This is a genomic window from Paenisporosarcina sp. TG-14, assembly GCF_000297555.1.
Classification (GTDB): Bacteria; Bacillota; Bacilli; order Bacillales_A; family Planococcaceae; genus Paenisporosarcina; species Paenisporosarcina antarctica.
The window spans coordinates 57672-115342 of record NZ_AMGD01000005.1; the positions used below are offsets into that span (position 1 = coordinate 57672).

A 57671-nucleotide genomic window follows, 5' to 3' on the forward strand; every position below is an offset into this window, starting at 1 on the left:
TCGCAGACATTTTAGCGATTGATGTTACGACATTTAGTCGCCAAATACAAACGTTAATAAAGATGCAACTTGTTGCAAAGTCTCCCTCTCCTGATGACAAACGCTTTTATATTTTATCTTTAACAGACGAAGGACATAAAATAGCACTATCAGTAGAATCATCAATGAACGCATATTTAGATGAAATCTTCTCACATATGAATGAATTTGAACAAGAAACCGTTTTAAGATCAATTAAGCTATTAAATAATGCCATGTCAAAATCAAGTGTCTGCTGCACACCATTAATCTAAGCAAGAGAAATCTTGCTTACACTTAGTTAATACTTGCATTTCACAACTATAAAGAAAAGAGGAATCCACATCACGAAAGACAAAATGAGCTTTACCATTTTAACGAATTGTTGTGAAACACCTGTAAGTAAGGGTGCACTTTCAACTATGCCAATCGCAATTATCGGAGCAGGTCCCGTTGGCTTGGCTGCAGCAGCACATTTAGTAGCTAAAAATGAACAGTTTGTACTTATTGAGTCTGGTCCTAGTGTAGGAAATAATATTTTGACATGGGGACATGTACGTTTATTCTCATCGTGGCAGTTCAATATTGATAAAGTAGCTATGCACCTTTTACAAGAGAACGGTTGGCTAGCACCCGTTATGAAACGCTTGCCCTATGGAAAAGATATCGTTGAGGATTATTTAATCCCATTAGCCAATCTGCCTCAAATTAAACCGTTTATTAAATTAGATTCAACAGTTATGGCTATTAGCAAAAATGGATTAGATAAGATGAAGAATGCGAAACGAGATGAACAGTCGTTTGTTTTGTATGTAGAAAAAGAAGGTCAAACTGAAAGAATTGAAGCTAGAGCAATCATAGATGCCACTGGAACTTGGGGGCAACCTAATCCTGTTAATGCGGACAATGTCTGGACAAAGCAAGAGGAATTACTAGCATCTAAAATAACGTATGGCATTCCTGATATAACGGGAGAATCTCGTTCAAAGTTTGAACATAAGCGAGTTGCAGTAGTCGGTGGTGGTCATTCTGCAATCAATACTATTTTAGAATTAGCCACTCTGGAAGGGACCGAAATCGTGTGGATTCTTCGCAAAAACCGTGTAGAAGATGCATATGGAGGAGAAGCTTTAGATGCACTTCCGGCTAGAGGTCAATTAGGATCTCGTATTCACCAATTAGTTGATAGCGGGAGAATTACCACTCATACCCCTTTTCTAATACACCAAGTGATTGATGAAGGTAACGCTTTAACAATTCACGGAACTACAAAAGGTGAAGGAACTGCGATTCACCATATCGATGAAATTATTGCGAATACTGGGTCTCGTCCTAATTTTAATTTCTTACGAGAAATTCGATTAGACATAGATTCTGCATCTGAAAGTATTTCGAAACTTGCGCCACTTATTGATCCGAACTTACACAGTTGCGGCACTGTCCGACCTCATGGAGAAACTGAACTACGTCAACCTGAAAAAAACTTTTATATCGTAGGTATGAAGAGTTATGGACGCGCTCCAACCTTTTTAATGGCCACAGGTTATGAGCAAGTAAGGTCAATTGTCGCTCACTTAACAGGCGATCTAGAAGCAGCTAAACGCGTAGAATTAGATTTGCCAGAAACGGGCGTCTGTAGTACGAACTTACTTACAAAAAATTCTTGTTGCTAAAGATTTTAAGTTCATGCTAAATATTTTTATTGCTACAGTATCCATTTGGGTTTCAGATTTCTTTGGATTGCAAACCTGCTACAAGATTATTAGACAGCTAATGAAGTGACTTTGTCACTTCATTAGCTGTCTTTTCGTATAGGAACCCTGCAGGATGTGTGCATCCATGAATATAGTGTTTTAAGTTTGTTATTTGTGAAAAGAAACACTGACTTTTAAAGTAGGCGTCTGAAGATCCGCCGCAACAGATGAAGTGACCATATAGCACTTGATGTCTTTCACATTTCAACACCTAATTATATTCCATAATTTTACTATTACAACGTGAAACGCTATTTTTACAACGTGGAGTTCTATTTTTACAACGTCACGTTCCATAATTACAACGTGACACTCAATAATTACAACTGAGCGACCGCTCGACAAATAGAACCATCTCTTTTTAAGATAGAGACGTGTTACATTTTGGCAAAACCCATTTTCGTACTTCAGGAGGATTGAGAATACTTAAATAAAGTAAAAAGCTGCCGAAAATTGTATCTTCGGCAGCTTGTTTTCTATGTAGTAAGTGTCTATTCTTTAGTAAACCAAAAGCCCGTAAAAGTTATAAGTGAGCGACGTGTGCACAACCCCAGTAAGATTGCTTTTAGGTATGTTTCGTCACCTCGTACTTCTCTTTCATTCTGTAGGTATGACTCATTGGGTTTTCCATCCAAAGCTTCCCGGAAACCCTAGTCATGCAGAATAGTCATGAACGAAGCCGCGTTATTATACATTTACACAATGAGTCCTTTTCTGATTAGAGTTGCTGAGACGGGTTGTTTTCCAATTTCCCTAGCCCACACAGACATTTGACCGACATGATGGATTTCATGTGCGATGACATGACGCATTATTTCCCCCCATGTGAGGGTTTCTATGCTTCCATCTTGTTTGATTTCTTGCAAAAGTTCATTTTCCAAACTACTTTTCCACGTAGCAACAAACTCCTCCACATCTTTTTTAAAGAGCATATCCAATCCTTTCACGCTCTCCAAACTCTGGTAATCCTCAAAACTCTCTTGAAAATCAGGCTTGCCTTGCATAATGCGAATCCAACTCCACTCCGCATCGATAATATGGAACAAAGTATGCAAGATTCCACCCACTCCGCCTGTGCGAATCTTTAGAAGTTCCTCCGGTGGTACATCCTCACACCACTTATACCATTCTTCTCTTGCCACCCAGTTGTAAGCAAACCATATTTTCATGCATATTCCCCTTTCTATCCACCGTTCTCTATTCAAATGATTCGGCAGACTTGGTTTGATTTCCTATCTCGTGAGCAATATTGATTATTTTGCATAGGCTAGGGAGATGCAATTAATTAAGACTTTAAGCTGGAAGGGATGAAGAACAATGTGTGGGATTACAGGTTGGGTTCATTTTAACCGAGATTTACGTACGCAAGCATCTGTCGTTGAGAAAATGACGAAGACGCTATCTAAGCGTGGACCCGATGATGAGAATGTGTGGTTAAATATACATGCAGTTTTTGGTCACCGACGATTGACAGTTGTCGATCCTATAGGTGGCAAACAGCCGATGACAAAAGTTCATCATGACAATCGGTATACACTTAGCTACAACGGCGAATTATATAATACGGAAGATCTTCGGAAAGAACTGCTAAGAAAAGGCTATACTTTTTCAGGACATTCCGATACTGAAGTATTATTGACTTCGTATATCGAATGGAAAGAACAATGCGTTGAGTATTTTAATGGCATTTTTGCCTTTGCCATTTGGGATGAAAAAGACCAGAAAGTTTTTATTGCGCGTGACCGTCTTGGGGTCAAACCATTGTTTTATAGTGAAAATAATGGAGGATTTCTTTTTGGTTCAGAAATAAAGTCCCTTCTTGCACATCCCGATGTAAAACCACAGCTTTCGCGTGAAGGCTTGGCGGAAGTATTAGCTGTTGGCCCATCTAGAAAGCCTGGTTCAGGAGTTTTCCACGGAATACATGAACTACGCCCTGCTCACGCCCTAACTATTTCTCGGCTAGGTCTGCGAATTTGGCGCTACTGGAATGTTAAAAGTGAAGTGCATACAGATTCCCTCGATGAAACTGCTGAGAAAGTTCGATTCCTTGTAACTGATGCAGTGGAACGGCAACTTGTATCAGACGTTCCACTTTGTACGTTTTTATCAGGTGGCCTTGACTCCAGCGCCATTACCGCTATCGCTGCCAATCGTTATAAGTTAGAAGGAAAAGGTCCACTCCATACGTATTCCATTGACTACGAAGACAATGCCAAGTTTTTTAAAGCGAATGAGTTCCAACCAAATGCAGATAGTCCTTTTATTAATAAAATAGTGGATACATTCGGTACCGTGCATCATTCTTCGATCATCACCCAAGACCAATTAATCAATGACTTGACTGAAGCTGTTCATGTCCGTGACTTACCAGGAATGGCGGATGTTGATTCTTCTTTACTGTGGTTTTGTCGAGAAATCAAACAAGATTTCACAGTCGGGTTGTCAGGAGAATGTGCCGATGAAATTTTTGGAGGCTATCCGTGGTTCCACAACGTCAAAGATTTAAACGGCACTGGATTTCCATGGATGCGGTCAACGAATGAACGTGTATCTTTATTAAAAGATGATTGGCGTCAAAAACTAAATCTTGAAGCCTACGCTCGACAAGCATACGAAGAAACCGTAGCCGAAACCCCTAGACTTGATGGAGAAAGTAGCATAGATGCAAAACGAAGAGAAATGTTTTATTTAAACATAGTGTGGTTTATGACGACCCTGCTTGATCGAAAAGATCGCATGAGTATGGGGGCTAGTCTAGAAGTTCGAGTGCCTTTTGCCGATCATCGTCTCGTCGAATACGCTTGGAACATTCCATGGGATATGAAGATGGCTGGAAATCGGGAAAAAGGCATTTTGCGTAAAGCATTAGATGGCATGTTGCCTGACGAAGTGCTTTATCGTAAAAAGAGTCCCTATCCCAAAACACATAACCCCTATTACACAGACCGTGTTCAATTATGGCTAAAAGAAATTCTGAAAGACAAGAATTCAATTCTACATGAGCTTTTTGATCGTAACCGACTAAACGAACTAGTTGATTCTAAAGGAGCCGCATTCAAAGTACCATGGTTCGGACAGTTAATGTCAGGTCCACAGTTACTCGCGCACTTAGCACAAATGCATGTTTGGTTTAAAGACACACGTATACAAATAATTGAATAGGAAGGAATGGCCTTTAGTCTACTGACTTATGGCCATTTCTTTTGTTAATATGTTTTGCAGCTAGTTATAAATCGTGTATGCTAACTGAAAAATGGTTTCATTCCCTGTATTCATGTAAGGTCTTATGAAGTATGACTGAAATATTATCTCTAAACTAATACTTGAATAAAAAGGAGTTTTATATTGAATTCTCTTGATGAATCGATAAAAAGCTATGCCCTTCCATTCGAAACAGACGAAGATTTAAAACCTATTATTGAAGCAATTGGGGAAGCGAAAATCGTCCTTTTAGGAGAAGCAACCCACGGTACTTCTGAGTTTTATTCAGTTCGGGCAGCATTAACCAAAAAGCTAATCCAAGAAAAAGGATTTACGCTTATTGCTATCGAAGGGGATTGGCCATCCACCCAGCAAATTAACAGGTTTATTAAGGGCTTTGACGAAGAGAAGAAAGATGTACGAGATATATTAAGTACATTTAAACGATGGCCTTCATGGATGTGGGCGAATGAAGAAATCGCTGAATTTATTTTATGGTTAAAGTTGCACAACCAACAAAAAGAAGCGAATCACAAAATAGGGTTTTATGGAATTGATGTATACAGTTTGTGGGAATCCTTAGATGAAGTGATTACATATTTAAGAAAAACACATCCTGACGGAACTGATTTAGAGTTAGCAAAAAAAGCGCTCCGTTGTTTTAAACCATTTAACCGGGATTCTGACAGCTATGCGATGGCCTCTGTTAACATTTCACAAGCATGTGTAGAGGCAGTTTCAAAACTCTTGACTTCCATTCGAGCACGCGACGATGGCAAAAGTAAAGTTGAACAAGAAGCAAATTTGAATTTACTAGTGAATGCCATGGTTGTACATAACGCTGAAAACTATTACCGCGCAATGGTTCGAAGTGATGAGTTGTCTTGGAATATTAGAGACAAGCATATGGTTGAAGTTATCAATGAAGTAATGGATTACCACGGAGAACAAGCAAAAATTATCGTTTGGGAACACAACTCCCATATAGGAGATGCTTCAGCTACAGATATGGAAGCATCCGACATGATGAATGTAGGTCAGATTGTTCGACTACAGAATAAAAAGAAAGATGTCTATACTGTGGGGTTTGGTACTCATCGAGGAACTGTCATTGCTGCAGAGGAATGGGGAGTTCCCTATAAACAGATTGAAGTGCCTTCCGCTTTGAAGGGCTCCTGGGAGGATGCTTTACATATGAGTGGTGCGTTTAATAAGTTGTTAATCTTTACTAATAAAAATCGTCATTTCTTTAATGACTGGATTGGCCATAGAGCAATTGGCGTGGTGTACGACCCTGCGTATGAAGCACAATATAATTATGTTCCTTCCAAAATCGGAAACCGTTATGACGCTTTTATTTACCTAGATCAGACGAAAGCTCTTTCACCTCTTGAATCACAGGAAAAACTTATTGATAACTAAAAAATGGTCCGTAGTCTATAGACTTTGGACCAAAGATTTATTATTTTAATGCATTAGTGTAAACAACAATGGCGTTTCGTAAAAACTCTGCCGTTCCAGGAACTTCTTTATCATAATAGGCTTTAAACCTTTCATCATCCACATACATTTGGGCAAGCGCTTCATGTGCTTCGATGCTATATTCACTCCAGTAAAACATAAGCCACTGCTTATGCAATTCCGCTACATTTTGAGCAAGTTCACTTGCTGGGTCTCCTGTTTTAAATGCCACAGCCAAAGTTGAGGTAATGTCTTTCGCTAGTTGTTTCACATCTAAATGTTGCGCTTGAGTCATAGCTTGAACTTTAGCATTGGATTGATCCACAGCATCATCGCCATATTTGTCTCGTATTTCATTTCCATACTTTTGCTCATTATCATCTACTATTTTTTGCTTAAATCCTTCAAATTTTTCATTGTTCGTCATATTGATACTCCCTTCCGTTGAAGAAATTGTTTTTTCTACATTGGCAATCAATTTATCTAATTGCTGTCGTTTGTCTAGGAGTTGTGATCGATGAGCGTTCAGTGCCTTTACACCATCAAATGATGGATTGTTCACAATTTGCTTAATGTGATCGAGACTCATACCCAGTTCTCTGTATAATAAAATTTGCTGCAATAGATCCACTTCAGTTTGACCATAAATACGATAGCCCGATGAATTGATTCTCGCAGGCTTGAGAAGATTCATCTCGTCATAATAGCGTAACGTACGTGTACTAACTCCAGCTAACTTCCCTAGTTTTTGCACCGTATATTCCATTTCATCAACTCCTGACAAACTCATCTTACACCTTTACGTTACGTCAATGTCAAATGAATTTCTAAAAGAAAAGTAAGTTTGGAAAAACATTTTTTATATCGAAGAAAAATCTTTGGATAAGATTCATTCAAATCAAGAAAAAACTGTAAAAGTATGCTTGTACTTTCAAGAAATTAACAGTTTAACATGGTGCTGAGACTTACAATAAGTGAATATCATTTTAGAGTCGTTGAGTTAATGAATATTAAATAATAATCTATACTAGCTTTCAAAATTTAACTATCACAACATGTATCGAGAATTTTACAACGTGGAGGTCTATATTTACAACGTGGCCGTCCAGATTTACAACGTGACAGCCAATAATTACAACTGAGCAATCGCTCGATAATAAAAACTATTGGAGCCTCGTACAAACATCCGACGCTAAACTACCTTATGGTGCCGTGGGTTTGCCGTTCAAAGCGACCTGAAAAATTAGTCGAGCAGAATTCTAATCAAAAAACACCACAACTCGATTAGTTGTGGTGAACATATGCTTTATACGTAAATCTTTATTTGAATGGGGAAATTTCGGGGGGAGTAGTTATATTTTTTCTTTCACTGCGCACAAAAATGTTTACTACTTAACATTTTTTCTGGAAATGTGCACCAATAATAATTAATAGAATGAAAAGAACCACAATTAAAGCAAATGTATTCCCTCTACGAGGGTAGCTCTCGTACTGGCCACCAACTGGAGCATAGCCTCCACAATCACCGTAAGCACCATAAGCACTATAATTTTCCATTATAAAGTCCCCCCTTTCTTTCATTATTTATTATTATCTTATGTAATTTATATTGAGAGACCTAGGGATTAGCGGAGTTTTATTCCGTTTGGTGATTTGAAGACACCAATAACGGAAAATTGTAAAGAAAAAATCATATCATCTTCTTTCACTAACAGAATTAAAGGGATATTAGAAAGTTTATTGACAAACCCAAAGAATCATGTGATAATAATCTAGTTAACAAGATAAGATAGCAAGTAAGATTTGAAATTCTGGCATCTACTCGATGTTTTTGATTAAACTTATTCACACTGGCGCGACTATAGGGTCGCAAGGACGTAAAAGAAGGTAGGGTTTACGTTGCTTAAGGAAGACAACCAGTGGACAAATGACCGCGGCACGGAAAGCAAGGAACACTTTCTTAGGAAATTATTCCCCGAATATTCGGGATGAACAATATCATTCAAAGTTATTATGTTATCTTATATAAACAAAGGGGCATGTCTAACCAGGCATGTCCCTTTTCCAATTTCATTAAGACCAGCGTAACTGCGCAAGGACTCAGAATAAAAGAAAATACCATTAAAAGAAGCTGTACCTTAACCAGGTTAATCCTGATTTAAGGTACAGCTTCTTCAATCTTTATTCGACCAAATCAACGTTGTGATAAACTTGTTGAACGTCTTCTAAATCCTCTAAGGCATCAATCATTTTCTCAAATTGTACTTGTGCATCAGAATCGAGTGTAATGTCATTTTGTGCTAGCATTGTCAGTTCAGCTACTGTAAATTCTATAATTCCAACATTCTTGAATGCTTCTTGCACAGCATGGAATTGATCGGGTTCAGCATACACAATAACCGCTTCTTCTTCTTCTAAAATGTCACGCACATCTACGTCTGCTTCTAATAAAAGTTCAAGAACTTCGTCCGCTGTTTTTCCTTCCATACCAATGACTGCAGTTGCATCAAACATGTAAGCTACTGATCCACTTACACCCATATTCCCACTATTTTTACCAAATGCAGCACGCACATCTGATGCTGTACGATTGACGTTGTTTGTCAGTGTTTCAACGATTACCATAGAGCCGTTTGGTCCAAAACCTTCATAACGCAGTTCATCATAATTTTCTTCTGAGCCGCCTTTTGCTTTTTCAATTGCACGATCCACAATTACTTTTGGAACACTATATGTTTTTGCACGTTCTAGTACAATTTTTAATGCACGATTTGAATCCGGATCTGGTTCACCTTGTTTTGCTGCTACATAAATTTCGCGTCCGAATTTTGCATAAATACGACTAGTATTTGAATCCTTCGAAGCTTTCTTTTCTTTAATATTATTCCATTTGCGCCCCATATTTTTTCACTCGCTTTCATGTTTGTCTCTTTATATTACGATATTCAAACAGTAGATATGACTCTTGCTCACAGTTGCATTATACACCATGAGCTATATAAGCTTCGAGTGAATTACGATTATCTTAATATCTTTAACTTGATCAAATAATTTAGTTACGTTTACTAGTAGGCGCGCTCAATCGGGTTTATTCCTGTTCATTTTGATATATTCCGGTTCGTGAGCTGTTTATTCCTGTTCACAGTCGCTTTATTCCCGTTCAAACCCCGTTTATTCCTGTTCAAGTAGAGTTTATTCCCTTTCGCCCAATTCATCCCACAAAAACACCCCGAAACACGCAGTGTGTAGGGGGCTAATTGGCTTGGTTTTGGCTTGTGCCACTCGAATACGAATACGTTTAAAGTCCTTCTGTATTAATTCGGTTTTGTAACACTACAGTCTCCGTATTCTCACTTTTTTCCTCTGACACATCATTAGCAGATAGCTTGGTGCTCTTCTTTTCATTATCATTTTGTTTTTTGGTATTATCCTCTTGTTTGTACTTATTAATAGAATCGAACATAAGTATTCCTCCGTCATATATAGGTTGTTTTAGCATTCCCAAATTCTCCATTTAAAACACCATTCATTAGCAAAAATTCTCGATAGTAGGGAACACTTTAAAAGGTTGACCAGAAAAAACTATGTACTAAGCTAAAATATCCTCACAACGTTAGAAGCCTTTATGTATCAGAAATTATGATATGATAATTATTGTTTAAACTATTACAACAGGCTGATCAATTATAGATTTTTCTCTAAAATAAGGCGAACACGAAAGGGTGGATATTTATGACATTTACAGACTTATCTATTGCAACTAATGCAACCATCTTACCTATTAATGAAATAGCTGATAAAGCAGGAATTCCTAGACAAGCACTTGAATTATACGGCAACTATAAAGCAAAGATTAACGTCGATTCATTACCTCCTGCAACTAAACTTGGACAAGTCGTATTAGTAACTGCTATAAGTCCAACTCCTGCTGGAGAAGGAAAATCCACGGTAACAGTGGGACTGGCAGATGCATTCAATCAACTGAACGAATCCGTCATCGTTGCATTGCGTGAACCTTCTCTAGGTCCTGTTATGGGTGTAAAAGGTGGGGCCACTGGTGGTGGTTTTGCACAAGTATTACCAATGGAAGACATCAATCTTCACTTTACAGGAGATATACACGCGATCACGTCGGCAAATAACGCGTTAGCCGCATTGATTGATAATCATTTACATCAAGGCAACGTACTGAACATAGACCCGAGAAGAATTGCTTGGAAGCGCGTTTTAGATATTAATGACCGTGCATTACGACAAATAACTATCGGCTTAGGTGGTCCATTGCAAGGTGTTCCTAGACAAGATGGTTTTGATATTACTGTTGCTTCAGAAATCATGGCAGTTTTATGCTTGGCAACTACTTTGAAAGATTTAAAAGAGCGACTTGCTCAAATGGTGATTGCTTATACATATGACAAAGAACCCATTACAGTAAGACAATTAGCAGTAGAGGGTGCTCTAACTTTGCTATTAAAGGATGCATTCAAACCAAATTTAGTTCAAACAATAGAAGGTACACCTGCAATTATTCACGGAGGTCCTTTTGCAAATATCGCGCATGGTTGTAATTCCTTGTTAGCTACAAACACAGCTAGAAGACTTGCTGATATCGTTATAACGGAAGCTGGATTTGGAGCGGATTTGGGTGCAGAGAAATTCATGCACATCAAATCAAGAAAAGGAAATTTCCACCCAGATGCAGTTGTTATTGTGGCAACTATTAGAGCTCTAAAAATGCATGGTGGCGTCGAAAAAACTGAACTGACAGAACCAAATGCTAACGCCGTTAAACGTGGAATGTCGAATTTGGAGAAACACGTAGATACGATTCGTCAGTTTGGGATTGAACCGGTTGTTTCATTAAATCGGTTTATTACTGATGAAAACGAAGAATTAGAAGAAGTTATGAATTGGGCACTACAACATGGTGTTCAAATAGCTCTCACACATGTATGGGAGAATGGTGGTAAAGGTGGACTTGAATTAGCTAAACTGGTTAAACAAGAGTTAGCTAAACCGAAAAACTTTACCATGCTTTATGATGAAACTGATTCCGTGGAAGAAAAACTTCGGATTATCGTCCAGCAAGTTTATGGTGGTTCTGGCATTCAACTTTCAGACAAAGCAAAGAAAAAGCTAGTAGAATTAAAGAAATATGGTTGGGATGCACTGCCCATCTGTATGGCGAAAACGCAATATTCTCTTTCTGACCAACCCGCATTATATGGAAGACCTGAAGGATTTACCATTACAATAAGAGACATCATCCCTAAACTGGGTGCAGGCTTCTTAGTCTGTCTAACAGGTGACATTATGACTATGCCTGGTTTACCGAAACAACCCGCTGCTCTCAAAATGGACATTGATGAAGATGGAAATGCTGTCGGTTTATTTTAAAATTTTCTCCTTTGAAGAACAGAATAAGGAGGTCCCCATATAATTTCTATGAGGACCTCCTTTATAATTGTTCGTAATTTCTACAGCATAGGTTTTTGAACCGCTAACTGAATTACATGGGATAAACCATTGTGCGACCCTTCATCACGCATGACTTCACCCATAAAGAAATGAATCGTACGCCAGTCATTAAATTGACTAATAAACTCTTCAGGAGAGTACAGTAGTGAAGAATCTTTAGGCCCTCCACTTTGATATGGAAGTTGATGAACAGAATACACTTCTGTTATGAAATAACCTCCTGGTTTTAATGCTTTCTTAATATTAGCTAGAGTTGACTCTCGCAACTGTTTAGGAAAATGACCAAACACACAAAAAATTTGATCCCATTGATTTTCTTTCCAAGGAGCGTCATTTAAATCAACGTGTTCTGTCTTAACAACTACGCCATTTTCCTTAGCAAGCTCTCTTGTTTTTTCTAGACCTACTTCCGAATAATCCCATGTGGTTACATTGATACCCTTTTTAGCTACAAATACAGCATTACGTCCTTCACCTTCTGCAATGGCTAATGCATCTCCACTTTTCAGTTGAAATTCTTCGTAACAATATTTGATAAATACATTCGCTTCCTTACCAAATAGATAGTCACTTATTTGAAATCGATTATCCCATTGATTGTTCATTTTCTCATACTCCTTCATAGCCTTACTACTATCTTTTACTTCCGTCATCCTTATCTTACAATTCCCCTTACACTATTCGCAATTGATGTCTCTTGTTGCATTCTATAAGGATATTCACAACGTCAATAACAGTCTCTGACGTCCCGCAAATAAGAAGATTTATAAAATTAAATTCTAACCTTCCTACGTTAACTATAGGTCGTAATAATATTTACAAAGAGTTTACAATATTCAGTATTTTTTAACAATTACTTCGTTGACTTAATTGATGCATTCGGTTTAAATTAATATATAAGTAAATCATTATACATTAATAAGGAGTGTGTGTGATGTTAGATAAACCATGTATTGGATTTGGAAAGTTTATTAAAGAATCTCGAGAATTTAAGAATCTTTCGTTAGAGATGTTTGCCGACCAATTAAAAGTTTCGTATCAAATTGTTGATCGATTGGAAATGGACTTACTTCACCCTTCTGGTTCACTCATTAAGAAATTGTCCCTTGTTTTAAATGTAGAAGAAAATGAGCTTTTCAATCTAATCTGGTGCGAGAATCCAGTGAAATTGCATTAAAATCACTTTTAAAAAAGACATTATTACCTTTCTGATTGAAGTGATACTCTAGGTTTAGTTATAGAACGAAAGAATAAACGACTAATTTAATTCCATAATTTTACTATTATAACATGAACCACGATTTTTACAACGTGGATGACTATTTTTACAACGTCACCTTAAATAATTACAACGTGACACCTAATAATCACAACTGAGCTTTCGCTCGACACCGCAAGACACGTCATAGATTAAGAATACTTAAATAAAGTTTACAGCTGTTGATACTTCATCTTCGGCGGCATGTCTCATTGCAGCGAGTGTCCATTCTCTAGTTAACCAAATGCAAGACATTGTTTACTTTCTCATCTTATAAAAAGACAGAGCCCTCTATAAACTAGGGCTCTGCCTTAATGTACTATTTAACAGTTTTCAGGAAGACCAACCAACGTTAAACTTCCATCTTGCATATCAATGGTCACTTCTTCGGCCATGGTAAGTACGCGTTGATCAATTGCTACTTGAACCCCATTTACCTCTTTAATAACATCTTGCTCTTCGGGAACATCTAAAGACAAACCTAGTTGTGGACCGCAACAACCTTGACCCACAAAGTAAAAACGAATTCCGGCAGCATTTTTTTCCGCCATTGCATTTGTTAACATTTCTTTAGCAGTATCTGTAATAATCATAAATAAACACGTCCCCTAATTGGTTTAATAACCTATTTTTTATTTCTAGACTTTGCAGATGTAGCATTTACTCCACACTTTACACACGCTCAACCTAATGTGGTACCTCTATAATGATTGACTCCAGTCGTGAATTGCCTGGCCTTCTAAATAACGTTCTGCGTCTAATGCAGCCATACAACCTGTTCCAGCTGCTGTAATCGCTTGTCGATATTTATTGTCTTGAACGTCTCCACAAGCATAGACGCCAGGAATATTTGTATCCGTCGTTCCAGGTTTCACTTGAATATAGCCAACTTCATCTGTATCAATTTGGTTGTTTAAGAATGCCGTATTCGGTGTGTGACCAATGGCTACAAAAATCCCATCTGTCTCAATGATTTCTTCTTCACCTGATTCATTATTCATCACTTTTAGACCGTTTACTTTAACACCATTGGACATCACCTCAATGGGACTTCTATTTAATTCCCAAGAGATTTTAGGGTTTTGTCTTGCTCGATCTTGCATGATTTTAGACGCACGTAACTCTTCTCTTCTATGCACAATAACTACTTCAGAAGCGAATTTTGTAAGGAAGTTTGCTTCCTCCATGGCAGAATCTCCACCACCAACAATGATTACTTTTTTGCCTCTATAGAAAAATCCGTCACATGTCGCACACGTGCTGACACCAGTTCCAATGTTTTCTTTTTCACCGGGAATTTGCAAAAGTTTAGCGGAAGCACCTGTAGAAAGGATTAAGGATTCTGTTACAATCTCACCTAGTCCACTTACAGTAAGTTTAAATGGTTTTTCAGATAAATTTACCTCTGTTACCCATCCATTTTTAAACTCAGCTCCAAAACGTTCAGCTTGTTTACGCATATTTACCATCAACTCTGGACCCATAACACCATCAACAAACCCTGGGAAATTCTCAACTTCTGTAGTTAAAGTTAATTGCCCTCCTGGTTGGTCTCCTTCAATTACAATTGGATTCATATTTGCCCTTGCCAGATAGATTGCGGCTGTTAAACCAGCTGGTCCAGTACCTAATATTACTACTTTATGCATATTGATCTCCTCCGAATGATTAGTTAATAAGTTCTTCTACTTCTATATTTCCTAGCTTATCTTCAGGCTGCCACTTTACAATCGTTGTTTGTTTAGTGAGTTCTTCGCTGACTTTTTTAATCCACACTTTTTCACTAGTTGCCTTAGCACTTAAAATAGGATCAATCGTTTCTGTTCCATAGAGACTTTGATTAATTACCCATGACTTCGGTTGAATACCAGCTCTTTTTAAGTCTTGTTGTAAACGCATTGCCTCAAAAACAGGTGTAGCTTCAGGTAAAGTAACAATTAGCACACTAGTTTCCTCAGGATTTCGAAGACGAGGAAGCAAGTTCTTAACCGCTTCAGGAATTTCACCAGTTGATCTGGATAGTTCTTTTTCATATGATTTCGCAGCATCAAGCAACAACAATGTATGACCTGTTGGTGCAGTATCGATTACCACGATTTCCTCATTTGATCTCTCAACTACATCTGCGAATGCCCTAAATACAGCAATTTCTTCTGTACAAGGAGAATTCAAATCCTCTTCTAAATAACGCAAAGCATCTTCTTCCAAACCAGCGCCTGCCGTAAGAAGAACTTCTGCTTTATATTTCTCTACTTCAGCTGAAGGATCAATTTTACTTATGGTGAGGTTATCCATAACTTGCTCATCCTTAAACACAAATTCTAAATGTGCTGCAGGATCAGTTGTGGTTAAATGGACTTTTTTACCCTTCTTAGCTAATCCAACTGCAAGTAAGGAAGCGATTGTTGTTTTTCCTACGCCACCTTTACCCATTGTCAAAATAACACGTGAGTTCTTAACATACAAATCATCAACCGTTTGGTTAATAGTCATTAAATTATCACTTTTTAATTCCACTGATTCCTGAGCACTACTTGAAAGAAGATATGATTTAAACAAATGGCGGAGACTTTCACTACCTATTAAAGAATAGGAAACAAAAGGCAACGAATATGTTTCTAATTGCTTTAAAGACTCAGGTAGTTCTTTTAACGCCTTTTGTTGTCTGTTATAAAAGGCACTGGAAATTTCATCATTGTCGATAGGCTTCTTTAGTAATCCATTGATAATCAATAATTGATTTTTAATACCAATTTCTTTTAACTCTGTTGATGCTCTTTGTGCTTCAAAGAAAGTGGATGAATCTGGTCTAGTCACTAATACTAGTTTGGTTTGACTAGGATCAGAAAGTACTTTCACTGTGTTCGCATACAATTCCTTTTTTGCAGACAATCCAGATAATGGACCTAAACAAGATGCACCATGTGTGCTTTCTTCTAAAAACCCATTCCACGCATTTGGTAGTTGCAGCAATCTTAATGTATGACCAGTCGGGGCTGTATCAAAAATAACATGATCAAAACTACTAATTAATTCCGAATTCGTAAGTAAATTTGTGAATTCATCAAATGCCGCGATTTCAACTGTACATGCACCAGACAATTGCTCTTCCATTTGGTCGACAACTGCATCTGGTAATTTTCCGCGAAATGGATCAACAACTTTATCTCTGTACGATTTAGCCGCTTCTTCCGGATCTAAATTGCATGCAAACAATCCATCGACATTGTCAACTTTCGTCGGTTGGTTGCTAAACTCCATGCCAAACACATCTTGTAAATTAGATGCAGGATCTGTACTGACCAATAACACTTTTTTTCCTTGGTCAGTAAGATTCACTGCTGTTGCACAAGCTGCTGATGTTTTCCCTACCCCACCTTTTCCTGTAAAGAATAAAAAAGGCGTTTCTTTAAGTAACCGTGGGTGAAAATTTTGCATGAGGATAGACTCCTTTATTTGAATTTTATATCTAAAAGATTTGTGGGTTTCTTCAATTTCAAGTCACTTTCTTGAATACCAAACCATGTAGCCAATTCTTCATTGGAAGGATACTCTCCAATTTTCAGCATTTCGCCATTAACAACAACGGCAGGCAGTGCATCTGGTCCTTTTTCATGTAGCACTTGATTGATGATTAAGTTTTCTACAAACATGCCAGGTTCATTTCCTAAGTTATATCGTTTAATGTCAAACCCTTTTTTCTCAAGGGTAAAGACAGCTGCAGCTACACGTGTTAACTCTGGGTCAACACTTGGTCCACATACGCCTGTCGGACAACATAAAGCAGGATCAAATATTTCAACTTTAGTCATAGAATTCATCCTTTCACAAATAAATAATCATATGCTTATATATTATATAGAAGATAAGTCGAGAAATTCCTCCTCGACTACTTCTTAGTTATTCACCGGTTTCAGCAAAATGCTTAATACGTTCTCCAATTTCATCACGAACTTGTTGGAATACAACCCATTTTTCTTCTTCTGTACCTTCAGCTTTAGCAGGGTCATTGAATCCCCAGTGCTCGCGTTTTACGTGAGGTGGTGTCATTGGGCATTTATCAGCAGCGTCGCCACAAAGTGTTACAACAAAATCTGCATGGTTAAGAATTTGTGTATCAATGATATCTGATGTTTGATTTGAAATATCAATTGATACCTCATTCATCGCTTTTACAGCATTAGGATTCAACCCATGTGCTTCAATTCCAGCACTTAGTACTTGCCACTCATCACCTAAGTATTTTTTTCCCCAGCCTTCAGCCATTTGGCTTCGGCAAGAATTACCTGTACATAAGAAATATAATGTTTTTTTAGTCATGATGAAAAACTCCTCTTTGTTTTAGATTTAGATGATTAGTAGCCATAAATAAAGTCCAATTAGCGTGATTAAAAGTGTTGGAATTGTTAAAATAATTCCCACTTTAAAATAAGTTCCCCATGCGATTTTTACGCCTTTTTGAGATAATACATGGAGCCATAATAGGGTCGCAAGCGAACCAATAGGTGTGATTTTTGGTCCTAAGTCAGAACCAATTATATTTGCATATATTAAAGCTTCTCGAATTGTTGCGGGAGTAGTAGTTTCTGAGATCGCTAGTGCATTAATCATTACTGTCGGCATATTATTCATCAACGATGACAAAATAGCTGCAATGAACCCCATAGAGATAGTTGCAGCGAATAAACCTTGATTAGCTGCAAGCTGAATCGCATCTGCTAAAACACTTGTCAATCCGACATTTCGCAAACCGTAAACGACAACATACATGCCAAGTGAGAAGAAAACAATCGCCCATGGTGCACCTTTTAATACACGTTTTGTGTGAACTGCTTTACTCTTTTGAGCCATTAGTAAAAAGAAAATGGCTACGATTCCTGCCACTATTGAAACAGGAATTTCTAAAAACTCACTTGAGAAATAACCGACTAATAATAAGCCTAATACATACCAAGATAATTTAAACATTTTTACGTCTTTAATTGCATCACGAGGCTGTTTTAAATCCGCTAAATCATAGTTCTTTGGAATACTCTTTCGGAAAAACAAGTACAAAACCAAAATACTAGCTAGAAGAGCAAACAAGTTCGGAACAATCATTCTAGAAGCATATTCGACAAATCCAATACCAAAAAAGTCAGCTGATACAATGTTAACTAAGTTACTAACTACTAATGGTAGGGAGGTCGTATCTGCGATAAAACCACTCGCCATGATAAATGGGAAAATCATCTTTTCATCAAATTTCAAACTTCGAACCATTGCAAGTACGATAGGTGTAAGGATCAACGCTGCTCCATCATTTGCAAATAATGCAGCAACCACCGCTCCTAAAAGCGTTACATACACAAACATTCGAACTCCATTACCTTTTGCAGCTCTTGCCATGTGCAAAGCGGCCCACTCAAAAAATCCAATCTCATCTAGAATGAGTGAAATAATAATAATAGCAATAAAGGCTAATGTGGCGTTCCATACAATTCCTGTTACATCGATTACATCCTGAAAATTCACAACACCTACTAGTAAAGCAAGTACTGCACCACCAACAGCTGACCAACCAATAGATAGATTTCTTGGTTGCCAAATAACAAAAATTAAAGTGATAAGAAAAATTACTGACGCTAAGACAACTGATGTCAAACTAAACCCTCCATTATTCGCAAGTAATACGTAATCCTTGCTGTTCTAATTCTTTTATTCTTTGATCCTGATCAGGAATGAAATCAAGAAGATTTTGAACAAATTCATAAGCTTCATGTTGTCTATTTAAAGAATAAAATATCCATTGCCCTTTTCGATTTTCGTTTACTAAACCAACATCCTTTAATTTTCGTAAATGTTGACTAATAGCTGATTGACTTACATTAAAAATTGCTACAAATTCGCACACACAACATTCATTTTTTTGTAACAGTTTTAACATGGATAACCGTGTTTTATCACCCATTAACTTTAAAATTGAACTCGCTTTATCAAGCTCAATCAGTATTGTTGTATCTGTCATTTTTGTTAGCTCCTTTCAGTAAATTAGTTTAGCCTATTTAGGATAATTTATATTTCCTTTGAGTCTAAGCATTTCTTTCTTTAAATACTATATCATCATATACTTATATGCTTTGAAAATCAATAAGGTACTTCTTTATTAAATTATCGCAAAATTTACCTGATAGAAAAAAAATTACAGTAAAGGTAGACATGAAAACTGAAACAGGTAAGGAACTCTAGAAATTTGAAAGCCTATAGATATTGCATGTGGAACAGCTTGCTGGTGTATACCTCGGAAATTTGAAGTGGATTTTCTTGGCCTTGTTAGTATGATTTTTATTAAGAAGTTAACATATGACGCATTATCGGAATCAATAATAGATCAAGTGTATAAATGAAGAAACCCGACAATCTTCTTAAGACAAGATTGACGGGTTTTTCATTACATATGCAAAATAGCGCCACTTCGAATGACATAATTGATTACTTCATATTTCTCATTTGGTTCTAGAACAGTTTCTTCGCCCTGTGAAATCCAACACTTTGCTCATTCAAATTATAACTAGGTCAATCAAGTCTTGCATGTTTCTTTAGAGACGATCCAATCTCCATACAACGATGGTATTTCTCATTTCCATTTTAATCCTATATTCATTGTAAGTTAATTAACATAGATTAGTGGGCAGAGTTTTGTTGAACGTTATTAAACCAAAATGATGTATTTTTTATCATTTTTGTCGTGTTCAGAAAAGGACGAGTTTTGTTACATTCAATTTATATTTAACATTCCATACCTAAATAATTTAAGAATTAGCCTTGCGTGTTGCAGAGTTCTGTCCTAGTCGTTCTAGTCAATGGGCAAGAGAAAAGGCAAAAAAAATAATGGATTCCGCAACGCGAAATCCATTTCAAAAAGTTGTGTATCAAAGTCACTTAATCAATCTTCAAATGTATATTGAGATGCTTTTTCAGTACAAAGGACACCTTTTTAGGGAACCGTATTGTGACCTTGGCAAGTGAACTAGAAGACTACGAGATTGTCCGATCGGTTCCGGGGATAGGAGAAAAAATCGCTGCAACGATTATCTCTGAAATTGGGGAAATAGATCGGTTTAGTCATCCGAAAAAACTGGTTGCCTTTGCAGGAGTAGATCCCAGAGTTTACTCATCAGGAAAATTCACTGCCACAACCAATCGTATTACCAAAAGAGGTTCAAGCAGATTACGGCATGCCCTGTATCTAGCAGTATTATGCGGAATAAGAAGTTCCAGGAACAAAAAGCTTAAAGAATTTTACGATAAGAAAAAATCAGAAGGAAAGCCTGCCAAAGTAGCGATTGTAGCCTGTATAAATAAACTACTTCATTGGATTTATGCATTATTAAACAGAAAAGAATCTTTCCTTGATCTAGCTTAGTTAACGGTTTTAATTAAAAAAGAGAAAAGCTTCCAAAAGTTTTTTGGAGGGCTGTTTGGCATGTTCAAAATAGTATAACATAGGGTTAATTAGAATTTTAGAGAAAAATATTGACATCCTATTAGCTGGTTTACTTAAAGATTCGGATTCCGAAAATAAAAAACTTTAATGAGCCTTACTACATAGTCTAATGTAGTAAGGCTCTAGTAGTATTAGAAGAAAATTAAATGACTGACTATATCTACAAATGGAAATCTAATGTGTGAAATGAGTTTCTTCTATTATATAAGTAGCTAGAATAATTCTTCATACTCTCTGACTAGTTTATAAAAAGTTGTCTTTTTTTGACTTGTCCTCCTATTCGATTTAGGCGGTTTTTGACACGATTATCGTATTGCCACTATTAATTTCTCCTATTATTTAAAATGGGATTATCCTTCTCTTACTCCTTGTTATACACATCGGAGTCTGATCAAAGATAAGATAATCTCATTATTTGATTTAAACTTAAACAGCACAGTTATTCGGACCAGTCTCCATCTCTTGCAGCTCTTGTTTACCTGGACTTAGTTTGCCCATATTGGTTTTGCGAATTTCTTCATATGCATTTGGCTGTTCCTTCAACCCCTCAGTGACTTGCTTAATGAATTTTTCTTCATTTTCAATTTCTAAACCTCTGTTATTCTTATAAAGGATACCCAACTTCTCGAAAATACTTCCATTATCATTAAATTCACTTACTTGTGCGTAATGACCTGGTAACACAATTAAATCATTTGCTAGTTTCTGATAACGCATAGTAAGCGTTTCATATAAATCATTGGCCCAGTCCTTAGCTTTTCCAGCCAAATCCGGACGTCCAATTGATTCTATAAATAAAATATCACCCGTCAACAAATACTGGTCATCAACAAGAAATGATGTACTTCCAATTGTATGTCCTGGTGAGTAAACAGCTTCGAGAGTTGTACTCCCTATCACAAGTTTTTTGCCATCTTTAATGGGTTCGTACTCAAAAACGACTTCTTCCGCATCTTCAGAAGGCAAGTAGTAAGTCGCCCCTGTTTGTTGTGCAAGCTTTCGGCCTCCTGATACATGGTCCGCATGCAAATGTGTGTCCAATACATGTACGATCTTCAAGTTACGCTGCTGAGCAAACTGTTCGTACGTCTCAGTCATACGACTAGCATCCACAACAATCGCTTCCCCATTTGATTCAATCAAATACGAAAGACAACCTTTGCCCAGGCGTACGAATTGAAAAATAGATCCGCCATCTTTAAGTTCTCCAATTTTCACTGGCTCAAGCTGCTCGCTCCACGCTTCCATTCCACCTTCAATGGAATAAACGTTAGTAAATCCTTTTTCCATTAAGAACTTTGCTGCTTTTTGCGAGGTATTTCCTTTTGCACAAACCGCGTAAAAATACTCGTCTTTGGGCAATTCCTTGAGAAGGGAATCGCCGCCTTCTTTCAATTGATCAAGTGGAATATTAATAAATTCAACGTTTCGTCCTTCAATCCTCCATTCTTCGACGGATTTCTTATCTCTTACATCCAATACGTATACTTTTTCTTGATCAATCACCTTATCAGCCAATTCCTTCGCTAAGGATAAATTTACAGTCATTTTATTTCCTCCTGTATTAACATAGTATTATTACCCATGTGGGTATATTAATAAATAAAAAAATAGAGCGGAAAAATTAGTGCTTATGGTTTGGATCTATATAGCCTTATTAATAGATGAAATAAGTCGTTTCTCAATATCTTCTGCAATCATCTTGATTTTGTCGTCATGCAATATTTCCATTAATGAGGTGGGTTTAGGCATGCCGATTTTTGTCGTTCCATCTTCCTCAAAGACAACAATTTTACATGGCAGAAAATAACCAACGAGCAAATTCTCAGAAAGTACACGCTGTGCTTCCATTGGATTACAAACTTCTAGTACCGTATATGGTGTGTTGAAATCTACACCTTTTTCCTTTAGCTTTGCAGTTAAATCAAAATTCCATAAAATGCCGAATTTTTCTTCCTTCAAACTTTCTTCAAGTGCACGAACAGCTTCGTCTTTGCTTTTGGTTGTTTCAACAATATAATCAAACATTTTTATATCCATCTCCTTCTTGGTTAAATTACTCTACTTTATTATGATTCCCTATCAACTCGGAATAAAACTATACTTTCTAAAATCACTACTTAATAAACCATGGATAAGCAATCGAATCTCGTGAATTCGTTCTTTCTTCTATCCTTTTACCATCATAAAATAAAAAAGTCTTCATCCCTTTAGTTGCATTAGCGATATCGTGACTTTCAATAATAACTCCATTAGAATTATCCACCACGAACTCAACATCATATCTTTCTCCAGCGCCAACAGTGAGAACTTGATTCTCAATTGTTTGTGAATTATTAATTGATTGTCCGTCAGTACTAACTACTTTGTAGGAAACATCGTGAAAATGTATTTTATGTTTCATAAACCCTTCATTAATTAATCGCATCCTTACTTCATCTCCTCGACTAATCTTTATTAGATAAAAAATGTGATTAAATATCAAATCTTCTTTACTTAAAATTTTACAGTACAATTTTAAAGGAACTATGGAGTTATACTGGAGATTTAAAGGATTTTGGTTTTTGATATACTGTTCACTGAGGCAAAATTGTCGGACTTTCTTTTTATTTAAGCACAAAAATTTATATTCTCCCAAACCAAAAACAGCTTGAAGAATCATCTAGACATCGACTTTTTCTGCAAGCTGTTTTAGTTACATAGATCTCTAATAAATTTACTCTACTTCAGCCAGATCATTTTCTGTTACCCATTTGTGATTAGTAACTTCTTCTCCGTTTTCCGTTGAAGTAAAATCGATCATATAAACGGTCGTCTCTTCAGCTGAATCAATTTCAGCAGTCACACCCTTCATTCCTTCCATATGAGAGGCCACTACAGTGACTTCATCGCCCACCTGGTACGATTCTTTCTGTGCATCAGTAATCTCTTCATGAATAATCCACTTATGGTCTTCTACTCTTTCTCCGCCATTTGATGGATCATAAGAAATGCTATAGGCAGTGGTATCGTAAGCACCTACAATGGTTGCCTCAGCACCCTCCATTCCTTCCATATGTGATGCAGTTATAATTGCTGAGCTCGCAACTTCAAACATTGGGTCCCCAGCTTCTTCTAACCCTTCAGGTACCTCACCAGAACCAGACACCCTAGAAAATTTATAAACCCCCTAATCTGCACACTATTTGCATATTTCAGTGGTATACACATGTTGTGATGTAAAAAAAAAATTGCGAGGTGCATTTTCCATGTCGGGATCAGATTACAAAAAAGATAGTATTTCTCTTACTGGAGCAGTCGGATTAGGTACAGGAGTCATGATCAGCGCAGGGATTTTCGCGTTGCTTGGGCAAGTAGCCGAGATGGCAGGTTCATGGTTTCCATTTATTTTCATTGTAGGTGGAATTCTAACAGCCTTTAGTGCCTACTCCTATGTAAAATTAAGCAATGAGTTCCCTTCAGCTGGAGGAATCGGTATGTTTTTAGTGAAGGCCTATGGAAAAGGAACACTAACTGCTTCTGCAGCACTTTTAATGGCTTTTTCCATGGTAATTAATCAAAGTCTAGTAGCAAGAACATTCGGAACCTATACACTTCAACTCTTTGATGGTGAACAAAGTAGTTATTGGATTCCTTTACTTGGAGTTGCCTTACTTACTGTTGCCTTTTTAGTAAATATTTCAGGAAACAGCTTTATTCAAACCTTCACCTCAATTGCTTCTCTTTTAAAGATTGTTGGATTATCAATCTTCGCTATTGCTGGATTATGGGTTTCAGGGTTTTCATTTACACCTGCAGAGGGTGGACAAAACCTGTCAGATCCTTCTACCGCAAGCTATATAGCAGCCGTTGCACTTACGATTCTTGCATTTAAAGGATTTACCACCATTACAAATAGTGGATCGGAAATTGTTAAACCAAAAAAAAATGTTGGACGAGCCATCATGATTTCAATTTCCATCAGTTTACTTGTTTATTTACTGCTCGCCTGGGCTGTTTCAAGTAATTTATCTCTATCTGAAATTATTAACGCAAAGGACTACGCTCTTGCTGAAGCTGCAAAGCCTGCCTTCGGAAGTTATGGTCTGTGGTTTACTGTAGCGATCGCGATTCTAGCAACGATCTCAGGGATCATTGCTAGTGTTTTCGCCGTGTCGCGAATGCTTGCTATGTTGACGGATATGAAACTCATTCCTCATAAGCACTTTGGAATGCCAGGAAGCATTCAAAAACACACGCTCGTTTATACAATTGTGATTGCTATGGCGCTTACTATCTTTTTTGACTTAAGTAGAATTGCTTCTATGGGTGCAATTCTCTACTTGGTGATGGACATGATTGTTCATTGGGGAGTTCTTAAGCATCTGCGAGAAAAAATAGGGGCAAATTCATTTATTGTAATGACTGCTCTCGTGTTCGATGCCATTGTTCTTGGAGCATTTGTATGGGTTAAAGCTACTTCTGATTTGCTAGTAGTTGGTGTATCCATTTTATTTATCATCATTATTTTTGTAGGAGAGCGTTTTTTCCTAAATCGTACGGCTTAAATCTAAAAATGTTCGATTCAGATAGATTAGCCAACTAAGAATTAACTAGGTTAGAACACCCTGGATAACCGAATCAGGGTGTTCTAGCCATTTATAATATTTTTAATTCATATAGATAATCCCTTCAATCCCCTGGTTGAACTGAGCCCCATTTAATGGACAGTTTAATAAAATATTTTTTAATTCCCATTGCTTTCGAGTGTCGTTGTAATTGGCAATGTACGTATTGACCCGTTCCTTCAGCTCTACGAGATAAGGCGTGGGAAACGAGCTCCATTTTCAAGCAAGTGGAAAGTTCATGGGCTGCAATATATAAACGACTCTTATTTTCCCATGCATTATGTTGAGACATGTATATGAGACGCTATGAAGCTTTAAATTGTGGGTGAACAGTACATTCTCAATAGAGTTTACCCTATTGAGACAAACCTCATAAACCTTGATATGACTGAATTTCTTCTCTTAACGTTGTAAATTGTCAAAATCCTGAAGCTACCCCTATTAAGAGTTAAACTACAAAAAATAAGCCCTCCCACAAATCGTGGTTGGGCTTTTTATTCTATCCTTCAAGTTGTATCCCTACTACGTCATCAAAACTATAACGTAACGTGTTAAAGGAATCCTCTACTTCTATATAACGTTTTACCAAATTCACATCTTCAATTGTACCTCTAAGCTTTTTAAACTCACCGTCCGCCCACAGCTTGATCGTGACCTGACTTTTAATAGTGATAGCTCGCTGTACTTCATCCTGGATATAATCCAAGTCATATTGATCCAATTGGGGACGATCAACCTTTCCGTAGTTTGCTTCATCTTTTCTGAGATCAATAGTATGTTCCGGCAGCATCATCGCTGTCCACTTTTTAGTACCTCGATCTTTTAATTTAGCTGACTTGTAATTTTCTGCAAAACGTCTTTCGAATTCCTCTTTGCTCATCATACAACCGTTCTCTCCATCTTAATCAAAGGGATTAATGCCAAGACACTATCGATTTTGAATGTGCGTTTGGTATTGCGAAGGAAACAATACGCTTGGAACGATTCACCATCCACTTTTATGACCTTTATATTACGCTCACTAATTTGCCTGTCTTTCGCCATATACATCATATTTACAATTTGCCCATTTTGCATAGCTTTCATGATACTATTCTTCACATTAATCCCTTCAAATAAGAACGTTTGTTCTTAGTATATGAGAACGTGTGTTTTTATTCAATGGTAATTGTGAGGGTAAAAGGTTAATTATTCTTTATTTTAATATGGAATAAAAATTATTAGTGAAGTGCTGGTAATAAGATATTAATTAATGCGAAATAGAGTGCAACGATGAATATAATTCCAACCAGGAATTTGATTTCTTTTTGGATTCTGTAATTTATATACGACAAGATAAACAACAACCTAAGCAGCGACAGTCGATACATTTTGATTTGCTTGGTCTACCTATGCGCCAGATACAGAAAAATTGGCGGTAATAAAGCAGAATAAAATGCTAGTAACTTAATCGTACTGATATCAAGTTTGTTAAGTATCGATAATGAAGACAAACGGTACAAAAAACACCTTCAGCATCAATATGCAGAAAACGTACTTTTTCAAATGGGTTTATGGCACGATATTTTTAATATAGTTTTCAACTTTTTCTTTAATCCAGTAAGGTTTACCCCCAATCATAATTGTCTCCTTCGGCAATCTTCCTGTTTGACGCTTACAAAAAAACCTCCATTCAATTACTTGAATGAAGGTCGGTAGCCTAGTTTAATAAATCTAATACATCATAGTTAAAGTATTCGATATTGCGTTTTTGGCTTGAGTCTTTAAAAATTAAACCTAATTCAGATAGCTCATTTAATACGTTACGAGCTGTTGAAGCTGCAATGTTAAAGTGTTTAGCGACTTGTATAGCTGTTGTATTGGGTTCCCTAAATGTAAATAAATATACGTCCTTTTGGATGGCTCTTTCACATTTCTCAAGACCTTGTGCTGCAATGAATTCTGCACGGTCTATTAAAACTGTCAATTTGTCAGCCATTCGATCCGAAGCATTTAAAAAGAATTTTAACCAGCTATTCCAATCCGGATTCTGTCCTCTAACTCCATTTAACAAGTGATAGTAGCGTGAACGTTGTTTTTCAAGTTCTTCACTTACGAAGAAAATAGGGCTAGATACAAGTTTAGATTGGACCATGTAGAGTGCAATTAAAATACGACCAAGACGACCATTTCCATCTAAAAACGGATGGATAGATTCAAACTGTGCGTGCAAAATAGCCACTTTTAATAGAGGATGACTATCTTCGTCTATCACAATCTCATCTTTATTAAGGTGTGTTGTTGGTAACTTATCTCCGTAAGGATGCTTATTTGCGTAGATTTCCCAATTTGCCATATACGATTCCAATTCATTTGCAGGTATAGGGATATAAACAGCATCTTCAATTTTGTTGCTTGGGCCAATGAAGTTTTGAATTTTACGGAATTCACCTCGAGCGGCGTTTGTACCACGTGCACCTTCCATTAGAAAACTATGAAGGTCTAAAATAAGGCGAGTTGTAATAGGATAGCCAATTTGGATGCGTTCATGTCCAGAGATTAAAGCTTGTTGATAATTAGTAACCTCGATATGCTCCCATTTGGGATTTGTTTTATGAGTCTGTTCAACCATATCTGTAAACGTTACTTGTGTACCTTCAATACGAGTCGATTGAACAGATTCTTTTAATGCAAGTGTGTTGATGAAATCACTTTTTAAAATTGAACGTTTAAATTTCTCATCCAGCCGACCCATTTTTCCTGATACATCGGCTAATTTCATGAATAATTCGTAGGCATCTGCTTGTTTGATAGAGATGGGTAATTTCTTGATTCCTTGTACAGCACTAATCGCGTCCATCCCCTTATTTTAAGATTAAAAATCAATCGAAATACATTTATGTTATTAATATTAACATCTTAAGAGTGAAATATTCAATATTAACTCTTAATTTCAGGTGTTTTTATGATAGTTATTATATTACTTAAAAACAACCCATTGCAATTGAGGAAGGGTGTTTTGTGTGAAACAAAATAAGGGGAAACAAAATAAGTAACTTCCGCAATAATGTGAAGAAGGAACTCTAATTTCTATGGATAAAATCGAGAACTAAATTCGTAAACTAGTACTTAAAGATAAATTGAAGATAAAACACCTTCGCGTCTCCTTTTTTATGAATAGTTGTGTCGTGTTCAGAAAAGGACGATTTTTGTTACAACCTGAGAATGTACATTGCACAGGAATTAGAATGACTTAACAAGAGAACACGCAACAAGTTTTTCAGCGTAGTGTCATTTGAAAAAGTTTTTCGCCCCTTGACTGTGGTCTTGCACTTAAAGTCGGCTCCTGTCTTAGTCGGAAACAGGTGTAGGGCGGAACGCCTAGGAATCTGCGCCTGTTGCCGGCTTAGACAGGTTGGGAATGGGTACGATCCGGAGGACAAAAGCAAAAAATTCAATAAAAAAGGCAGCCATTAGGGCTGCCCTCCATTTTTTCATTTCTTTATGTACTCCCTCTTTCCGGCTCGTTCCCTCGTCAAGAAAAGAACAGGAACTTATGGCATGTAGGCAAAGCCGTACAGTCCGTGGTTATCGCCCTTTTTAGAAGGAAGCGACACGTTAGAGCTACTTGCTAAGCGTGTCTAGCTTAGGTAGCAGCAATCGTGTTACCGGCATTCAAAGTATTTTCACATTTTTAAGAATTTCTCTATTTATTGGAGATTACTCTCTTTCTAAATTCATCTGTAAAAAGACTTCCTAAGTTATAACTATGTATGAAATGACCTTACTTATATAGCCAATAGATTTAGAGTAGATATTCGAAATTAGCATTTGTTCCATTGTAAGGGAACTCTGGTATATCCCGACCTACTCAATCAGCAATCCCAGCAAATACAGATTCACTTAAAGGGTCAGTTTCAATACTGTAATTGTAAATTTTGTCGTCGTATTTGTTGCTTACCGTATCAAGAATAGCTACTGCTCTAAAGGTAAGACCTGCTGGATTAAAATTATACACAAATGGTGCTGCGTTATAAGTAATCCTCTTTTAAAGATATTAGGGTTATTATCCAATATCTTTTGCATTTTCCATTGATCAGTAATCCAAAAAGCAGAACAGCGTAATTAAATTCAGTTGGAACATCAAGCTAGATTTTTTTGAAACGGCAGCATACATATACAATGGTAGAAAAAATGGTATTGGGTATATTCTAAACCGAATAAATCTTGGTGCCAAACAGGTGGTTTCTTAATAGCCATATGGTGAAGACCCAATATTACATAGGTAATTTTGGGTCTTTGGATAATTATTATTAGTTCCATTTCGGTCCATATATTTTTGTTTTAACCTTGGTAACGACTAAAAGTAATAACGGTAGAATGAGCCCAAACATGAGACTGTAAGGTGTCCAAATGTCTGAAATAAATGTGTGATAATAGCTTATATTGGGAGATATAACTAGAGATAGAATTACTAAGATCAGTCCCAGAGGGAGTGTAAGTGGACGATAATCACTAATTTGAATCGTTTGTGCAAGAACTAATACGGAAACATAATAACAAATCGAGAGTTTTAAAAAAATGATTAAAAACCATATTCCTGTCAAAATTAATTCCATTCGCTGGATGAAATCAGCAATATTTATTTTCTCAGCCATTGAAAAGGTGGAATAAATTTCATTGGCTGTAGATTCGGCTCCCAATATGGAAACGGAAAGAAATGTAATCAAAACTAAAATGATTCCCCCGATTAAAGTTCCAGTTATAAATGCTTTTCCAGCTTCTCTTGTCCGATTTACATAGGGAAAAATCATTAAAAGCAAAACTAGTTCGAGAAAGGGAAAGCCAATCTGAAAAAAAGTAGCGCCCAGTATAGGCTTTATCCCTTTTGCAAGAATAGGCTGGATTTTTTGAATCTCAATTTCAGGAACAAGAAATAAAAAGAAGATAAGAAAAAGGAATAACACCCAGGGAAAGAAAAGTTCTGACGTGCGTGCTATGTTTTCAAGCCCATAACGTACCCCTATAATAACAACACTTATAAAAAGAATAAGTATCGATTCAATTGGTGTTTCGGGCAGGATTAGTGTTACCACGAAATCACCAATTTCTCGGAGCGTAAGGGCAGTAAGTAGAAGTGCATAAATAAAAACTAAAACAGAAGTGATTTTGCCTAACCATTTTCCTAAGATTTTCTGACTATACTCTACCAAAGACATATTCGGAAAAAGACTGCCTAATGTTTTATATATCCATACCAATATAAGAGCTATACACACACTAATTATTGAGGCAATCCAGGCATCTTGCTTTGCTTTCTCGGCAAGAAAGGGGGGTAAAAGAAGAACGGAACTGCCTATCGTATATAGGATGACTAATTTCATGAATTGTTTCGCTTCAATTTTACCGTTCTCTACCATGGATATCACCTTTTCATTTTAATAATTTAGAAATCACTTGCGTAATAGGTTGGAAAACTACATTAATAGCATCCAATGGATTAGGGTATAATTCCGGGAAATGCCTAACATCACGGCCAAGAATAGCAAAACTGGAAATGTGAATTCCTTTCTTTGTTTTCGGTTCAAAAGAGAAGGAACCCTACAATGACATCCGTGGCAATGGTCCACACCCGTTTTAATTCTCCATTCTTTCTGAAAGAGATTTTTTTTGTTTAAATACACGTAGAATCTTAGCTTCCATTTCAATATTCACCTGTAAATCCTGAAATACCTTTTCCCAATCACCTTCTATTTTCCCCCAATATTTTGGATTGGTACGATTAATGACGTCGCCAAATCCAAAGATATCAGAATTATACTTTTCCTGTGCTGTTTGTATTGTCGCTGCAATACTCTTTTTTATTTCCTTTTCTGTTAATTTCTCTATTTCATTAATTGTCTCCGTTTTCATTAAGTCGATATCACATTCTACGTCAGTTACAGTACCTTCGAGAGCAATTTTGACATCAATTTTTGGCTGGTCATTCTCCAATTTGAATTTCATATCTGCTTGATTGTGAAACACTTCCACAGTGATGTCGTTTTCCCCTGAAGGACAGGGAAAAACAACAGCTGTGCTTTTGATTTTTCCTTGGGTAAAGTTATATCCTTTGCTTTCTTCTTCATTTAACCATCCTACCAATTTATCTTTTTTAAAAACAGCAATTCCACTATATGCTATTAAAGCAGAGGGTTGAATGGTCTCTAAATCATTCCTAGTCTCCCCTTGTTCTGGATTACCATTCACTTCAATACCTGTGAGTGCGGCTTCCTTTCCATTACTGATGATATCCGCCATTAGTTGATCAATTGTAATGGGTGTAGTTGATCCCCACACGTTTGCAGAGTTCTCAAGAGAACTTATCATTTTAGTAGCTGGAATTGGGTCGATCTTCGTTAAAACTTTAAGGATGTCTGCAACTTCCGTGTCCTTAGTAACAACCACAAAAAAATCCTTTCTAAAATCGTGGTCTCTGTATACATGATCCAGAGCTTCGGTCAGCCCTTCTTTTGCTAGTTCTTCACTGACAATAAGTATCTTTATTTGATTTAAAAAAATTTTCCTTGTACTCTTTTTCGTCATTTTTCGGTTTGCCTCTTGTATAGTATTTCCCGTTTCCTGATACAGAGTAACAGGTGCAAGACTGCCACCCTCTTCCAAAAGCGCACTTGGGTTCACAATTTGATGATAAACTGTAATTTGATCCCCTTTTTTATCCAGTCCCATCGCTAGAGAGAGGGCAATTTCGTTTAATTCGACCCGGTTCCAACAACCGCTAACCATAATCAAGGTGATCATAGAAATCAACATTAAAGCTTTTTTTTGTTTCGTAATAATCCCACCCTTTTCATAAAAACTTAATCTTTCTTTCATTCTTCTGGTTTCTTTGTAGAGGCATTGTCTTCACGGATGATATTTTTTTGACTTATGAAACGAGGTCGTGTGTGCATCCCCCACCAGGGAACACGTAAAATTGCATCTTTTTGATCTTCTTTGACAACAGGACCAAACGGAGACATATACGGCACTCCGAAAGATCGCAATTTGATCATGTGTTGGGTAATGCCAATAAGCCCTACTACAACACCGACTAATCCGAATGAAGCAGCCAGGAGCATCAGACCAAAACGTAGTATTCTAACAGAAAAGCCTAAGTTATATGAGGGTATAGTAAAATTAGCTATCGCTGTAATTGATACTACAATCACCATCGCCGCCGATACCCATCCCGCGTCTACGGCGGCTTGTCCAATTACCAAGGCCCCTACAATCGATACTGCCTGTCCAATGGCTTTTGGCATTCGAACCCCAGCCTCACGTAAAATTTCAAAGGTAATCTCCATAATTAGAGCTTCAATAAATGCAGGAAAAGGAACATTTTCTCGTTGTGCCATTAAACTAATAATAAGTTGGGGTGGGATCATTGAATGATGGAAAGTCGTAATGGCAATAAAGATAGATGGACCCAACAAAGCAATAAACACAGCAAAATAACGCAACACTCGTAGGGCAGTACCAATATCTGCGCGCTGGTAATAATCATCTGCTGCTGTTAAAAATTGGGTGAAGGTGACTGGAACTAAAAGAACAAATGGAGTTCCGTCAATGATAATAGCGCATCTCCCCTCTAACAGTCCCGCTGCAATAACATCTGGTCTTTCTGTATTAAACACCGTTGGAAAAACAGTGTAAGTTTCATCTTGAATCAATTCTTCAATATAAGCACTTTCTAAAATCCCATCAATTTGAATACGTTTAAGCCGTATACGGACCTCCTCTATCATTTTCTCATTCGCAATTCCTTGAATATACATAATGGAGACATCGGTTTGCGTTACCTTTCCGATTTGTAAATTCTCCAACCAAAGGTTAGGATCTTTGATCTTCCGCCGAATCAAAGAGGTATTTGTTCTTATGTTTTCAGTAAATCCTTCTTTCGGACCACGAACAACCGTTTGAGTAGTGGGCTCCTGAACACCCCTATCTTCGGAGCCTTTCAATCCAACCAGAAAACCTTGGGCATGTCCATCTATCAGAATGGCTGTATTTCCTGATAAGATGGAAGTAAGTAGTGTTGCAAAATCTGAAACATCTTTAATATCGCCTACCGTGAGAACGGACTCTTTCAAAAGTCGCAGGATATTTTGGTTGGTGAACCTTGGCGAATCGTGTTTGCTTTCCCAAATATCCTTCATTAAAGATTCCATAATAAAGTGATTCACGGATTTGCTATCCGCCAAACCTTCGGTATAGATTACAGCTGCTGGTATATTAACTTGCTTACCAATCGAAATTTCTCTAATTACTAGATCCGGACTGTTTCCAAAGGATTCTTTGATCTGGCGAATGTTTTCTTGAAGATCCATTTTTAACGATCCTTTTTGTCCTAGATCCCTATTTGAATTGATTAAATTGGTGGAATTTGATTTTACTTTTTTTTGGGTGCGGTTGAATATTTTCAAATATTCCATCTCCCCTAAATGATTGATTTGATTTTTACACAATGTATGAAAGATATGTATTTTCTGAATTATTCATAAAGTGATTTCTGGAAAACGCTCTTAGAACACTCAAAATCAAGTTTTTTTTAATCAGATGAAGTGAATTTTGGGGATGAATTTCTTTTTTTATTCGTTGATCTCTTCGGGAACATAAAAAGGAAGACATCCCCCTGTTCGAGGGTAGGTTTTTTTACCTTACCTTTGTTTAGTTGAGGACTTTCTCAGCCGAAACGAGGGAGTTGTTAATCCGCCATAACGGGACCATAAACTCAATTTGAAGGTCAAATACCGTTTTGTAACGGATCGTTCGACCGGCTATTTTGATGAGTTCCAGGCGCACGGTTTGAATCAGACTTTTGTTCATCGTGTTTTGGGAGTGCATGAAAAAATATCTCCTAAAGATGTATAAGAATATTGATACCTATATAGAATCCCCAAAAATTTTTAAGTTATACTTACTTAAAATTGTCCCAGCATAATAGGGCGTACGGAATTGCCATCACCACCATTGCTCAAATGTGGCTCATTAAAAGACTTGTAAAGACACCAAATGGCATTTTGTAACCGATGGTGAAAATCCTTAAACCTCAATTAATCGTGTATTTTTGGAAGAATATCGTAATCCCCTGTCTACCTGATGAACATTCTGTTTGGCTTTTTCATTTCAACTTATTTAATGCATCATTTCTCATCAATCACGTAAAGGAGAAAGTGGCAAAAACTCGCCTCTTCCTCCTTTTATTTACTTCTCTTTTGTGTTGTGTTTTCTTTGATGAAAATGTTTCTTTTAATACTTTTGTAAACACAAAAAAACCCGAATAGGGGTTTTTAAAGTGTCCACTATTCGGGATTCAGTTCATCTGGCACTTAAGAATTTCCTTTTATATCTTTTTCTTTAGTTTCAAAACAAAGATTTACTGTTCTTATAGTTGAGCGAGTTCTATGTTGTGTGAAAGCCGGTACTTTAAATATTTCACCTGGGAGTAAAGAGATAGTTTGTTCATTTTCTAAATCAATAAATAGTTCCCCTTCAAGCACCATAAAGTTTGCATACTCTGAGATATCAGAAACGGTTTGTAGCAGGTTCAATTTCTCTGGTAGTGAAATCACTTTCTTAACTCCTTTCAGTATTGATTATTAGTTAAATCAACAATGTAGGTAATTAAAAATTATAAACTCATATCTCCTTAAATCTTTTCCAGTGGCAAGACCCGGCTTTTGTCACTTGTTCCTCCTGATTATAATCCTAAATCTTTAAAGGTTGCCATTTCACTAACCATCCGTGATGCAGCTTCGACAAGTGGATAGGCAAGCGCTGCACCCGTCCCTTCTCCAAGGCGTAAATTAAGCTGAAGTAACGGTTTTATTCCTAGATAATCAGTCAAAATCCTATGTCCTTCCTCTACAGATTGATGCGCAATTATCAGATAGGGACGAACAGCGGGATCAAGCTCAGCTGCGACAAGAGCAGCTGTTGAGGAAATAAACCCATCAACCAAGACAGGAATATGTCTTTCAGCCCCTTCAAGAATCACTCCTGCCAAAGCGGCAATTTCAAGCCCTCCTACTTTTGCCAATATCGCTAATGGTGCGGTATGAGCATCAATCCCTCTTTTTTGAATCGCCTTTTCAATAATCGCTATTTTTCTAAGTTTCGCTTCTTGGTCAATTCCTGTTCCAGTGCCAACAACTTCTTCAACGTTTGCACCCGTGATTGCAGCGACTAGGGCACTTGAGGCAGAGGTATTACCAATTCCCATTTCTCCAGCAATTAGAAGACGATGTCCCTCGCTTACTTGTTGACTAGCAAGCTCACGCCCAACTTTAATAGCGGCTAAGGCTTCTTCTTCAGTCATCGCATCTTCTACAAAAAAGTTTCGTGTTCCGAAACGAATCTTATGGTGAGTAATTGGCTGTTCACTTATATCCGCGTTTACACCGATATCTGCTACTATGACCCTTGCGCCTATTTGACGGCCAAAGACATTAATGGCTGCTCCACCTTGAACAAAATTATTAATCATTAATGCTGTTACCTCTTGAGGATAAGCGGATACACCTTCTGCAACAATTCCATGATCAGCGGCTGCGACAATAATTACTGGTTTTTCAACCACAGGTCGAGTTTCTCCAGTAATACCTACAAGCTGTAATGCCAGCTCCTCTATTCTCCCAAGGCTTCCTAATGGCTTCGTCAATTGATCTACATGTGCTTTCGCTTCAGCAATAACTGCTTCATTAAATGGTTGTATTGACATTATTGTTCTCCCTTTCCCTGTGCTGATTGTATGTTCAGTATCTTGTTCTAGAATCCTCATAAGAAGTTATGTTCTGACTGATAGATATCGGAGGATTAAGTGGTGTGCTAAACGCCTGATAATTAATATGGGCTTTTAAAGATGAACTACAAGCTTTTACATTTATGAATTATGATGCTGCCCAATCGTTTCTGAAAAGTCTTCCGAACATGTCTGCACTTGAATTGCTCTTTATGATGAACGCCCAAGAAGATTCAAGTAAATCAGAAGTTGGATATCTTTCATAAACTAATTTCCAAACATTCCTTGCTTGAAAAGTCATTCAACAACTCACTTAGAAAGTCCCCGTCACGTTTAGGGGCTGTTTGCTTTGGATGGACTATGAAAAGTAAGAAACGGAATTAAAAAGGTACCAGGCAAAGGCCTGGTACCTCTCTTCTCTTAATCTTCCCACACGTCTTCCATTAATTGTTCAATCTCTTTCCGTAACTCTTCTGTTTCTTCCCTTTGAATAACTACTTCGCTGTTTGAGATGAGAACGACATCTCCTGGCTTTGCTTCTGTAGGGAATATACTTTTCGGATAATCTTTTGTTATTCCTTCAATTTCCACGACGACAAGATTTCCTTCAAACCGATCAATTATTCCTTTCATAAAGTCACTTCTTTTCTGTAAGTATCGAAATTTTTGTACCATCACTAGTTACAGTAATATTGCCTTTTTTATCTGTTCGATATACTGTTGCTTTAATCGCTTTAAACCGATTAAAACCTCTGTCGTTGGATGACCATAAGCGTTTTTACCCACACTAATAATCGCATATTTGGGTTTAACTACTTTCAAGAAGTCTGCATTAGAAGACGTTTTAGCTCCATGATGTCCGGCTTTAAGTACGTCAGCTTGTAATGTTTGTTTCGTTTTGACCATATCAGTTTCTGAAGCCTTTTCAGCATCACCAGCAAAAAGGAATTTGTTTTTATTATAAGTTACATGTAAAACAGCACTCCAGTTGTTCAAATCACTTTTATTATAGTCTCTTACAGGAGCAACGAATTTTGCAGTAACGGATTTAAGTGGAAGTTTAACCCCTGCTTTCGCGGTTTTAATCGTTAATTTTTCATTTTTTACAGCAAGTAAGAAGTTTTTATAGGCTTGAGTTGTATGTGATACTTTTGGTGCATACACGGATTCAACTTTAAATGCTTTTAATACCTCATCCAAACCACCGAGATGATCAGCATCTGGGTGAGTAGCAATCATAATTTCAATATCATCTACTTTTTGTTTTTTCAAAAAAGCAATAACCTCATCCCCTTGCCCTTGTCTCCCCCATCTATTAAGACGTCTTCTCCACCTGGCATCTTAATATACGTAGCATCCCCTTGTCCTACATTAATAAAATGCACTTTCAATGTTTTTGTTGCGGCATCAGACGTACTAGGTAGCAAACCGACAGAGAGAATAATCACTAAAATGACTTTGAATAATTTCATAATTTCGCCAACTCCTTTTACTACTAATGTACTATTATTAAAATTGATTTGCACCTACATTTTTAACTAAAAAACCCAAATCACATAGCGCTGTGATTTGGGTTTTACTTTCTGGCTCGTTTGGTTAAAAAGGTGTCCAGGTATCTTTCTGAGGAATGAATACATCTGCAGGGTTATGTTCAGAAAACGTTGAATATTGAACGTTCTTACATATATTGTATCTCAAATGGCAAAAGTCCGACACTAATAATTTAGTGTCGGACTTTGTTAATAATCTAAGTGCATAATATCGACTAAAGTGACACATAATTTATATGTAAAAGGAGGTATTTAGATGGAAGATAATCATAATCCTAATTTAACATCTTCTGAAATTGGCTTGTTATGGGGACAATTTCAAAACGATACATTAGGTATTTGTACAATTTCTTATTTATTGAATACAGTAGAGGACCGAAAAATACGCTCTATTTTAGAATATGCTTTAGAGTTATCGGTAGATCATATAAGAGTGATCAAGGAAATCTTACATGCTGAACAACATCCTATTCCTATGGGTTTTACGGAGCAGGATGTAAATGTAAATGCACCGAGACTTTTTTCAGACGTCTTTATGTTGTATTATATGGCAAATATGGGTACATTGGGTCTAAACGCTTATAGTGTGGCATTACCTAATTCATCAAGAAAAGATATTAGGGATTTTTATACATCATGTTTGTATTCTTCTGCAGAGCTTTTTAATCGTTCTACCGACCTTATGTTAAACAAAGGAGTCCTGGTTCGCCCACCTTATATACCATATTCCGATCAGGTTGAGTTTGTACAAAAACAACACTTTTTAGCTGGTTGGGTTGGTGATGAAAGACAACTGACAACGGTTGAAATCTCACATTTATTTTTTAATTTGCAACGAAATGTGCTAGGGAGTTCATTATTAACAGGGTTTAGCCAAGTGGCTAGTTCAAAAAATGTTCGTCAATTTTTTGTGCGAGGGGCAGAAGTTTCGAAACATCATTGTGCAGTATTTACGAATATTTTAATTGAAGATAATTTAGTTACACCTATGACTTCGGATACCGCACCAACACTTTCAAAAGTATCTCCTTTCTCAGATAAGCTCATGACATTCCATGTCAGTGCGCTTAATGCAGCAGGTATAGGGTATTATGGCGCATCCTTAGGGGCAAGTCCAAGAAGAGATTTAGGGGCTGCCTATACCCGTTTATTAACAGAAATCGGGGAGTATGCAGAAGATGGCGCAAACATTATGATTAGTAATGGTTGGATGGAAAAACCGCCATCATCTCCAGACAGAAAAAATTTGGCTAAAGGTTAGAATAATGTGATTACACCCCAAAAAACCTATTATAAAGTTTGCACTTGCTGGCTTTGGTCAATTTTAAAACGGGAAATTGATAACAATTGACGCGTGACTCATGTTTTATCCGTGTTTGTATTTTTATTGAAGATAAACAATAATTTCAATTTAATCCTGCTAATATTGTTTCAATGGGAAGACACTGAAATTTTCAGTGTCTTTTTTATATTGCTTTTTAAATTAATCTACTTGTTATATACCACTAGTGTTGAATAAATAATCATAGAAAATTCAGTTTCAACCATTTCTATAAATGGACGATGTTGCGCAAGGGGTTATTGGGTTAGTAATACACTGAGATATGAAGAAAACGGCGACCTACCATTTACAATAGGTCGCCTTTTTTAATCTCCCTTCTCTTGAGTATTTCATTTCCCTAAGTGATTCCACCTGCAGGAATATCTAGCGGAGATTAGGACATTCTAATTTCATATCTGAGTAATGAAAGGATGGTTAAATTGAAAATAACGCATGATACTCAATTAACTTCTTCTGAAATAAGTTTTTTATGGGGAATCTATCTTGGTGATACCTTATCTATTTGTGTAAATAAGTATTTCCTGCAACATATACAAGACAAGAATATAAAAACAATCGTTGAACATACATTAAACCTATCTCAACAGCATGTTGAAATAGTACGGGGAATTTTTACAGACGAAGAAATACCAATCCCACTTGGTTTTACAGAAGAAGATGTAAATTTAAAAGCGAAACGTTTGTATTCAGATACGTTTTGTTTAAACTACGTAAAAGGCATAACTAAAGTTGGATTAGCGACTTATTCAGTTGCATTATCTTCAATTTTTCGGGAAGATATTCTTTCCTTTAACTCGCAGTGTATCGCTTCTTTAGTTGAATTAAATAATGAGACTACTCGGGTTTTGTTGGAAAAAGGATTGGCTACTCGTCCTCCATCCATACCATACCCAACAAAAGTAGAATTTGTTCATAAACAATCTTTTATCTTAGAAATGTTGGGCAAAAGACCACTTTTAGGAATTGAAGTTGCAAATTTATATACAAATATTTTAACAAATAATCTCGGTTTCTGCATGGGGGTTGGATTTGCTCAAGTAGCTGATTCGAAAGAACTACGTGATTATTTTTCAAGAGGAATTGATATTGCCTTAAAGCATGTTAAAGTGTTTGGAGATTATTTAGAAAATCAATCAATTACCATTCCTCTTCCATTGTCTAGCAATCAGGACGTAACCGATTCTACAGAATCACCTTTTTCTGATAAGTTGATGATGTATCATCTCGGATTTATAAGCGCAGGGGGTGCAGGAAACTACGGCGTATCAATTTCTACAAGTATGAGAAGTGACTTAACCGTTGATTATTCACGCTTGATAGCAGAGGTTTTAAAGTATTCTGAAGACGGACTAAACATCATGATAAAAAATGGATGGTTTGAACAGCCTCCTTTAGCATCCCATCGAGTAAAAGGGTAAAATGATATGGATGCTAAGGAAAAATTACTTTGGAGCATAGCTCTTCCTGGTTTCGGACAGTTACTTAATGGGAGGTACCTAAAAGGATTCTTCTTTATCCTATGTGAAGTAGTCATTAATGTGCAATCTAATTTAAATGAAGTAATTATGCTAAGTTTTAATGGAGAAATTGGAAAAGCGATTCAACAAACCGACTATCAATGGCTTTTGTTTTATCCTTGTCTGTACTTCTTTGCAATGTGGGATGCATTTAAAGATGCCGGAGGAGGCAAGGAACCCTATTCATTTCTTCCTTTTTTACTTTTGTCTTACTTTTTAACTATAGCTGTTATTTATTCAGCCAGATTTGAGTTATTCGGAGTATTGTTTGGCCCGGTTTGGTTTCCAATAATATGTGTTTTCCCTGGAGTTTTAATTAGTTTGATATTAAAGAAAATATTAAATATGAATAAGTGATTCCTCGCAAAACATCCGTCGAGAATAAATTAATTGGCGGTCATAAAGCAGAATAAAATCATTGTAATTAAATCTTACTGGGTTTGTTAAGTATCGATAATGATGACAAACGGTACAAAAAAACACCTTCAGCATCAATATGCAGAAGGCGTATTTTTCAAATGGGTTTAACTCCCGATGTTTTAATATAGGTTTCAACTTTTTCTTTAATCCAGTAAGGTTTACCCCCAATCATAACTGTCTCTTTAGGTAGCTTTCCTCTTTTGCGATACATGTGGATTTTTTTCACATCCATGTTGCTGCCATACTCATTCATCAGCTCGGCGAAATCCTTCTGGCTCAATAAGTCGCTAGGATCTCTGATGATTAATGATTTCTGAGTCTTCGCCAGATAGGTGTCTTCATATAAATACGTCTGTAACCTTTCCAACGCAAAAGGAATCCACTCAAGATCTACTTCCTTGTATAGGCGATTTAAATCAAAAGCTTCCCCATATTCAAAGAATCGGGCAAGGGCTGCAAGCGCTTGTTCATGCTCATCAAGAGTTTAAGCCCAACCCAATTTCTTTTTCAGGCTCAATAAGTGTCGAACTTTTCAATGGTCACTTCTACTATATAGTGAACGGCAATTTTTATAATTCAACATCAACTTCTCATACAGGTACTACCGGGATTTCTGCATTGTTCACTGCACAGTACTCGGTAGGATCAACAAGCAATTAGACTTCCAAGAAGACTCAAGTGAATCAGAAGTTGGATATCTTTCATAGCAATGACTATTTTCACTTGCTTATTACTGTGTGCTCACGTAGATAATACAAAAAATCGCAATCACACGATCGTATGGTTGCGATTTTAGTTTATATTTAGTTACTTATAGGTGTTTTTAAACCAAAAAAAAATATAAACTTAATCACCTCAATAATATCAATTTATTTCTTGGTATTGATTGAGTAATACGTCGAGTTCTTGACTACATGCTACTACATTAGCGTGCGTAAACCCAAAATGCTTTGCTCTATGGTACATAACTTTCTTTTTCAACATTATTTGCCCTAATAAGAACATTTTACTGTGCATATTTTTTATCATTCTCCTTTTCTAAAGTCCAGTATTATATTCGTAGAACATATTATATCAACATATTACTTCATTGTTCTTGTGAAAAATGTCGAATTGAGTAAAAGTGGAAAATAATTTAGATTTCTGTACTAGTCAAAACAAGAGATGAGCTTACTATATTAATCTTTCCGTCCGTAAAACCTCGATTTACATACTCAACTTGCATGCTAAGTAATACAACGCAGGTTGAAATAGAGGGTGAAATAAGGGAAATCAAAGCGTTGTTCAGAAAAATAGGAGTTACTGAACACCTTATATTTACAGTGTTTTGTTAGGGTTAACTCTCTTTCATTAATTTTCAAGAACTCGTTCAACAATCTAAGTTCAGTAACCTAAACGACACTAAGTATATATACACGATTAAAATCTAGACCATAAGAAACATAAAGGCAGCCCGTTAGCTCAATAAAAAATGCGAAGCGATGCTTAACATATCTATTCTTTCACTGTGAAGAAAACTTATTTTATTCCAAACCACTTTCAAAATTAGGATTTATTTCTTCAAACGTACGGTTATAATGTCTTTTGTTGTTAAAAGCCACCCAGTCTATTCCAACACAAGGTGTAATATCCCCATCGATAACATTAGAATCAATAAAACTTAGGTGTTTCAATTTAGGTAATTCACTAACGAATTTTAAGTTTTTTATGTCACCACAACTAGATAAATGGAGAGTTTTTAACTCTTTTAAGCAAGCAACATAACTATGATTTTCAATTTTTCTACAATGTTCGAACGTAATGCTCTGTAAGGTTTTTGAATTGTTCTCGACTTCATCAATATACTTAAAGTTTCTTAAATAACATATCTCCAATTTAACTAACTTTATAAATGCCCTACTTCCCTTTAAGGAGGTAACATTACCTTGTATTATAGACAACTCCTGTAATTGTTTAAGATTTATTAAACCCTCTAGATTTTTAGATTCCGGTTTATATTTCCAAATTATCAGGCTGATTAAATTTACACAAGTTTCTATTTTCTTCACATGTTTATTGTGTTCAATATACAATTCTTCAAGTGTATTTGAAAAAACAGACAAGTCTAATTCCTTTTTAGGCTCGTCAAATGAAAGTATCTTTAAATTTTTTAGTGAATAAAGTTTGGAATGATCTATGATTAAAGAATCATTAATATTAACTTCCTCTATATGCGGGCACTTTTCCAGAAAGTTAACATCAGTCTGATGGTAATAGAGACCGTTAAGTCCAATAGATTTTATCTGATTATAATTAATATAGGTTATGTAAGATTCAAGTTTTTTATCGTCAATTACTATTGTTTTCCTTTCTTTTTCATAAAATCTAAACCCATCTTGATAAAAAAACCCCAATTAATATCACTCCTTAAATTCTTTTTATATATAATTTAGCTCATTTTAAGAAATAAATTATTCAACTAAACTCCTCGTTGTATCGCATATACACACTAGGTTGACATAACATCACAATTGGGAAGTAACCAACTAGGTTCATTAAAAAAACATGTAAAAGGAAGCCTGTTGTTCAACTAAAACACTAGTTCAATTCTCGTTAAATTACTTTATTTATACTTTTTGTGTTAAATACTTTTGAGTATTTTCGCGAACAAATATAGCTAAATCTTCAGGAATGTATGCTATCTCTTTAATGTCCAACCATTTTCCAAGAGATAATTAACTAAAATCCAACCAACATAATATCCTTCTCGTTCAATATTTGTTGTGCCTATTCCAATGTATAATTGATCATTATTTCAGGTGTTTCATGTGCTTGGAACCCGATTTTCTATTTCAATTTTCAAACTATTATACTCCCCCATCTAATTCTTGCTAGAACTATTTTATCTTTTATACGAATACAATTGAAAATAGTTCCAAATTACATATTACTTCCTATTCAGTGCGATATGAATCCGTTAGTTGAACATGAAACTGGATGATCCTTCCTTCAAACATCGATTCATTTGCTGAACCGGGTTGTAAAGTGCATGAGTTTTGTTACATGGAGGTTATATTAAAGAGCTTTTGATAAATTCATAAATTAGGAATTAATGTTAATATAAATAAGATAATAAAAGTTTTCTATTTAAACTAACAGACCCTCTGATAGGATAAGTCTCGTATAGAAATCTCCTGTTATAATAAAATATAATTGAAGGTCTAACTTACGCAACTAAAGATTACTTAGATAATGTAGAAATACACTTTGAATAGTTAGTAGAAGAGCGATTTTTTACACAAGAAGATAAGAAGTTTTCTTCATATAAAAGAATAAAAACCAACATTAAAAAGGGGGTACCTCATGTTAAATTTAAAATACTTAGATTTGTTAGCGCAAAAATATAACAGTGAAGAAAAAGTGGTCACTGAAATCATTAATCTTGAAGCCATTCTGAATTTGCCTAAGGGAACGGAACATTTTGTGAGTGATTTACACGGCGAGTACCAGGCATTTCAGCATGTGCTGCGGAATGGTTCCGGAAATGTAAAAGTGAAAATCAGAGACCTTTTCAAAGATGAATTGCATGAAAATGAGCTAAATGAATTTGCGACATTCGTTTATTATCCAGAGGAGAAATTACAGTTAATAAAAAGCAATTTTAGCAGTAAAAAGGAATTGCAAGAATGGTACATAGTAATGATCGAGCGTATGATGAAGCTTGTCTCATACGCTTCTTCCAAGAATACACGTTCGAAATTACGTAGAGCTTTGCCTACACAATTTGTTTATATTATTGAAGAGTTATTGTATAAGACGGACGAGCTCAAAAACAAGAAAGATTATTATACTAAAATGGTCGAGAAAATTATTTCCCTTGGCCAAGCTGATAAACTGATTATTGGTCTTGCTTATACCACTCAGCGATTGGTTGTGGACCATCTTCATGTTGTAGGGGATATTTATGACCGAGGTCCCGCTCCTCACAAAATTGTCGATACGCTCATCAATTATCATTCCGTTGATATTCAGTGGGGGAACCATGATGTCCTATGGTTAGGTGCTTTTGCCGGTTCTAAGGTATGTCTGGCGAATATCATCCGGATATGCGCCCGCTACAATAATTTAGATATTATTGAAGATGTGTATGGAATCAATCTGAGGCCGCTTCTGAACCTTGCAGAAAAATACTATGATGACAATCCGGTTTTTCGCCCAAAGAGAATTTCAAATGAAAAACTAACCGAGCAAGAACAGCTGCAAATTACCAAAATTCATCAAGCCATTTCCATCATTCAGTTTAAGCTGGAAAGCCCGATCATCAAAAGACGCCCGTGCTTTGATATGTCGGATCGGCTCTTGCTTGAGAAAATAAATTACGACAAAAACGAAGCGACACTTCACGGGAAAACGTATCCGCTTGAGAACATTTGTTTTGCGACGATCAATCCGGAGAAGCCTGAAGAATTGTTAGAAGAAGAAAAACAAGTCATGGATAAATTGTTGTTTTCTGTCCAGCATTCAGAAAAACTAGCCAGACATATGAATTTTCTAATGAAAAAAGGTAGTCTTTATTTGAAATATAACGGGAATTTATTGATACATGGCTGCATTCCGCTAGATGAAATCGGAAATATGAAAAAAATGGAGATTGAGGGTAAAACGTATGCTGGCCGTGAGTTGCTGGATGTCTTCGAGCGTTTTCTCCGATATGCCTTTGCCCATCCCGAAGAAACAGATGACTTTGCGACCGATATGGTGTGGTACCTATGGACAGGAGAAAATTCCTCCCTCTTTGGAAAAAGAGAGATGACAACCTTTGAGCGGTACTTTATTAAAGAAAAAGAAACGCATAAGGAAAGGAAAAATCCTTATTACTATTTGCGCGAAGATGAGGGAATATGCCGTAAGATGCTCGCTGAATTTGATTTGAATCCCAAACTTGGCCGTATTATCAATGGGCATACGCCGGTGAAAGAAATTGATGGAGAAAATCCGATTAAAGCGAATGGGAAGATGATAGTTATCGATGGCGGTTTTTCCAAAGCTTATCAATCAACAACAGGGATAGCGGGATACACGCTATTGTACAATTCCTATGGCATGGAGCTGGTCGCCCATCAGCTTTTTATTTCAAAAGAAGAAGTTTTAAGCAATGAAACCGATGTATTGTCTGTAAAAAGATTGGTGGACGAAGAGCTGAAGAGAAAAAAGGTGAGAGAAACGAATATCGGCGAGGGATTATTACAGGAAATCTCTAATTTGAATAGTCTGATGGAGCATCGTTATATGAAGTGATATCTGTACTTCCCTTCAATAATGATGGCTCAAAGACTTCGCCTGCTTTTGAATTATAATAAGTAGCGATCAAATTATACTTGCTTATTCATTTAAAAAACAAGCATCCTAGGATGCTTGTTTTTTTCTATCATTATTTACTTGGTCATTTTTGCACGTTGTAAACGTAACGCATTCAAAACAACCGATACCGAGCTAAATGCCATGGCTGCTCCCGCTAGCCAAGGAGCCAAAAATCCTGCAGCTGCAATAGGTATCCCTACTGCATTGTAGGCTAAAGCCCAAAATAAGTTTTGTTTAATATTACGTACAGTCAATCGACTCATTTGAATTGCATCAACCGCACGCATTAAATCCCCTTGCATCAAGGTTATATCTGCCGCTTCCATCGCAACGGCTGTGCCTGTCCCCATTGCCATACCAACATCTGCTGTTGCTAAAGCAGGTGCATCATTAAGTCCGTCACCTGCCATTGCCACTCGTCGACCTTGCGCTTTTAACTTCGCCACAACATTCGCTTTTTCTGCTGGTAAAACGCCAGCGAATACTTCGTCTATGCCAACTTGTGCTGCAATTGCACGTGCAGTACCCTCTTGATCTCCTGTTAACATCACCACATGTAATCCTAATTTTTTCATTTCTAATATAGCTGCTTCTGAAGAATCTTTTACTGTGTCTGCAACCGCAATTAACCCTGCGTAAGTCCCATCTACAGCCATGAACATAACGGTTTTACCTTGAGATTCTAAATCATCCGCAATCGTTTGACCCAATATTACATGTTCCTCATTCATTAATTTCCGTGTTCCAATGAGAACATTTTGACCATCCACGACTGAACGGATACCATGTCCCGGAATAGCTTCAAATGATTCCACTGGCAGTTTTGCATTTTCTCCATACGTAGTAATCGCTGTAGAAACAGGATGTTCCGATTGACTTTCTGCTGACGCTGCAAGCGAAACAATGCGGTTGCGTTCAAACCCTTCAACCACTTCAAATTCAGTTACTTGCGGTCGACCATTGGTGATTGTTCCCGTTTTATCTAACACAATCGTGTCGATGTGTTTTGTATTTTCCATAGCTTCGGCAGTCTTAAACAACACACCAAGTTCTGCAGCACGACCAGATCCAGCCATAATAGAAGTAGGAGTTGCTAAGCCAAGTGCACAAGGACAAGCGATTACAAGCACAGCAATTGTACTTTCTAACGCACTTGCAAAATCACCTGGAGAAAAAATGAAATACCATCCGATAAACGTAAGGACTGCAATACCCACAACGATTGGCACGAAAATCCCTGAAATTTGATCAGCTAGTCGTTGAATAGGAGCTTTTGAGCCCTGTGCTTCTTCAACTACACGGATAATATTTGATAGAACCGTATCTTTACCAATACCCTGAGCTTTCACACGCAATATGCCATTTGCATTAACGGTTGCTGCATAAACCACGTCACCAGTGGATTTATCTACTGGCAAGCTCTCTCCAGTTAACATTGATTCATCTACTGCAGAATTACCTGAGACGACTTCTGCGTCAACAGGGATGGATGAACCTGGTTTTATCATCAAGACGTCTCCAATACGGACGTCATCTATTGGTATTTCTTGTGTAGTGCCATCTCGCTCTACAAATGCCATTTTAGGTTGGAGCTTCATTAGCTTTTGAATAGCATCTGAAGTACGACCCTTTGCTCGTGCTTCAAACACTTTACCCAGAATAATCAAGGTGATTAACACTGCACTCGTTTCAAAATATAACCCAACACTATGAGTGCCCATATGTTCCAAATTTGTTAACACAAGATACACACTATAAAAATAAGCAGCGGATGTACCTAAAGCAACTAGTACATCCATATTGGCACTTTTATTTCGTAGGGCAAAATAAGCACCTTTATAAAAGGTCCATCCTATCCAAAACTGGACTGGAGTTGCAAGTGCCCATTGTACAAAGGGGTTCATTAAAAACTCTGGCACATACATCCACACCGTAAACGAGAAGTGGGACACCATTGTCCATAAAAGCGGAAGAGATAATAACGCGGAAATTAAAAATAGTCGAGTTTTCTTTTTAATTTCCACTTTACGGTGATCCACTTTTTCTCCGTGCTGTTCATTTTTAAATTCAGCATTGTAACCGAGTAATTGAACTTTCTTTATTAAATCACTTGATGACAAAACACTAGGATCAAAAGACACATGACCTGTTTCCAAAGCCAAATTGACCGTTGCATTTTGAACTCCCTCCATGCGATTAAGACCTTTTTCAATTCGTGTGGAACAAGCTGCACATGTCATTCCTATTATATTTAAATCTATTTCTTCCTTTACTACGTCATATCCAAGAGTTCTGATTTTATCTTGTAATGATGCCATATTCGTTTGATCTGCGTTAAACGAGACATTGGCTTTCTCAGTTGCAAAATTAACCGTTGCATCTGTGACGCCTTCCATTCGTTGTAATCCTTTTTCTATTCGATTCGCACAAGCCGCACACGTCATTCCGGTTATGGCTATATCCGTCTTTTTTTCAGTCATTTCACTTCACTCCCTCCATACCTTATAGGGGTATATATCAATTTTAAGAAAAACCGGGCAAAGTACGCCCGGTCCTTTTAAGAAGAGTAACCATAGTAGCCTGTTGATTTCCGCTACGGTGGACGCTTTTCGCGGGCATGGCTTCAGTCTCCTCGTCACTGCAAAAACATGTGCTCCTGCGGGGTCTTCAGTTCATGCTATTTCCGCAGAAGTCGCCACCTGCGCTTCAATCAACTAATATAGATGCCAACTACGATTATAGGTTGGTTCTATCTCTAACTTAACTTAGAATCATTCGTGTCTTAGCAATAAGCAATTGATAGATTTTCTTGTTGCTTACTTACTCACTTCATAGATTGTAGTGGAAGGCGGCGACTCCAGCGGGACAGGTGAGACCCCGCAGATCGCGAAGCGACCGAGGAGGCTCACCGCCCGCCCCGCGGAAAGCGTCCGCCTGAAACGGAAATCAACACTATTAATGAATTTAAAAAAATACTGCGATCTACGCAGCACTTTTCTTATTAAGCCCCTACAGTGTATCCTTGATCTTCAATTGTATCTGTAATCTTTTGAACATCTACTTTATTGCTATTAAATTCCACATCTACTGTCCCATTATTTAATTCAACATTCACTTTTTCCACACCGTTCATTGCACCTACGCTATTTTCAATTGATTTCACGCAATGTCCGCAAGACATTCCTTGTACTTGCAAAGTAACTTGATTAGTCATTTTGTTTTCCTCCTTTTATTTTTTCATTAATTTTTGAATGGTTACTAATAATTCATCGAGAATTTCTTCATCGCCTTCAGCTAATCGGTCAACTACACAGCCCTTTAAATGCCCTTGTAAAAGAACTTTTGCTACACTATTTAATGCAGACTGAGTAGCAGAAAGTTGCGTAATAATATCATCACAATACACATCTTTATCTACCATACCCTTAATTCCTCGAACTTGACCTTCAATACGGTTTAATCGATGAACTAAATCTGTTTTTACCGATTCAGGATGATTACTTTTTCTACAAGATGCATTAGAGACTACAGGTTTAATCATTGTTTCTTTTGTTGTATTATCCATTAAACCCGCCTCCAATCTTGATTACGTTCATCATAACGTACCTATAGGGGGTATGTAAAGTAGAATGATTATAATAAAATTCTCTATTTTACTACTAACTGACCGACCATCCCGTTCTCTCGATGCCCAGGTAATGTACAATAAAATGTATATGTTCCAACTTCATTCATAGACAATGTTAGTTCACTTGTCATCTGGGGTTGTGCATGCAAATGAATCATGTTGTGATCTATCTTATGGTGATTAGATTCACGTATCATAGTAAATGCCGAAGTTTTAATTTCAATGTCATGGTCTATTTGATCCGAATTTTTTAATTGCAATGTAAAGGTACTATTTTTTTCCACAACAATATCTTGTGGTGAGTACTTCATACCAGCAGTTTCAATAACAATCGTTTGAATTTCTTTTTGCTTTTCAGATGTAGCTTGTATAGATTGTTTGTGATTATGAGGAATAGAAGGTTCTATCTCCTTGTTTAATGAATTCCCTAAAACTATAACCCCACCAACTAACAAAAAGGTTAATACGGGCTTAAAAAACCAACTCTTATTCTGAATTAGTGCCAAGTTCGGTGTGGATAGTATAATCAATAAAAATAACGTACATACAGATAGAACTAAAAAAATCTTTATAAATACAATTGCTTGTTCAACTGCAATCATTTCTCCTAACATCGCACCCATCATACCGCCCATCAAACCAGCCATAAACCCTTCTAGCAGTGACAGTAGACCAAAACAAATTCCACATAATGCACCTGCTAGTATACCGATAGCCATTCCTACAATTGTAGAAAAAAATAAATCCCCTTGATATACAGTACCTAACGACACACCAGCCGTTAATCCAACATTCATCCCTAGGAACATGGACATAATCATACCGGTCATGTGTGGGAAATTAGCTTTCCGTTTGAGACTTAATAGGATGGATATAAGTGTAACAACACTAATTAATACTAAAGCATACACATGAAAATCACTCAATAATAGCACCACCTTTTCGGTACATGCTATGTTTAAAGAAGGTAACAAATGCCTCTTACAAAATAACACTCAGAGATCCTTTAGCGGAAATGAATAATTCCCCCCTTTCTACCCAGTATTTCAAAAGGACAAGAAGCAAAAAAACAGAAAATCCACTAAATCTTTGTGGACTTTCTGTTTTTAATTTAGCTGTATAAATTTGAACCAACTTTAGATAAAAACGAAATACGCTCCTATGCAACAAAAACCAATAGCAGCTAAGAGAAAAACACGAATGGAAGTCGATGCTTTTATTGAGTCGGTTAATATTTCTTTTACCGTTACCATATAAATCATTCCAATTGACATACTGATAAAAACAGACCAGAAAAAGGGATTGTCAATATGTAATGTACTTCCAAAATAAGCACCCAAACCTACTGGTAATGCAACTATAATTGAAAAAAAAACCAACGTCCAAATTCCTAATCCAGCCATAAATAAAGGTGTAAATACAATGATTCCTTCTGGAATATTGTGAAGGAATATCGTTTTAAGGATAGAAAGACTTAAAGTGGCCTCCTGATTTGAACCTAATATAATCCCTATTGGCAGGTTATGAAATGTAATGAAAATCATCAGCATCATGCCGGTGTATAATGAAGAACGTTTTGCTCCACTTTTAGCAGGAACGAGTAAAACCTTAAATGATTTATGTATAAACTGGTATATGACTACTCCTATTAAAATACCAAATGAAAAAGTAATCCAATTGCCTAGCTTTATTGCCTCAGGGGCAACTTCAAAACTTATTAATCCTAGAATTAAACCTGCACAAATACTATAAACTGCATCGGTTTGCTTCTGAACTCCTTTTAAAAACATGGCAATTATTCCACCGATACCAAAACCTAAAGTTGTAAACACAGTTCCAACAACCCAAATTGAAGACATATTAATCACCCTTATGATGTTTGTCTCTATGTTTATATGGGTTGAGGAGCTTAATTATGAAGAAATATTTACAACTACTTAAACAAACTCAGTTCAATATTACCTCCAGCAATTAAAATAAAAGACCCAGCACATAGTTGTTCATGTGCTGGGTTTTCATCTTTATTCTAATGTTCGTTGAGCAAAATCTTCATCCATCTTAAGGAAGAACTCGCCCCCTTCTTGTATGCCATTCAATTTCACAAGAATTAAGCGGAAAGCTTCTTCTTCCTCCATTTGTTCTTTAATAAACCAGTCTAAAAACGTTTTTGTAGAATGTTGCTTTAACTCTTCTGCAAGAGTAGCCAATGTATAGATATCAGTAGTCACTGCTCTTTCTTGTGCTAATGATTCTTCAACTACATTTACTGCATTCTCAAAGTGATTCTTCGGTTCCTCTAATTTACGAATTACTGGCTTTTCACCCATTGTCACTAAGAAATGGTAAAACTTCATTGCATGAAAATCTTCTTCTTTAGCTTGCACTAAATAAAAATTAGCAAAACCTTGATACCCTTTATCTGAAAAATAAGTCGCCATTGCCTTATAAGCATGGGCTGCCTGCATTTCATTATTAAATTGCTTATTTAAAGCTTCAGTCATTTTAGTTGGTAACATAAATAAATTCCTCCAATTAGTTAATTGTAATTATTATAAATTAATCATATCAGATATAAATATATTATACAATTTATTGAGAATATAGTGTTTCAATTGAGAATGATTATAACTATCAATTAAAACTTGTGCGCCAGATTTTGATGACTCCTAAATAATTTACTTAATTGATTTGCCTCTAATTTGGAGTGTCTCCCATTAATACTCCTTATATGGTACTTCGAGCTCAATCAACTTATGGTAAATCTTACTTTTAACAGTTCCATCTACTATTCCGGATACCAAAAACTCAAATGTATAACCATCGTTAAACTCGAAAATATATTTTTCATCTCGATCAGTTTCTTCGTCGTACATCTCGTGTGTTACATTCGTAAGATCTTCCCATTTATATTCTTCTTTTGCACCCCAAAGTGGATGATATTTTATAAAGTCCTCATGTAAATAAGCGTAGTTTTGAACGCCTAAGCTGAAAATGATGACGAAACCAACTATCGCTATGATTCCTGTGACACTATTAATAAGAACGGACTTTGCAAAATACATAGCACATAGTAGCACGATTACAAATACAAATGCTAAAGCATACATCATCATACTTGTACCCAATGGAATAAAGATGATTTTGTCAGGAGTATCCGAAACTGTAACCGAAACAATCATAGGCGTTAGCATTATTACAAACGGAGCTATAATAAATAATAGTAGTGCGAAAACCCAAAATTTACTCTTAGCTTCAGTGTAGTTCAAGATATTTTCTCCTCTTTTAAATGACTTTAATATAAACAACAATAATCTGTCTAGTTTCATTTACGAATACTGGTAATGAAAAGATTCACTAGTTGTCAATATTCCCAAAAAATAGTACTAAGTCTACAAAGAGCAACTTTTATTACAACTCGTAGAATGTTTCTTAATTTCCTTTGGATTTTTATACTTTAGCATGTAAAAAAACCGATATAGGATTCCATCCTGTATCGGTTTTTTACTATGTATTTTAATTTAATTTTACTCTAAGTCATTTGTATCATATTAACTAATTAAAAAAACAGAAAATAAGTGTTAATACTTACTCTTCGAATCCTTTTCTCTGGCGCATTTGATAATAATTTAATTGCTTAAATAATTGAGAAAATGTATCTGGATCAATATTAAACATAACTCCATATTCAGTATAATTAGATTTTTTATACTTATGAACAATAAGACCATCAATAGCAAAAGAACTATCAAAAATATTAAAACTACATATTACTTTTTCATCCAAATCTAGTATGTAAGACGAAGTAAATCTTAAGCCTCCCACACTAATATTTTCAATTTTTACGGACAAGGAGCCCCCCCCTTGCCTTATAATATCTCCATCAATAGAGTAATCAAAAAATACTCGGAAATACTCGCGACGATTCTCGCTCATTTCATCTCCCCTTACTATGAAAATCTCGTATCACATACCTAGTGGATTGCACTGTACTTTATTTTGCTAGGTTTAATGCAACGAATGACAACGGCTCAACATTTTTCAAGGTGGGTCTCTTCTATTTAAAATGATTCAAATAAAGATAATCGGTTTCCTGTCCAAGAAAAGTACTTAATATTAACCATATGTCATTCCATTATATAGGTTTCTTTGTAAAAAACCCTTACTTTTTGGAAATATAGAGGGTTATTTTACTAAATAGTATGTATTCATTGAGATCACATATACAAATTAATTAGCAAGCCTTTAATTTCTCCAACTTGACGAAGCGTATCAATGCCTTCTTTTTCATTAGTTATGACTTCATCGTGCAGTTCAATTAATTTTTGATCAATAACCTCTACTAATTGATGAGATTTCATACCACCACTTGAATTAAAGCTTTGTTTTTCGGATAATTTCAAACCATAACTTAATGATTCTCGAATAAACTTCTTAACTAAGTTCTTATACTCTATGAGGTTATCAAGCGTTCTTTGTTTCGCAAGCTTTTGTCCTTGTGTATCTACTCGATTCATTAATTGATTTAATGAATCCAATTGTAATTTTGACTCTGATTTTTTTATTACATTAGCAAAAGTATCGGTTACTTTAACTTCAACTACACTTTTTTGAAGCCTGTCACTTGGAAAGTTCGTTTGCCTATCAATACGCAACTGAAGCACCTCATTTTACTTTTGATAACTTTGCTTTTTTTTATACATATTTATAATAAGTTCTATTTCCCCAAAATCACTTTGTACTAATTTGGATATTTGTTTTGTTGAAAAACCTTGTTTATATAACTGTGAAATTTTTTCATTATCTTGCTCTTTATCAATGGAAGTAATGGCGTAAGTCTGTTCTTCGTCATCTTGGTTAATTGGCATAAATTCTTTGCTCGTTGTGCTAATATCTCTATTTTCTAGTTTTTCTTCCAATATTCTAATCCTATCCTCAAACTTACTTTCTTTTACTTTATTATAGTCAACAAGCTGATGATACAATTCATTATTTACTTGTTCTAGTTTAGCTACAAATGCTTTCATATTTCGGTGTATGTCATCTGTTTCCTCAATCAATTGTGTTCTTTGCTTTTTACATTGAGACAAAACAATAAACGACATCATATTTACTATAATAACTAAAATAAGATATCCAATTAGAAACTTCTCCATAGGTATCACCTTGTCCCTCTAAAGCTTATGCTACAAACTTAATAATTTTCATGTATAGATAATGTAGCTGTATGTAGACGCATGATTGCTTTCGAATGTAGTTGAGAGACTCGAGAAACACTCAAAGTTAATACTTCCGCAATCTCAGTTAATTTTAGTTCCTCATAATAGCATAGGGAAATAACAATTTTTTCTTTTTCCGGTAACCGTTCAATTGCACGTGATAAAGATTCCTTAACCATTTGCTCGTTTACATAACGTTCTGGAGATCCTGCATCATTTAGAACCATATTATATTTTCCTACCTGCTTATGATCATCATAAGTAGTCTCATCAATAGATAGCATGGTTGATAACGCTGCTTCCGAAACCGTTTTGTTCAGTTCAGCTTTTGTAATACCCAAATAGCTACTAACTTCCTCATCTGTAACAGAGTAGTTATTCTGTTGCTCTAAAACAGCATAGGCTTTTTCGATTTTTTTCACTTTTTCCCTTACAGAACGAGGTAGCCAATCGCTATGCCTAAGGCCGTCAATGATTGCCCCTTTAATTCTCCATGACGCATACGTTTCAAACTTTAAATCTCGCTCTATATTAAATTTATCAAATGCATCAAGTAGTCCCTCAAATGCGAAACTACGTATGTCATCTTTATCTACTGTTTTAGGCAAACTAATCATAAACCGTTGGATTACATATTCAACTAACGGAAGATAACGTTCAACTAAATATTCACCTGCTTGTGGATCATGATTTTTTTTCCAGCTTTCCCAAAAATCAAGTTCCTCTTTTGACAATTTATTGTTTAACATGAGCCTCACCACCACCTATAAAATACAGCTGCACTTCTACTTAAAAAGCATTTTCAATAAAAATCCTTTGATTCCAAGCTTATAAGGAACAGGTAGTTGAAGAAATTCACTTGTCAAATTTTGCATTGCTTGTGAAGCATGGCTGTTCGGGAATGCAAGTAAAAATGGAATTTGCTTTTTTACAGCATTTGAAACATTTATATCAATAGGAATATACCCTAATGTTCCAATCTGTTTATTTAAAAATTGCTCGGTTACTTTATTAAAGTTATCAGCTGTTTGTTTTCCTTCTTTTTCACTTGTGCATTGGTTAATTATTAGCTTCATATGTACGTTTTGATTCTTAGTATGAACCATCTTCACAACGGAATAGGCATCGGTAATCGAAGTAGGCTCTGGAGTAGTTACTAAAATAACATCATCAGCAGCTAATATAAAACGCAAGTTTTCATAGGATAACCCAGCACCAGTATCCAAAATAATATAGTCCACATACCCTTGAATCGTACTTAACTCACTAAAAAATTTCTTCATTTTTGATTCATCCAACTGAAACAAATCATTAAATCCAGAGCCTCCTGAAATGAATAACAAACCATTTGGACCTTCTTCAATAACATCCCATATAGATAAATCTTTTTCAATCATTGTAGCAATAGACTCTTTAGGAGCTCTGCCTAATAAGACATCCACATTTGCAAATCCTAAATCAACATCAAAAATCAATACTTTTCTATTTTGTTGAACTAAGGTTAAAGCAAAATTTAATGCAAAGTTAGATTTTCCAACTCCACCTTTACCGCTAGTAACAGCAATAATTCGAGTTTGTCTTCGCTCTTTTTTGGATTTCTTTTGTAAAACCTTTTCCCTTAATTGTTTCGCTTGATCAATCATTATCATCTTCTCCTAGTACAAAGTTTGCTATCAACTCAGGAGTTGCTGCGAAAATATCATCTGGTACATTCTGTCCGTTGGTAATATACGGGATTGGAATGGAATAGTGATAAATCAAATTTAATATCGCACCAGATGAAACTGTTTCATCTTTTTTGGTTAGGAGTAGTTGATCCATTACAATTGAATCGAAATTTTCAATGATTTTCTTCATATCCTCATATTTAGAAGTTAGACTTAACACTAAATTAATTTGGATTTTATTTTTATCAGGAAATAACATTTCTAGTTCATCTATATATTGTTTTTGTTGATAATTCCTACCTGCCGTATCCATTAAAACGATATCGCACTCACTAAGATCAGACATCGCATCATTTAAATCGGCTGCTGACTCGACAATTTTAATAGGAATATTCAATATGTTCGCATAGGTCTTCAATTGTTCTACTGCCGCTATACGGTAGGTATCTGACGTTATTAGACCTACTTTCTTATCTTCTCTCAACATATAGTCAGCAGCTATTTTAGCAATAGTTGTCGTCTTTCCGACCCCTGTAGGCCCTATAAAACAGATGATATCAGGATCTTTACTCTCGCGGCTTTTTTGATGGTCTATAATTATCTTAATAATTTCAGTTCGTGCTAGATTATGTACTTGTTCTTTCGTATAATCTGGATTTTGACCTAAAACCAACATCAGCTTCGAAAATAACTCATTTTGTATTTCCGGCGTTATATCCTCTTTAATTAATTGTTTGTTTAAAGATTTTAATGATGCGGGTAAACGATCCTCTTCGATCATCTGCATCATAAATTGCTTAATATTTTTCAATTCACTAATTAGTTCGTTGGTAATATTCCCCTCCTCTTTAATAGGAGTATTTTTTTCTTGGTTCGAATTTATAATCTCCTTGATTTCCTGTTTGGGAGCTCGGAGTTCCAGTTTTTCATTTTCAAGATTTTTTAGTTTTTTACTTACTTGCG

Annotated in this window: 55 protein-coding genes and 2 pseudogenes (2 of these 57 cut by a window edge); 12 read left to right on the forward strand and 45 right to left on the reverse strand. The window is 36.2% G+C overall.

The genetic code is table 11. The features are described 5' to 3' along the window. A protein-coding gene (locus tag C406_RS0101970; protein WP_017378910.1) for a MarR family winged helix-turn-helix transcriptional regulator crosses the window boundary here: on the forward strand, positions 1–293 show its 3' portion. The gene continues 154 nt to the left of window position 1, outside the view; 293 of the gene's 447 nt are visible here — the last part of the coding sequence; the start codon falls outside the window, past its left edge; its stop codon occupies positions 291–293. A gap of 84 nt (positions 294–377) precedes the next feature. After that, positions 378–1691 (forward strand): NAD(P)-binding domain-containing protein, encoded by a 1314-nt coding sequence (locus tag C406_RS0101975; RefSeq protein ID WP_017378911.1) that lies wholly within the window; start codon positions 378–380, stop codon positions 1689–1691. A 776-nt stretch (positions 1692–2467) separates the two neighbouring features. On the opposite strand, the gene C406_RS0101980 is transcribed toward C406_RS0101975, so the two are convergent. Continuing rightward, positions 2468–2941: a DinB family protein gene (locus tag C406_RS0101980; protein WP_017378912.1), complete on the reverse strand. Its 474-nt coding sequence runs from the start codon at positions 2939–2941 to the stop codon at positions 2468–2470. A 148-nt stretch (positions 2942–3089) separates the two neighbouring features. Here C406_RS0101980 and asnB point away from each other — a divergent pair, with 148 nt between their 5' ends. Next, entirely contained in the window at positions 3090–4937 is a 1848-nt protein-coding gene (gene asnB / locus C406_RS0101985) for an asparagine synthase (glutamine-hydrolyzing) (protein ID WP_017378913.1), read from the forward strand. A 183-nt stretch (positions 4938–5120) separates the two neighbouring features. Then, positions 5121–6398, forward strand: coding sequence for an erythromycin esterase family protein (locus C406_RS0101990; RefSeq protein ID WP_017378914.1), 1278 nt, complete (start codon positions 5121–5123; stop codon positions 6396–6398). Positions 6399–6438: 40 nt separating this feature from the next. Here the strand turns inward: C406_RS0101990 and C406_RS0101995 are convergent, their stop codons facing one another. The 4 genes from C406_RS0101995 to C406_RS20615 all read right to left on the reverse strand — a co-directional run bounded on the left by C406_RS0101995 (position 6439) and on the right by C406_RS20615 (position 9900). Next, positions 6439–7203, reverse strand: coding sequence for a MerR family transcriptional regulator (locus tag C406_RS0101995; protein ID WP_017378915.1), 765 nt, complete (start codon positions 7201–7203; stop codon positions 6439–6441). A gap of 626 nt (positions 7204–7829) precedes the next feature. Next, positions 7830–7994: a YjcZ family sporulation protein gene (locus C406_RS21365; RefSeq protein WP_017378916.1), complete on the reverse strand. Its 165-nt coding sequence runs from the start codon at positions 7992–7994 to the stop codon at positions 7830–7832. Between the two features lie 624 nt (positions 7995–8618). Then, positions 8619–9338, reverse strand: a complete 720-nt coding sequence (locus tag C406_RS0102005) for a YebC/PmpR family DNA-binding transcriptional regulator (RefSeq protein ID WP_017378917.1) — start codon at positions 9336–9338, stop codon at positions 8619–8621. A 397-nt stretch (positions 9339–9735) separates the two neighbouring features. Beyond that, complete coding sequence (locus tag C406_RS20615; RefSeq protein ID WP_192812566.1) at positions 9736–9900, reverse strand: hypothetical protein; 165 nt, start codon at positions 9898–9900, stop codon at positions 9736–9738. 269 nt (positions 9901–10169) lie between these two features. Here C406_RS20615 and C406_RS0102015 point away from each other — a divergent pair, with 269 nt between their 5' ends. After that, positions 10170–11834, forward strand: coding sequence for a formate--tetrahydrofolate ligase (locus tag C406_RS0102015; protein WP_017378919.1), 1665 nt, complete (start codon positions 10170–10172; stop codon positions 11832–11834). A gap of 80 nt (positions 11835–11914) precedes the next feature. Here C406_RS0102015 and C406_RS0102020 read toward each other — a convergent pair whose 3' ends face one another. Beyond that, a complete protein-coding gene (locus C406_RS0102020) occupies positions 11915–12520 on the reverse strand; it encodes a class I SAM-dependent methyltransferase (protein WP_026045576.1) in 606 nt (201 codons plus the stop codon). A 329-nt stretch (positions 12521–12849) separates the two neighbouring features. Here C406_RS0102020 and C406_RS0102025 point away from each other — a divergent pair, with 329 nt between their 5' ends. After that, entirely contained in the window at positions 12850–13092 is a 243-nt protein-coding gene (locus C406_RS0102025) for a helix-turn-helix domain-containing protein (RefSeq protein ID WP_017378921.1), read from the forward strand. A gap of 404 nt (positions 13093–13496) precedes the next feature. On the opposite strand, the gene C406_RS0102030 is transcribed toward C406_RS0102025, so the two are convergent. From C406_RS0102030 to C406_RS0102060, 7 genes are all read right to left on the reverse strand, one after another. Beyond that, a complete protein-coding gene (locus C406_RS0102030; protein WP_017378922.1) occupies positions 13497–13766 on the reverse strand; it encodes an iron-sulfur cluster biosynthesis family protein in 270 nt (89 codons plus the stop codon). A gap of 108 nt (positions 13767–13874) precedes the next feature. Next, the gene (trxB, locus tag C406_RS0102035) at positions 13875–14822 is read right to left on the reverse strand and encodes a thioredoxin-disulfide reductase (RefSeq protein WP_017378923.1); all 948 of its coding nucleotides are present in this window, start codon (positions 14820–14822) and stop codon (positions 13875–13877) included. A 19-nt stretch (positions 14823–14841) separates the two neighbouring features. Then, positions 14842–16611: an arsenical pump-driving ATPase gene (arsA, locus tag C406_RS0102040; protein ID WP_017378924.1), complete on the reverse strand. Its 1770-nt coding sequence runs from the start codon at positions 16609–16611 to the stop codon at positions 14842–14844. 14 nt (positions 16612–16625) lie between these two features. Continuing rightward, positions 16626–16985: an arsenite efflux transporter metallochaperone ArsD gene (gene arsD, locus C406_RS0102045; RefSeq protein WP_017378925.1), complete on the reverse strand. Its 360-nt coding sequence runs from the start codon at positions 16983–16985 to the stop codon at positions 16626–16628. Positions 16986–17073: 88 nt separating this feature from the next. Next, the gene (arsC, locus tag C406_RS0102050; RefSeq protein ID WP_017378926.1) at positions 17074–17493 is read right to left on the reverse strand and encodes an arsenate reductase (thioredoxin); all 420 of its coding nucleotides are present in this window, start codon (positions 17491–17493) and stop codon (positions 17074–17076) included. Between the two features lie 27 nt (positions 17494–17520). Beyond that, the gene (locus tag C406_RS0102055; protein WP_017378927.1) at positions 17521–18816 is read right to left on the reverse strand and encodes an arsenical efflux pump membrane protein ArsB; all 1296 of its coding nucleotides are present in this window, start codon (positions 18814–18816) and stop codon (positions 17521–17523) included. Between the two features lie 13 nt (positions 18817–18829). Continuing rightward, the gene (locus C406_RS0102060; protein WP_017378928.1) at positions 18830–19180 is read right to left on the reverse strand and encodes an ArsR/SmtB family transcription factor; all 351 of its coding nucleotides are present in this window, start codon (positions 19178–19180) and stop codon (positions 18830–18832) included. 791 nt (positions 19181–19971) lie between these two features. Between C406_RS0102060 and C406_RS19210 the strand changes: the two are divergent. After that, positions 19972–20578 (forward strand): annotated as a pseudogene (locus C406_RS19210) (transposase); the annotation flags it as partial. Between the two features lie 507 nt (positions 20579–21085). On the opposite strand, the gene C406_RS0102070 reads toward C406_RS19210, so the two are convergent. The 4 genes from C406_RS0102070 to C406_RS0102085 form a co-directional block, all read right to left on the reverse strand. Further along, positions 21086–22207, reverse strand: coding sequence for an MBL fold metallo-hydrolase (locus C406_RS0102070; protein WP_017378930.1), 1122 nt, complete (start codon positions 22205–22207; stop codon positions 21086–21088). Positions 22208–22303: 96 nt separating this feature from the next. Next, positions 22304–22687 (reverse strand): DUF302 domain-containing protein, encoded by a 384-nt coding sequence (locus C406_RS0102075; protein WP_017378931.1) that lies wholly within the window; start codon positions 22685–22687, stop codon positions 22304–22306. A gap of 88 nt (positions 22688–22775) precedes the next feature. Next, positions 22776–23321: a multicopper oxidase domain-containing protein gene (locus tag C406_RS21205; protein ID WP_081503714.1), complete on the reverse strand. Its 546-nt coding sequence runs from the start codon at positions 23319–23321 to the stop codon at positions 22776–22778. Positions 23322–23375: 54 nt separating this feature from the next. Next, positions 23376–23807 (reverse strand): DUF1541 domain-containing protein, encoded by a 432-nt coding sequence (locus tag C406_RS0102085; RefSeq protein WP_017378933.1) that lies wholly within the window; start codon positions 23805–23807, stop codon positions 23376–23378. A 100-nt stretch (positions 23808–23907) separates the two neighbouring features. Here C406_RS0102085 and C406_RS0102090 point away from each other — a divergent pair, with 100 nt between their 5' ends. Next, positions 23908–25206 carry an APC family permease gene (locus tag C406_RS0102090; RefSeq protein WP_017378934.1) on the forward strand — a complete coding sequence of 433 codons (1299 nt, stop codon included), beginning with the start codon at positions 23908–23910 and terminating at the stop codon, positions 25204–25206. A gap of 124 nt (positions 25207–25330) precedes the next feature. On the opposite strand, the gene C406_RS20430 is transcribed toward C406_RS0102090, so the two are convergent. The 12 genes and pseudogenes from C406_RS20430 to C406_RS19225 all read right to left on the reverse strand — a co-directional run bounded on the left by C406_RS20430 (position 25331) and on the right by C406_RS19225 (position 37500). Next, on the reverse strand, positions 25331–25558 hold the full coding sequence (locus tag C406_RS20430; protein WP_155966679.1) for a hypothetical protein: 228 nt from the start codon (positions 25556–25558) through the stop codon (positions 25331–25333). Between the two features lie 207 nt (positions 25559–25765). Next, on the reverse strand, positions 25766–26149 hold the full coding sequence (locus C406_RS19825; RefSeq protein WP_017378935.1) for a YolD-like family protein: 384 nt from the start codon (positions 26147–26149) through the stop codon (positions 25766–25768). Continuing rightward, positions 26146–26367 carry a hypothetical protein gene (locus C406_RS0102100; RefSeq protein WP_017378936.1) on the reverse strand — a complete coding sequence of 74 codons (222 nt, stop codon included), beginning with the start codon at positions 26365–26367 and terminating at the stop codon, positions 26146–26148. Before C406_RS0102100 ends, C406_RS19825 begins: the two co-directional genes overlap by 4 nt. Before the next feature lie 598 nt (positions 26368–26965). Further along, positions 26966–28105, reverse strand: a complete 1140-nt coding sequence (locus tag C406_RS0102105; protein ID WP_017378937.1) for a Fic family protein — start codon at positions 28103–28105, stop codon at positions 26966–26968. A 1453-nt stretch (positions 28106–29558) separates the two neighbouring features. Further along, positions 29559–30665: a GerAB/ArcD/ProY family transporter gene (locus C406_RS0102120; protein WP_017378940.1), complete on the reverse strand. Its 1107-nt coding sequence runs from the start codon at positions 30663–30665 to the stop codon at positions 29559–29561. A gap of 217 nt (positions 30666–30882) precedes the next feature. Then, positions 30883–32121 carry a Ger(x)C family spore germination protein gene (locus C406_RS0102125; RefSeq protein ID WP_017378941.1) on the reverse strand — a complete coding sequence of 413 codons (1239 nt, stop codon included), beginning with the start codon at positions 32119–32121 and terminating at the stop codon, positions 30883–30885. Continuing rightward, entirely contained in the window at positions 32118–33719 is a 1602-nt protein-coding gene (locus C406_RS0102130; RefSeq protein ID WP_026045578.1) for a spore germination protein, read from the reverse strand. The genes C406_RS0102125 and C406_RS0102130 overlap by 4 nt, the downstream gene beginning before the upstream one ends. 897 nt (positions 33720–34616) lie before the next feature. Then, positions 34617–34859: a hypothetical protein gene (locus C406_RS19220; RefSeq protein ID WP_017378944.1), complete on the reverse strand. Its 243-nt coding sequence runs from the start codon at positions 34857–34859 to the stop codon at positions 34617–34619. A gap of 128 nt (positions 34860–34987) precedes the next feature. Further along, positions 34988–36007, reverse strand: coding sequence for a nicotinate-nucleotide--dimethylbenzimidazole phosphoribosyltransferase (gene cobT, locus C406_RS0102145; RefSeq protein ID WP_017378945.1), 1020 nt, complete (start codon positions 36005–36007; stop codon positions 34988–34990). 169 nt (positions 36008–36176) lie between these two features. Next, on the reverse strand, positions 36177–36329 hold the full coding sequence (locus C406_RS20435; protein ID WP_017378946.1) for a hypothetical protein: 153 nt from the start codon (positions 36327–36329) through the stop codon (positions 36177–36179). A gap of 119 nt (positions 36330–36448) precedes the next feature. Continuing rightward, positions 36449–36661 (reverse strand): DUF3006 domain-containing protein, encoded by a 213-nt coding sequence (locus C406_RS0102155; RefSeq protein ID WP_017378947.1) that lies wholly within the window; start codon positions 36659–36661, stop codon positions 36449–36451. A gap of 4 nt (positions 36662–36665) precedes the next feature. After that, positions 36666–37500, reverse strand: a pseudogene (locus C406_RS19225) (ComEC/Rec2 family competence protein). A gap of 334 nt (positions 37501–37834) precedes the next feature. Here C406_RS19225 and C406_RS0102165 point away from each other — a divergent pair. The 3 genes from C406_RS0102165 (at position 37835) to C406_RS0102175 (ending at position 40794) form a co-directional block, all read left to right on the forward strand. After that, positions 37835–38839 (forward strand): DUF3231 family protein, encoded by a 1005-nt coding sequence (locus C406_RS0102165; protein ID WP_017378948.1) that lies wholly within the window; start codon positions 37835–37837, stop codon positions 38837–38839. Positions 38840–39330: 491 nt separating this feature from the next. Then, the gene (locus tag C406_RS0102170; protein ID WP_036653984.1) at positions 39331–40338 is read left to right on the forward strand and encodes a DUF3231 family protein; all 1008 of its coding nucleotides are present in this window, start codon (positions 39331–39333) and stop codon (positions 40336–40338) included. Between the two features lie 6 nt (positions 40339–40344). Continuing rightward, on the forward strand, positions 40345–40794 hold the full coding sequence (locus C406_RS0102175) for a hypothetical protein (protein WP_017378950.1): 450 nt from the start codon (positions 40345–40347) through the stop codon (positions 40792–40794). A 157-nt stretch (positions 40795–40951) separates the two neighbouring features. Here the strand turns inward: C406_RS0102175 and C406_RS20925 are convergent, their stop codons facing one another. From C406_RS20925 to C406_RS19235, 3 genes are all read right to left on the reverse strand, one after another. Beyond that, on the reverse strand, positions 40952–41089 hold the full coding sequence (locus C406_RS20925; RefSeq protein ID WP_237740491.1) for a hypothetical protein: 138 nt from the start codon (positions 41087–41089) through the stop codon (positions 40952–40954). Positions 41090–41721: 632 nt separating this feature from the next. Then, positions 41722–41874 carry an aspartyl-phosphate phosphatase Spo0E family protein gene (locus C406_RS20060; protein WP_017378952.1) on the reverse strand — a complete coding sequence of 51 codons (153 nt, stop codon included), beginning with the start codon at positions 41872–41874 and terminating at the stop codon, positions 41722–41724. A 506-nt stretch (positions 41875–42380) separates the two neighbouring features. Next, positions 42381–43250, reverse strand: coding sequence for a hypothetical protein (locus tag C406_RS19235; protein WP_017378953.1), 870 nt, complete (start codon positions 43248–43250; stop codon positions 42381–42383). Between the two features lie 949 nt (positions 43251–44199). Between C406_RS19235 and C406_RS0102195 the strand changes: the two genes are divergently transcribed. After that, on the forward strand, positions 44200–46134 hold the full coding sequence (locus tag C406_RS0102195; protein WP_017378954.1) for a fructose-bisphosphatase class III: 1935 nt from the start codon (positions 44200–44202) through the stop codon (positions 46132–46134). Positions 46135–46271: 137 nt separating this feature from the next. Here the strand turns inward: C406_RS0102195 and C406_RS0102200 are convergent, their stop codons facing one another. From C406_RS0102200 to flhF, 13 genes are all read right to left on the reverse strand, one after another. Continuing rightward, complete coding sequence (locus tag C406_RS0102200) at positions 46272–48677, reverse strand: heavy metal translocating P-type ATPase (RefSeq protein ID WP_017378955.1); 2406 nt, start codon at positions 48675–48677, stop codon at positions 46272–46274. Positions 48678–49198: 521 nt separating this feature from the next. Continuing rightward, the gene (gene copZ / locus C406_RS0102210) at positions 49199–49411 is read right to left on the reverse strand and encodes a copper chaperone CopZ (RefSeq protein ID WP_017378957.1); all 213 of its coding nucleotides are present in this window, start codon (positions 49409–49411) and stop codon (positions 49199–49201) included. Between the two features lie 15 nt (positions 49412–49426). Beyond that, entirely contained in the window at positions 49427–49762 is a 336-nt protein-coding gene (locus C406_RS0102215; protein ID WP_017378958.1) for a metal-sensing transcriptional repressor, read from the reverse strand. 83 nt (positions 49763–49845) lie between these two features. Then, positions 49846–50760, reverse strand: a complete 915-nt coding sequence (locus tag C406_RS0102220; protein ID WP_237740492.1) for a plastocyanin/azurin family copper-binding protein — start codon at positions 50758–50760, stop codon at positions 49846–49848. Positions 50761–50961: 201 nt separating this feature from the next. Beyond that, positions 50962–51684, reverse strand: a complete 723-nt coding sequence (locus tag C406_RS0102225; protein WP_017378960.1) for a ZIP family metal transporter — start codon at positions 51682–51684, stop codon at positions 50962–50964. Positions 51685–51846: 162 nt separating this feature from the next. Next, a complete protein-coding gene (locus C406_RS0102230; protein ID WP_017378961.1) occupies positions 51847–52341 on the reverse strand; it encodes a ferritin in 495 nt (164 codons plus the stop codon). 198 nt (positions 52342–52539) lie between these two features. Next, a complete protein-coding gene (locus C406_RS0102235; protein ID WP_017378962.1) occupies positions 52540–53091 on the reverse strand; it encodes a hypothetical protein in 552 nt (183 codons plus the stop codon). A gap of 319 nt (positions 53092–53410) precedes the next feature. After that, positions 53411–53758, reverse strand: a complete 348-nt coding sequence (locus C406_RS0102240; protein ID WP_017378963.1) for a PilZ domain-containing protein — start codon at positions 53756–53758, stop codon at positions 53411–53413. Between the two features lie 281 nt (positions 53759–54039). Further along, a complete protein-coding gene (locus C406_RS0102245) occupies positions 54040–54477 on the reverse strand; it encodes a YaaR family protein (protein WP_017378964.1) in 438 nt (145 codons plus the stop codon). A 15-nt stretch (positions 54478–54492) separates the two neighbouring features. Then, positions 54493–54978, reverse strand: a complete 486-nt coding sequence (locus C406_RS0102250; protein WP_017378965.1) for a DUF6115 domain-containing protein — start codon at positions 54976–54978, stop codon at positions 54493–54495. Positions 54979–55016: 38 nt separating this feature from the next. After that, on the reverse strand, positions 55017–55790 hold the full coding sequence (locus C406_RS0102255) for a FliA/WhiG family RNA polymerase sigma factor (RefSeq protein WP_017378966.1): 774 nt from the start codon (positions 55788–55790) through the stop codon (positions 55017–55019). 36 nt (positions 55791–55826) lie between these two features. Then, the gene (locus tag C406_RS0102260; RefSeq protein WP_017378967.1) at positions 55827–56684 is read right to left on the reverse strand and encodes a MinD/ParA family protein; all 858 of its coding nucleotides are present in this window, start codon (positions 56682–56684) and stop codon (positions 55827–55829) included. Beyond that, positions 56677–57671: the 3' portion of a flagellar biosynthesis protein FlhF gene (gene flhF / locus C406_RS0102265; RefSeq protein WP_237740493.1), read on the reverse strand. It continues 136 nt past the right edge of the window; only the last 995 of its 1131 coding nucleotides appear in the window; its start codon lies beyond the right edge, outside the window; its stop codon occupies positions 56677–56679. Before flhF ends, C406_RS0102260 begins: the two co-directional genes overlap by 8 nt.

Coding starts and splice junctions, on each gene's coding strand:
- C406_RS0102030 (WP_017378922.1), bottom strand. CDS start 13,766: ATGATTATTACAGATACTGCTAAAGAAATGTTAACAAATGCAATGGCG.
- C406_RS21365 (WP_017378916.1), bottom strand. CDS start 7,994: ATGGAAAATTATAGTGCTTATGGTGCTTACGGTGATTGTGGAGGCTAT.
- C406_RS0102200 (WP_017378955.1), bottom strand. CDS start 48,677: ATGACTGAAAAAAAGACGGATATAGCCATAACCGGAATGACGTGTGCG.
- C406_RS21205 (WP_081503714.1), bottom strand. CDS start 23,321: ATGATTCTTCAAGCTGTTTTTGGTTTGGGAGAATATAAATTTTTGTGC.
- C406_RS0102015 (WP_017378919.1), top strand. CDS start 10,170: ATGACATTTACAGACTTATCTATTGCAACTAATGCAACCATCTTACCT.
- C406_RS0102025 (WP_017378921.1), top strand. CDS start 12,850: ATGTTAGATAAACCATGTATTGGATTTGGAAAGTTTATTAAAGAATCT.
- C406_RS0102240 (WP_017378963.1), bottom strand. CDS start 53,758: ATGAGCGAGAATCGTCGCGAGTATTTCCGAGTATTTTTTGATTACTCT.
- C406_RS0102170 (WP_036653984.1), top strand. CDS start 39,331: ATGGTTAAATTGAAAATAACGCATGATACTCAATTAACTTCTTCTGAA.
- C406_RS0102075 (WP_017378931.1), bottom strand. CDS start 22,687: ATGTTTGATTATATTGTTGAAACAACCAAAAGCAAAGACGAAGCTGTT.
- C406_RS0102070 (WP_017378930.1), bottom strand. CDS start 22,207: ATGACTGTAAATTTATCCTTAGCGAAGGAATTGGCTGATAAGGTGATT.
- C406_RS0102255 (WP_017378966.1), bottom strand. CDS start 55,790: ATGTTAAACAATAAATTGTCAAAAGAGGAACTTGATTTTTGGGAAAGC.
- C406_RS0102225 (WP_017378960.1), bottom strand. CDS start 51,684: ATGTCTTCAATTTGGGTTGTTGGAACTGTGTTTACAACTTTAGGTTTT.
- C406_RS0101995 (WP_017378915.1), bottom strand. CDS start 7,203: ATGGAATATACGGTGCAAAAACTAGGGAAGTTAGCTGGAGTTAGTACA.
- C406_RS0102120 (WP_017378940.1), bottom strand. CDS start 30,665: ATGGTAGAGAACGGTAAAATTGAAGCGAAACAATTCATGAAATTAGTC.
- C406_RS20925 (WP_237740491.1), bottom strand. CDS start 41,089: ATGGATGTGAAAAAAATCCACATGTATCGCAAAAGAGGAAAGCTACCT.
- copZ (WP_017378957.1), bottom strand. CDS start 49,411: ATGACTAATCAAGTTACTTTGCAAGTACAAGGAATGTCTTGCGGACAT.
- asnB (WP_017378913.1), top strand. CDS start 3,090: ATGTGTGGGATTACAGGTTGGGTTCATTTTAACCGAGATTTACGTACG.
- C406_RS0102215 (WP_017378958.1), bottom strand. CDS start 49,762: ATGGATAATACAACAAAAGAAACAATGATTAAACCTGTAGTCTCTAAT.
- arsA (WP_017378924.1), bottom strand. CDS start 16,611: ATGCAAAATTTTCACCCACGGTTACTTAAAGAAACGCCTTTTTTATTC.
- arsD (WP_017378925.1), bottom strand. CDS start 16,985: ATGACTAAAGTTGAAATATTTGATCCTGCTTTATGTTGTCCGACAGGC.
- C406_RS0102130 (WP_026045578.1), bottom strand. CDS start 33,719: ATGGAATATTTGAAAATATTCAACCGCACCCAAAAAAAAGTAAAATCA.
- C406_RS0102260 (WP_017378967.1), bottom strand. CDS start 56,684: ATGATTGATCAAGCGAAACAATTAAGGGAAAAGGTTTTACAAAAGAAA.
- C406_RS20430 (WP_155966679.1), bottom strand. CDS start 25,558: ATGTCTCAACATAATGCATGGGAAAATAAGAGTCGTTTATATATTGCA.
- C406_RS0102250 (WP_017378965.1), bottom strand. CDS start 54,978: ATGGAGAAGTTTCTAATTGGATATCTTATTTTAGTTATTATAGTAAAT.
- arsC (WP_017378926.1), bottom strand. CDS start 17,493: ATGACTAAAAAAACATTATATTTCTTATGTACAGGTAATTCTTGCCGA.
- C406_RS0101975 (WP_017378911.1), top strand. CDS start 378: ATGAGCTTTACCATTTTAACGAATTGTTGTGAAACACCTGTAAGTAAG.
- C406_RS0102105 (WP_017378937.1), bottom strand. CDS start 28,105: ATGGACGCGATTAGTGCTGTACAAGGAATCAAGAAATTACCCATCTCT.
- C406_RS19825 (WP_017378935.1), bottom strand. CDS start 26,149: ATGATGAGCAAAGAGGAATTCGAAAGACGTTTTGCAGAAAATTACAAG.
- cobT (WP_017378945.1), bottom strand. CDS start 36,007: ATGTCAATACAACCATTTAATGAAGCAGTTATTGCTGAAGCGAAAGCA.
- C406_RS0102060 (WP_017378928.1), bottom strand. CDS start 19,180: ATGACAGATACAACAATACTGATTGAGCTTGATAAAGCGAGTTCAATT.
- C406_RS0102155 (WP_017378947.1), bottom strand. CDS start 36,661: ATGAAAGGAATAATTGATCGGTTTGAAGGAAATCTTGTCGTCGTGGAA.
- C406_RS0102020 (WP_026045576.1), bottom strand. CDS start 12,520: ATGAACAATCAATGGGATAATCGATTTCAAATAAGTGACTATCTATTT.
- C406_RS0102125 (WP_017378941.1), bottom strand. CDS start 32,121: ATGAAAGAAAGATTAAGTTTTTATGAAAAGGGTGGGATTATTACGAAA.
- C406_RS0102230 (WP_017378961.1), bottom strand. CDS start 52,341: ATGTTACCAACTAAAATGACTGAAGCTTTAAATAAGCAATTTAATAAT.
- C406_RS0102195 (WP_017378954.1), top strand. CDS start 44,200: ATGTTAAATTTAAAATACTTAGATTTGTTAGCGCAAAAATATAACAGT.
- C406_RS0102090 (WP_017378934.1), top strand. CDS start 23,908: ATGTCGGGATCAGATTACAAAAAAGATAGTATTTCTCTTACTGGAGCA.
- C406_RS0102005 (WP_017378917.1), bottom strand. CDS start 9,338: ATGGGGCGCAAATGGAATAATATTAAAGAAAAGAAAGCTTCGAAGGAT.
- C406_RS0101980 (WP_017378912.1), bottom strand. CDS start 2,941: ATGAAAATATGGTTTGCTTACAACTGGGTGGCAAGAGAAGAATGGTAT.
- trxB (WP_017378923.1), bottom strand. CDS start 14,822: ATGCATAAAGTAGTAATATTAGGTACTGGACCAGCTGGTTTAACAGCC.
- C406_RS20435 (WP_017378946.1), bottom strand. CDS start 36,329: ATGACTTTTCAAGCAAGGAATGTTTGGAAATTAGTTTATGAAAGATAT.
- C406_RS0102165 (WP_017378948.1), top strand. CDS start 37,835: ATGGAAGATAATCATAATCCTAATTTAACATCTTCTGAAATTGGCTTG.
- C406_RS0102175 (WP_017378950.1), top strand. CDS start 40,345: ATGGATGCTAAGGAAAAATTACTTTGGAGCATAGCTCTTCCTGGTTTC.
- C406_RS20060 (WP_017378952.1), bottom strand. CDS start 41,874: ATGCACAGTAAAATGTTCTTATTAGGGCAAATAATGTTGAAAAAGAAA.
- C406_RS20615 (WP_192812566.1), bottom strand. CDS start 9,900: ATGTTCGATTCTATTAATAAGTACAAACAAGAGGATAATACCAAAAAA.